The sequence below is a fragment of the Thioalkalivibrio versutus genome (genome assembly GCF_001020955.1).
Classification (GTDB): domain Bacteria; phylum Pseudomonadota; class Gammaproteobacteria; order Ectothiorhodospirales; family Ectothiorhodospiraceae; genus Thioalkalivibrio; species Thioalkalivibrio versutus.
In genome coordinates this window covers 1,256,171-1,313,841 of sequence record NZ_CP011367.1, presented here as the reverse complement: position 1 = coordinate 1,313,841, position 57,671 = coordinate 1,256,171, and the positions used below count along the sequence as shown (strand labels likewise).

Here is a 57,671-nt window from a genome sequence, read left to right as displayed (position 1 = left end):
TACGCCGCGATCCACCTTGCGAAATGGTGAGTTATCGCCTTCCTTGCTGATCGAGCCTGAAATGTTCGCGTTGACTGTCGCAGGAGGCGTTGCGCCCACGTTTTTCCGGAGTCCGTCTGCCACGATCTGCTCGGCGATGTCCGTGTAGTGCATCGCGCCACCCGCGTCGCTCAGCACTCGCTCGATGGCCTTGCGCCACGTCAAATCCGTCATTCCATACCTCAAAGTTAGGTCCCGCCGTGACGGGAAAACGTTCGCGAGAGGCTCGCCCACGACATGGTGGCCGAGAGGCCGGCCTCCGATTTCGGGACTTGAACCCCTCAGTAATCCCAGCCCTGATGGGCGAGTGGCGACTGGTTGAGCTGATCTCTGCGTAACCGCCAGTCCGGCAGGAAGCGGTCCATGAGAGTCCGGAAGCGATCGTTATGCTGTCGTTCCAGCAGGTGCACCAACTCGTGTACCAGGATGTATTCAAGGCAGGACTCGGGCTTCCTGATTAGATCCAGGTTCAACCAGATTCGCCGGGCCTCGATGTTGCAGCTACCCCACTTCGTCTTCATCTGCTTGATGCGACATTCGGCGACTTCTTCGCCCACGACGCTTTGCCACCCGGGGAGAAGTTCGTGGATTCGCTGACGGAGCTGTTCTCGGTACCAGCGCTGGAGGAGGCGTTGCCGGGCCTCTAGATCGCTTCCTGGGGGGGCGGTGAGTTCCATCGTGTGATTCCCCACGAGACGAACGCCGGTTGCCCCCCTTTGTTCAGTAACGTTCAGACGGTAACGCTGGCCACGGAAGTAGTGGCTCTCGCCGGTGACCATTTCGCGGTCGGACTCCCGCGGCTGGGCCTGAAACATTCGCTGCTGACGGCGGATCCAGGCCAGTCTCGACACCACCGCCAACCGGATGGCCTCGTCGTCCATGTGCGCCGGCGCGGCCACCCGCACCCGGCCTTCCGGTGGGTACACCCCGACGTGAAGATTTCGGATCGACTTGCGATGGACCTCTACGGCCAGGCCGCCAACGTCGATTTGCTGTAGCTCAGTACTCACTCTGGGCCTTCACCAACTTCATAACTTCGTCGACATCGTACTCTCCGATCTCACGGACCTGCTCTTCCAATACCGCCCGAACGGCCCGCTGGACTTCTCGCTCCCGGAACGTATTGCCCCGCCAGTCCGCTTTCTTCACATTGCGCACGCGTTCGTCCAGCCGAAGTGCCAGAGTCTCATCCTGTCCCAGGTTGTCGTACAGCGCCCTTTGGGCCGGTGTCTCTAGACCCGAGGGGTAGGTTGACCCTCCCTTGCCCCCGGCCGCCTGGCGAGTGAGTTCGATGACCTTCTCAAGGTATTCCCGGTATTCGAGAGCCTCTTTCCGTCGTTGCTCGATGAGCGCATCGAGGAGCTCGGACATCCGCTCGTAGTACTTCGGGTTGACCGCCATCTCATCGATGATCAAGCGCCGGACATTGTTCTCGATCGTTTCGGCCATGGCCTCCGGGTCGCTTTTCATCGATTCAGGCAAGGCATCAAGCGCTTCCTCTCCCCGATCGATAATCAGTTCCACGAGGGTCATGTCATCGAACTCTGAAAGCTTCTCGCTATCCTCCGCCCGGACATAGCTGTCCAGAAGATGCCGCATAGCCGGCTCATAAAGCTTCATGTCGATGTAGTCGCCACTGGCGAGCTTCACCTCCTCGCGGACCTTCTCGTAATGCTCCACCTCGGCCTTGATCTCGGCCGCCTCGGCATCGCTGTAGCCCGCCGGCCCCATCTCGTTGGCCAGGTTCGCGTACGCCCGCAGGAACGCACTGACATGCTTGTACAACGCCAACCGCTTCGGCTCGTTGTCCTTCTGCGTGTCGGGATCATCACTCGTGCCCACGAAATAACGGCGATACGCCGCGCTGTCACGCGGTGGCTCCACGGCCTCGCAAAGCGCGTGGATTGCCTCGCGCGTCTCATCGAGGCGCTCACGCGCCTTGGTCAACCGGTCTTCCAGAAGACCTTCCACATCCTCCGAATCAAACGCATCGAAGGCCCCGCCGGTGTAGTCCTGGATCGACTGCTCCAGCGACCTGAACAGGTCCTTGTAGTCGATGATATAACCGACTTCCTTGTCCTCCGTATGCAACCGGTTCACCCGGCAGATCGCCTGGAACAGGCCGTGGTCCCGCATGTTCTTGTCGATGTACAGATAGGTCGCGGGCGGCGCATCAAACCCCGTGAGCAGTTTGTCCACCACGATCAGCAGCTTCATCTGCCCTGGCTCGTCGATAAACCGCTTCTTGACCTCCTTCTCGAAGGTCTCCACCTTTCCCATCGCTGTCTCCGGCGACTCGTCGAAGTGCGCGGCCAGCATCTGGCGGTAGATCTCGTACTGATGGAGCTTCTCCGTCTCACCCTCCCCGGTCGATTCGCCCTTGATGTCCGCGGTCGACGGGGCATAGGAGGTCACGATCGCGCACTTGCCCTTCAGCTCGGTGTTCTGAAACATCTCGTAGAGCCGGCAGGCCGAGTAGATGCTGCCCGCTACCAGCATCGCGTTGCCATGACCGCTGACCAGCCGGTCGCGTGTCGCCATGTCCCAGAGGATGTCGGCCACGATCTTCTCCAACCGATCGCGCGAGCTCAGCACCTTCTGCATGGTGCCCCAGCGCTTTTTGAGCTGGGCACGGGCGTAGTCATTTAGGCCCTTGGTCTTCAGCTCGAACCATTCATCCACCTTCTGCTGGTTCGTAAGCTGCTGGTCGATGTCCCGGGCTTCGTAGCGCAGATCCAGCACCACACCATCACTCACGGCCTGGTCGTACTTGTAGGTATGGATATAGGGACCGAAGATCTCGATGCTCTTGCGCTTGTCCTTCTGCAAGAGCGGGGTTCCGGTGAAGCCGAGCAGCGAGGCATCGGGCAGAAGCGCCTTCATCGCATCGTGCAGCTTGCCCGACTGGGTGCGATGGCATTCGTCGACGAATACGAAGAGATTCCCCGGCACCCTGAAACCCTTGGGCAGTTGCCCCTTCAGGTCGCGGACGAACTCATCGACATCCCCTTCCTCCGAGCTACCGAATTTGTGCACGAGCGAGCCAATGAGCCACTCCTCGCTGCTCCCGAGCACCCGGATCAGATCCGCACCGCTGCGTGTCCTATGGATCTGCTCGTCCACCCCCTTGAACACCTTTTCGATCTGCTCATCCAGCTCCGTACGGTCCGTGATCACCAGCACCCGGGCATCGGTTACGTTCTCCCGAATCCACTTGGCCAGCCAGACCATCGTGAGAGACTTGCCGCTCCCCTGGGTGTGCCAGATGATCCCGCCCTCGCGCCGACGCACAAACTCCTGCGCCGCGCGAATGCCGAAATATTGATTGTGCCGGCAGGTCTTCTTGGTACCCGCATCGAACACGATGAAGTCGTGGATGATCTCGAGCAGCCGATCCTTGCGGCAGACCTGTTCCAGGCCGCGCATCAGCAGATCCTCGTTCACCGAGTCCTCTTTCCACTGCAGCCAGTGCTTCTCCGGCGTCTCGATCACGCCGTATCGCAACCCCTCGGTCGGGTTACCCGCCATCACCAGTTGCACCGTGGAAAAGAACGGCCGGATGAAATTCTGCTTCTGGTTATCCAGGTTCTGCCGGATACCCTCGGCCACCGCCACGGTGGAGCGTTTCAGTTCCAGAACGCCCAGGACCATGCCGTTGATATACAGCACCACATCCGGGCGCTTGGTGTTGGCCCCGGCCACCGTGACCTCCTCGGCCACGGCGAAGTCGTTGTTCTCGGGATTGGCCCAGTCGATCAGCCAGACGGTAACCGTCTGCTCCTGCACCGACGGCTTGACGTGTACCCCGTAGCGCAGCTTCTCGTAGACGGCGCGATTGGCGTCATAGAGGGTCTTGCTGCCGGCAATCGCCGCCGCCTGGTCCAGCTCGCGCAGGGTGCGATTGATGACGCGCTCATCATATCCCTGCCGCGCCAGCCAGTCGCGCAGCAGGTCTTCCTCGATATTGCGGTTGCCATCCCGGTCCTTCCAGTCCCCCAGGTAGCGGTACCCCAGATCATCCTGGAAGAAGTGCAGCACCTGCTGCTGGGTGAGGCGTTCGCGTTGGCCGACGGCGCTCATTTCGGACCCTCGTCGTCCGGCCCCGGCTCTCGTACAGCGGATGGCGGGGCGGAGGCCTCCGATGCATACTCGCCCGGGCTACCGGGCTGCTCCGGGGACAGTCGGACCATCTGGCCATCGCGCCAGATCACGGCGTACTGTCCCAGCCGGCGCTTGCGCTCCAGGGCGTTGGCCGCCGCCTTCCGCAGGGCCATCCGCGTCTTCGACTCGTGATCTTGTTCAGGATCCATAGGTGAAAGCCTCCTCGACTGGCGTGACTCAAAGCCCTTTGTTATCAAATCACTTCTGGGCCCCCTATGGCGTAATGCTGCGACTCGAAACTCAGCCGGATTGCGCCCGCCGGCCTCCGACCCTATGGCCCCAGTGTCCCGTCCGCCTGTAGTGGAAGGAACATCCGAAGTCCTTCGCCAGCAATGCTGCGGGGCTTCAGCCGCTCTAGCCAACTTCAATCGATGAAACAACCCAAAGTCGTTCATCACGACTTCCGTTTAAGCTCATTTGGGAGGAACACATCTATTTCATCATCTGAGAAAGTCATCTCCTCCAGCTCTTTCAGTCCCTTTTGTGCTTCCCTATACGCCTTGAAGTTCGTACTGGGTGACCCTTCATACGCGGAATGCAAATCCTCCATAATCTCGTCCCTTCTAATTCGGATATCTGCAAGAGACAGATCCCCAACACGCAGATCTGTCAGCAGTGACAGATACCTCTCCCTGATGATCCACAGCTCAGATCCTGCATGCCGGTGCTTCTGAGCGATCTCACCTAGATCGTAGTCTTTCGTGTATGAATTTATCGCCAGAAGTATCGTGGAAATCACGACACTGACCCCAGACCCCCAGTGCCCGGTCCCAAAAAAGGTTGATACCACGCCACCTGTAATCATGGCTGATAGGGCAATCTGTGCCATTTTTATACGGCCGTTTCTGCGCAGCAGCATGTCAGCGCACTTCTCATGGGTTTTATGGGAATAGACGACTCGCCCATAGCATTCGCGAATTTGCCCTTCTAGGAGCTCTGCTTCTCTATTCATTGGCGCCAGCCTCAGCAACAATGGGAACGTGAAGGCGATCTTTGGCAACCACGACCCCATCCTTAACGCAGTAGCACTCGACGACATGATCCCCACGAAAATCCGTTGTTTCTTCCCTCTGCATCTGCCCAGCATCTTCTTTAATCTGGCCCCGAATACAATTTCTCCTGCGCGCCTCATCACCTCTGTTCAGAACCTTCCAGTAAAGCTCGTATGGCTCTCTTACAGATATTTCGGTTACATAAAATCGTAAAGATTTCTTTGCCATCAATGGGATTTTTCGCATGAGCATATTTCTGAGGAAAAACTCGCGAAATCCGTTCTGCTTCACCTCGCAATCGATTCTCAGAGAGCCAGAAATATCGACTGCATACCCATCCTCAATGAATTCTTCGGTATTTTCCCAAGACGCTTGAGTAGCTTCATCAAGAGCTTTCTGAGTATCGACTGTGGCTGCCGGAAATGGCCTGCCGTAGACTTTCTTCCATTTCCCATGGACGCCCCTCTGGCCCTCAGCATCAATGGCTTTCAAACAAAGTTTGTAAGCTTTTTTCGCTTTGCGCTGAAACTTCTTCTTTACCTTTACCCGCTGCCGGCTTCCAGGCGCTGCGTATTCACTCTGCTCGGACAGATCGGACAAAAATTTGAAGAAGTCTCGGCTGAGCCAGTCGTAGTAAGCGTAGCCTCTATTGTCATATTCGGTGTTTCCATCAAGAAACTTGTACGCCAGCGTGTCAATGAGAAGCCCTCCCATTGCCACACCGTGCTGATTTCTCCAGGCCCTGGCCATTTTGCACAACCGACGGAGGTTGGCATTTTTATCGGAATCCATCTCGGAAACGGCTTCCATCTCCTCCCTGGGCTTGGTGACCTTCCAGCTTCCACCGTTTTTCGTATCCGGATAAAGATAGCTCCGGTCGGTCTGCTCAAAAACGGGTTGAACCTCGATGTGGAAGTTCGTATAGGTCACCGTCACCACCAAACGGTCCACCCTCACATTCGTTGATGGATAGCGACTCAGAATCGCGGACTTGGTATCCTGAAGCAGTTTGAGCTGCATTCCGTCTTTGTAATCCTCCCATTTTCCCTTCGGCATTATGTAGAGCATATCTAGGTCAGAGATGCCGTTGATGCCTGTCTTCCTCCCGAAAGAACCTACCTGGAGGGTGTTCGCCGTCTTGGAGTCGGTGTCCCGGAATCGCCTATTCAACGCCGACGTAAGCTCTCCATAGCGGAAACTGATTGTGTTCGTGTTTGTAATGGCTAAGTTCGAAACGAACCCGGAGAACATCTCAGAAACCTTCATACCAGCCTAGTCCTCCCGGTCAGTAGCTGCTGCATCATGCCTTGCTTGGTCTGGCGGGCCTTGTCACGGCGGCGTTCGAGGGTCTCGATTTCCGCGCCCATGCCGGAGAGGACGGCGGCGATGGCCTGCTGCTCCGCTACACAAGGAAGCTCCATTTCAACGCTCGCTACGTGTTGCCTATTAGTGGCAAGAACTTTCGTACCCGCCGCTAACCGTCGAAGCGTCCCGATAAACTGCGGACAAAACTGCAAGTAAGCCTTGAATCCGTCGGCGAGCACGTCCTTATCGAATCGTGCTGCGATGCTATGCAATCCAGCAACCATGCCCTCTGTTGGCACGTCAGTAATTTCGACGGACTTTCCGACGCCTTCAAGATCTTCCGATGCGTCCACGAATACCAAGTCGCCCGGCGCCAACTTGTCCAGATGGCGCACTTTCGAAGACGCAATATGCGGCATTGTTACGGCGTTAGGGTTCAGTGTGACGCTGGCTCGAACATGAATGTCTCCATAGTGCAGATATGCGACGCGGCCATTACTGGCAAGTTCGGCGCGGGAGTTCGTGCCGGTCTTCAGGAAACTCACATGATCCCCCAACCGCTTCATCTCCCACTCGCCGGTGAAGCCGGGCAGGCGGGTTTGGCCGGTGAGGAGTTGTTGCATGGCGGCCTGTTTGATGGCGCGCTTTTTGGCGATCAGTCGGCCGAGGGACTCGATCAGCGCATCCGCATCCGAGAGGGCGGTGGCGATGGCGCGTTGTTCTTCTACTCCCGGGATAGCGAGGCGAATCGAGCGAACATGATGAAAGTTTAGGCCCTGACGATTGCCTCCAGCCTGAAAACTGTCGACCTGTTTCTGCCCATCGGAAGAAATGATAAAGGCGGCCAAGAACCCTGGCTCAAGCGCGTCCTTTTTTGGCCGAATTATGCAAACATGCTGATTTACGTTGCCACCTACTATTCTGTGATCGGCTAGAGCGGCTCGCCCGATTGATGCGCCCGTGATGTTGAGAAGCACATCGCCACCTTCAACCTCCGTTCCAGCGAAGTTGGCGTGAGTGGCTTCATCGATGTAAGCGATGTCGTTCAGATCAAGATAACCCCAGGCAATATTCTGGCTTCTAACAAAAGGGCGTCCGGAACTCTTATAAACGCGACTTCCGCCTGTTGGTGTTATGCCACTCCCCACTTTCGTGCTAACTTCACCAATCCTAAATGGACGCCAATCCTCCGGAATCACTCCAACCTCGGTCCGCTTGTACCCGGGCGGCACGTCCTCAGCAGTCGCGATATCGGCCTCAACCGAATAGACGGCCGACGCATCCCGCACGGCCTGCTCTTCCACCGCCTCGCTGCGCTCAGCCATCGACTCGCACTCCCATCTTTTCCAGGTGGCCGGTGACCCGACCGGCCAATTCTTTGACTTCGCGCTCGATGGCCGGCAGGGGCTCCGCGTAGCGCTCTTCCAGTTCACGCACGCGGGAGGCCAAGCGGTTGGTGATGCGCTCGACTTCCGATTCGATGGCGGTGCGGATGTCGGCCAGCCATTTGTCGTCCACGGCGAGCTGTTTGATCTCGTCCTCGGTGAGCTCGGCGTAGCGGGCCAGTACGGCCTGGTCGAGCTCGGTCTGGGCGTCCTTGACGGCCTTTTTGGCGCTGGCCTCGTTGTCCATGAGCTTCTTGCACTGCTTGAGGGCGGCGATTTCGTCTTCGCTGTCCGGCTCGCCCTTGAGGGCCTTGAGGCGCTTGGGGATCTCGGCCTTGGTGACCTTGCCCTTGTCGTTCTTGACCTCGCTGAGCGGGTCTTCCTCGCCATCCTGCTCCTCGATGAACTCCTCCAGCTCGCGGCTGGCGGTCTCGGCTTCGGCCTGCAGGGTGTCGAGCCGGGCCTGTTCGTCGGCGAAGAAGCGGGCGATAACCAACGCGGGCGGAATCAGGTCGAGCTTGTATTTCTTCGCCTTCTTGCCGCTGCCGACGGTGAGGTCGGGCTCTTCCTTGATTTTGCGCTCCTTGTTCTCAATCACACCCCGAGGCCGGGCCGCTTCGACCCAGCCCTCGGCGGCGATGAGGTAGACATCGTCCTGCATGACAGCCGCCCAGTAGTCCATCAGGCGCTGGTAGACGGCGTAGCGGTCCAGCAGGGCCACATCGGTGAAGCGTTGCAGCAGGTCCTCGGACAGGCCGTGGATCACATCGCGCGGCTTGTCGCCCGCTTGCAGGGCGTAAAGGTCCGGGCGATGGGCCGCCTGCCAGTCGTCGGTAACGCCGGACACGCGCTCGGCGAAGGCCGTGAAGGCGGCGTGGCCCAGCACGGTGGCCTTGACTTCGCGGGCTTCGACCCGGGGCTCGAGGTAGCCGGGCCGGCCGTTATTACGAAACAGCGCCTCGCGCAGGCCGGGCAGCACGGACCAGTAGGGCTCCAGCGCGTCCACGTCGCGCTCTGGGATGCCGCCGTTCAGGTGGGCGTAGAGGTCGTGCAGGTCCTCCGCCTCACCGGCGTCAATGTAGCGCGGGATGTTGAGGTTGTAGTCGTTCGCCTCACTGGCGATCTCGGCCAGGGGCACGCGGCGGGCGTAGCCGGGCAGTTCGCGCTGGTGGTTGAACACGTCCACGATCTTGTGGATGTCGCGCGAGCGCAGGCGGTTCTTGTTGCCGTCCTTCATGAACTCGCGGCTGGCGTCGATCATGAAGATGTGCTCGCGATTGGCGGCGTGTTCCTTGTCGATGACCAGGATGCAGGCGGGAATGCCGGTGCCGTAGAACAGGTTGGCCGGCAGGCCGATGATGCCCTTGATCAGCCCGCGCCGAATCAGGTTGCGGCGGATGTCGGCCTCCTTGTGGCCGCGGAAGAGCACGCCGTGGGGCAGGATGATGGCGCCCTTGCCGGTCGACTTGAGCGACTTGATGAGATGCAGCAGGAAGGCGTAGTCGCCGTTCTTGGCCGGCGGAATGCCGTACTCGAAGCGGCCGAACTCGTCGTTGGCCTGGTCCAGGCCGTTGGTCCAGGACTTGGCGGAGAACGGCGGATTGGCGACGGCGTAGTCGAAGGTCTTGAGACTGCCGTCAGCGTTCTTGAAATAGGGGCGCGAGAGGGTGTTGTCCCGCCACAGCACGGCCGTGGGGTAGTCGTGCAGGATCATGTTCATCTTCGCCAGCGCCCAGGTGGCGTTGTCGTTTTCCTGGCCATAGATGCTCAGGCCCTGCGGGGCCTCGTAGGCGGAGCGCAGTAGCAGGGAGCCCGACCCGCATGTCGGGTCATACAGGGTCTCGTACTGGCGCGTGTCCGGGCCGATGCCCACCACCTGGGCAATCACCCGGGAGACCTCGCCCGGGGTGTAGAACTGCCCCTTGCTCTTGCCGGACTCGGTGGCAAAGTGGCGCATGAGGTATTCGTAGGCGTCACCCAGCAGGTCGTCGCCGTCGGCGCGGTTGGCGCCCAGGTCAAGCTGATCGAAGGTCGCCACCAGCTTGGACAGCCTATCCTGCATATCCTTGCCGGAACCGAGCTTGGTCTCGTCGTTGAAGTCCGCCTGGTCGATGACGCCCTTGAGGTCGTTGGCCTCGGCGAGCCGGCCGATGATCTTGTTGATCTTGTCGCCGATCTCCTTGTCGCCCTTGAGGGTCACCATGTCGGCGAAGCTGCCGCCCTCGGGGACTTCGATGAGCGAATCCTTCTTGTCGCTGACGTACTTCATGAACAGCAGCGTCAGCACATAGTCCTTGTACTGCGAGGCGTCCATGCCGCCACGCAGCTCGTCGCAGGACTGCCAGAGGGAAGAATAGAGTTGGGATTTCTTCAGGGCCATGGTCGGGTTCTGTTTCCTTCGACGGCTAGTCGTGGGTGTTCATTGAGTTTCGGTATTGTGCGTGGACACGGGCCAAGGCGGCGCCCTCAGCCGCGGTACACCTGTTCGTCGTGCCAAGGGCCAAATCCAGGGGAAGGGTGCAGCCTGACGTTCACCGGTAGCCGTTCCTCCGCATCCCCAGACGGTGGGCACCTCCCCGCCTTCGGCCCCTGTACAGGACGACGGCTCCAAACCTCGAGACATTCTCTCTCTGATCAGCCCTCTCCCATATCCCCTTGGGGTCAGAAAAACGGTCGTTGCCCGTTCGCCAGATCGGAAATGCTCGGTACTCCAGTTCAATTTCGAAAGAACAACCGTCGGCCGGCATCCGTCTCTCGATCATCATCCTCTATCCGTTCAGCCAATTCCTCCTCCAGATCCTCAATTTTATCCCTCAATTCTTCATTCCTCTCCCTCAATGTTTCCACCTCCTCCACAATTGCACTAGCAGCGCCTGGAGAAACCACCAACTTGAACCAAGGATGAGACAATACTTTGAACGCCAACAATCCCACTGCGATCAACACCAAAACCCCAAGCACCAGAACTGCTGCATTGCCTTTCTGCTGGATCAATCGATTCATCGCAGGAGGCCTTGTAACGAATCTTCCTCCTGACGGATCCGCTCCTTGAGCTCCTCCAACTCCGCGCGAGTTTTCTCGAGCTCGGTCGCAAGCTCTGTGCACTCGTCGACGGTCGCTTGGGCCGCTTCACCCTCCGGTTGTTCATCGCCACAGGCGACCAACAGCGTCGCCATACCCACTGCAACGCACAGCGAACCCCACTTTAAACACCAACTACCCATCATTCTCCTCCTGATTTCGTTTCTGATCTTCTCTTTCCGGCACGACTACCGGCACCTCCAGGTGTTCCTTCGTCCGCTAGCGATCCCTCTTCATCGATGCCCAGAAACCAGCGTTTAACACGTTGCAAAAAGGGGCTAATGAGTCGACCAATGGGGCTGATCAGCCACCGCATATAAGGCTCCACGACCCTACCCACGCGTTTGCCGGGCACCTCGAATATATAGAACCCCCAGACGAGCAGGCCACGCTGCAGAAAAACCAGTGGGACAGAAAACGCCAGAAGCTTTAGAACATTAAACACCAAAACAAGCATGTAAAACAGATAATACGCGGAATGCGAGCCTGACTTGTCAAAACCAAGAGCGCTCACAATCTCATTCGCAGCCGCGAGCTTGAAGCTCTCGAACAATACATACACGTTAATAAAAACACGAGAAACCGAATTGAACGCCCCGGCTTCCACTCCATATCCAGCGGCATACGATCGGAAATTCGAGATCGTTACGTCAGTGGTAAAGAAGGTAAACAGATCTTTTGCACTAAGCAACATCGCCAGGAGAAGATTTAGAACCAATATAGCCGCGAACAAGCTCAGGAAGCTAACGTCAGCCGACGGCCCATCCCGATCGCTCGATTCCTCATCACTGACGGTAGCGACAAGCGCTTTACGATTAAGATGCCGGCCCTCAAGAACCGCCAGATTCGGATGCGCCACCAGACGGCCGGATATCCACCAGGCAAGAAAAAAGACAATAAAAACGACGGGAAGCAACCCGTGATTAATCACGATCCCTTTAGAAACCGTAAGGAACGAGACCCCCAAAACCACGGCGACCACGAAGCTGAATAGCTGCTGCGGCACCGTCTTCGGTTTATTGAGAAAGGCATACAGAGCGCTGTCTTCTTGAACCGCGGTCTTGGCGACATTGCGCAAAGTCATCTGTCCAACCAGTATGGTGGGATAGAGAAACATGATTGAAGCGAGAAGCATTAGCAGGGAAAACCAGTCGTTGACCCCGAATGACAAAACGCTTAGGAGGAAAAACGCGGTTGCATAGAGTGCAGATTTAAGTGCGGGGCTCATTAGCGACTCCTTTGCCAAGAGAATGCTCTCATTTGCAGGCTCATATCGACTGAACGCGCGGATGTACAAAGAGGACGCGCGACACGATGCGATGGGATCACAGTGGACCGTTTACTAGCCGTTCAAACGCTCGGTTAGAAGTCGGAACTCCTGGCGGATCTCTTCATTCTGAAACTCCGCCGTTTCTGGCACCTGGAGGTCAGACAGCGCTTCGAAGGTGCCCAAGCCATCGCGAATGAGATCGGCGACATTCGAGCTAAGGCGAACAGTCCGGTAGGTATTGATGGCGACCTGGTGCTCGCGCTCGCTGATCTCCAGCGCATCGGCAACCTTCTCGCGTTGGCTCTTCACGATCTTCAGGTAGAGATCGATGGCTCGCTTGGTGAGTTCGTTCGCCGCAATATTGCTTTCAAGCCCGACCCGGTTGCCGCCGTTACGGATGAGCTCGCGCGACTCGGCGATGATGTCGTCGGCCTCGTCACGGTACGCCTGCAGATGAGGGAGGATCTCGTCGTCTACCTTTTCGACGAAACCCGCCTGCATTGACACGACCAACCGGTGGAGCATCACGACCATCCCGTAGTACCGGCTGGCGACGCCAAGGTTCTCGCCGCTTTCGCGCGTGAGCTCCTCCAGGCGCAGAGTGATCGTGCGAATACTCTGGAAGACCACCCCCATGGACACGACGTCGTCACCGATCGCCGAACTAAGCCACAGTTCAAGCTGGTCCGGGGGCATCTCGAGACCAATGGACCCCAGGGATTCGGACATGCCCCGTTTGAGCCCTTCCAGCTCCTCCTCATAGGCCTCGATATTTGCTTCGCGGGCCTCGATCAGCCGATCGAAGTCCCCTCGCGTGCTCGCCGTCATGGAACGCAACGTGTCGGTGGGCGTGAAGCGCGACAACGTACTGGCATCGGTATCCGGCGCGAACATGCGACGTTCGCGAAGCTCGGCAATGTCGTTTTGCTCCGAAGCAATGCGGCCCTCCAGAGCACGGAAGTCCTCGCGCATACCCACGATTTCCGGGACATCCATGACCTCCAGGGCATCCTCTATCAGATCATCGATATCACGGTTCGCGCGTTCCTGGTCACGGCGCAGCCAGTGGCTCTCGGGGAGCGACGCGATCTCGTCAAAGTGCTCCGCAGCATCGCCCAACAACCGAAAGACCTTGCTCTGATCGAAAGTTGGGGCCTCGCGCGCCTCGGTGGTCTCCTCTCCCTCCACCACCGGTTTTTCCTCCCCGGTGGCGGGGCTCACGACCATGACAGCCCCCACCAATATCGCCACTGCCAGTGTGCTTCCCCGTTCGCCCACGCATCCCCCCCTGAACGCCTTCGCTGGCCTGTCCGGATTGCCCCGGTTCCCTATGATGGTTTCCTTCCCTGTGGGTACCTTAGCAGCCGCGAGCGTCACAACGCGATCCGCTTCGTGGCGATACTGGCCGACATTGCTTCCGTTATCAGTGTGGCTTCTCGGGACGACCATTCTTGACGCCTCGGGAGGCCGGAGAAACCAATGCACAGGGAAGGGCTTCGACTACGAAATGACTCAGGTCTCGACCTACATCCGAATGGAGTCGTCCAGCGCCTTCGCCCCGAAAGGCTCTCGCGGGCGCACTGAACCTTAGTTTCCCGAGAACTGGGACAACCATGTTCCCAATGCATCGAGAAGCCCGATCAGCGACATGCAACTGCTAATGATCCCCCTCGAACCCTGAACCGCGACGGCTGCTACGCGAAGCCCGCACGGCGCTTGCCCGCTTCGGGCTTCATCGCGCGCTCCGATGCCAGGGCTTCAAGGATCGTTGCGGGATCGACGTCTTGATGCCGCCCCAGCACGTGGTAACGACGTGCCACGGTCGCAAAATCCCCCGGTGTCAGGTCGTCGAGCCTGGAAAGCCTCTCGCGGTGTTCGACCGAGACCTCCTCCCGATCGGCCCCCAGGGTCTGGAGAAGATCGATGAACATCATTTCCCGCTGCGCGGGGTCCAGGGCGCGCAGTTCCAGCTTGAAGTCGAATCGCCGCAAGGCCGCGGTGTCGATCGCGCCAAGGAAGTTGGTGGCACAGATGACCACCCCGTGGAACTGCTCGATCTGGACCAGGATCTCGTTGGTCTGGCTGACTTCCCAACGCGCCCGTGCGGTCTCTCGGCTTCCGACAAGACTGTCAGCTTCGTCGATCAGCACCACCGCGCCCTCGTCCTCGGCCGAGCGGAAGAGCCGGGCGATGTTCTTCTCGGTCATCCCCACATAGGGCGACAACAGCGCCGAAGCGGGCCGCTGGATCAAGGGGCGATCGGCCTGCTCCGCCAGGTGCGTTGCCAGTGCCGTCTTGCCCGTGCCCGGCACCCCGTGAAGCAACAGGCTACCCTCCCCCGCGGCCGCCAGATGACGGACGACGGGTTCAAGGGGCTGGTCGGTGTTGAGCATGCTCAGGTCGTAACGCAGCAGATCGGAGCCGCGACGCCGCACCGGCGGGGTTCGATTCTGCAGGTGCGCCTGGCGTGCCAGCTGTTCGTCCAGGAACGACTCGAGGGCGAATTGCTGATCCTCTGCGTATAACAGCCGGGCGACCCGGAAAGCGCTCTCTACCTCGGCCGGGGTCAGGCCCTCGATCTGCGAGGCGCGGTCGATCCAGGTGTCCGACACCGGAAGATCTCCACAGGTGTGCTCCAGCAACGCGCGGCGAACCGATCGCGGCGGTTGCCGCAGCTCCAGGGTGTAGTCGAAGCGACGAAGGTAGGCGCGGTCGATCTGCCCCACGTGATTGGTGATCCAAATGGCCGGCGTGGCGTTTTCCTCGAGCATCTGGTTGGTCCAGGCCTTGCCGCCAGGGCGATCCCCGCGATTGCCAACCCGCATCCAGCCGTTGCGCGCGTCGAAAACGTCTTCGATTTCGTCGAACACGACGGCGTGGCCGGGTGTCCGCGCCACGACGTGCTGGCACAACTGATAGGCACGCTGTCGACTGCGCGGCTCCAATGGATCCCCGCGCTCATCCTCGAAGTTCACCTCCACCGCCGTGAGGCCGGCCTCCGCCGCCGCGGAACGCGCAAACTGTGTCTTGCCGGTACCCGGCTCGCCATGGATCAGGATGTTGATGCCCTGGGCGCCCTGCCGGGATGCCTGGCGAAGAAGGGCCGCGACACGTGCCCGCTCCTCTTCCAGGTGCGTCATCGGCAACAACCCGTCCCGGGGCGCGGGCGAAGGGCGAAAATACGTCCGAAAGATCGCATCCGGGGACGCCTCCGGGGCGTCCAGCTCCAAACCGATGCCACGAAGCAGTTCGTACTCCATGTTGGCGGAATCCATCCCCATGCGCACGTCGAACTGGATGAGGCCCGAGCGCATCAGAGTGCCGTCGCTCGACAGCGCCGCACGCACCTCCCGCTCCGGGAAGTCGAGGGCGATGGCCATCGCCTCGGTCGCACTCATCGTTACCGCCTTGCGGGCAATGGCGACCATGCTCGAGAAGTCGGCATCGGCCTCGTGCAAAACGAGAAAGAGCAGGATCTGTTGCTCGCATTCGATCAGACCGAGGCGGTCGCCTAGCGCACGAATATTGGTCGTGAAACGCTGCCGCTGCGGCTGGATCGGTTGGCGGTTCATGCGCTCCAGTTGTTCCTCCAGCGCCTCGTCAATCCGTTCCGGGTCCAGGACATCGTCCAGAGGCTCCATGGCCGTATCCCCCGACAGATCGACCCCAAGATCCGTCAGCGTCTCCGACTGCAGCTCCTGGAGGAGCCAGTCCCCATGGTCCCGGCGGCGGGCGGCCACCCAAAGGCGCAACGCCCACAGCGCGGCTTCGCCCCGCAGTGGACGGGACTGTGACGGATACCTGCGGTGACGCATACGACCGGTACGAGGCATGCTGAATCTCCTGACCAAACTGGAGATCCAGTATCCGCCAAAGGGGCGACGGTTTTTGTCGCCTTGCGCCTCTAGACGCGCGCAACCACATCGACAACAGCAATGAGAAAGCCCGGGGACACGCGGTTCCCGGGCCCATCTCGAACGCTCCGTGAGAGGCTTCTTCTACCGGAACGGATTCTGCAGTCCGGCACGGGCCTCGACGATGGCGACATCCATGAGCAGCCAACTGCCGAGGTAAACCGCGCCGATGACCAGGCCGGGCACCAGCAGGTTCGCGAACCCGTAATGACGGCGCTTGTAGAGGTAGGCGGGGTAGCACACCACCCACAGCAGAAGGATCAAGAAGAACCAGGTCGTCGGGCCGTACGTGCCTTTCTGGCGACTCGTCTGCATCCCGGCACTGGCGGCCTCGACCGAGGCGAGCACTGCAGTGATCAGGAGCGTTCCGATACCGATCGCCATGAGGGTCGTCTCGGGAGACTGCAGAAGGTTCATGTTCGCCACCCATCCCCAGATCAGCACGATCGCCAGGATCGGCACGCCCAACAGGAAGAGGCCCAGATCCGGGGAGGTGCGCACCGGACGAGTGGCCGAGGTGCCGCTTGCAGACAGATCCGAGCCACAGTGCTTGCACTTGATCGCGACGGACCGGATGGTTTCGCCGCAATACGGACAGGCCTTGGTATCCGCCGCGGCCTCCGATTCACTCACCTCCTCAGAGCGGCTCGCCCCTTCGGGCTCTTTCGGTATCGCATCGGATTGGCTTGCCTGCGATTCGGGCGGTAGCGGATCAGCACCCACACTTGTTGGTTTGGGCTGCGGTGCCTTCGGATCGTTGGGGTGCGCGATCCGAATCGCCCTGCTCTCCGGCTCGAAGGGATCTTCGACGAAGCTCAGCTCGTGTTCCGGGTACTTGTTCGCGAGCTGCGCCAGCAGCTTGTCGGGGTCGAGATTGTTTTCGGTCTCGAACTGCACGCGATCCTCTCCCCGAATCTTTCGTACCACTCGCATAATCGGCCCTCCCTGTATTGCCGGCTGGAGGGATCATTCTTGCGGAGTGGCGCGACGGTATTCGTCGCGTCCCCGAAGAGAGCTGAATCGACCACGATCCGGTTCCACTCGAAACCATCCTCGTCAGATCCGAGGTGCTTCACGTCGCTCTAGAGGGTCACGCGCCAACCCGAGGCCGAACGGCGCCCCAGGACATGCGAGCGATTGTTGAGCGGTGGACGCTCTGCATCGGCCAGCAGCGGGGTCATACCACCCGCAACAGCGAGTGACTCGAGCGCGCCATCTTGGCGTCAACTTTTGTCGCACCCCTCTGTGAAGCTGAGGCTCCCTGAATCCAGGAGTGCTCCATGCCCTTGAACCTTCGTCGTCGCCTACGCAGGCACCGCATGCGATCCAGCCGTCCATCCCCCTCGAACGAGGTACGAAACATGAGAACGCTGTGGAGCCTGCGAATCCTTGCAACCGCCCTGCCGCGGGATGCGAGCGACAATCTGGGTTCCTTGTCAAATAGAGGCGAACTAAAGGGAATCGGCATACACCTCGACGAAGAAGACGAGGATGATCATCTGGCCTTGGAGCAAGCCGTTCAGGAACGCCTTCAGGCATTCGAGGCCGATGAATCGCGGCTCCAAGACCGCGCGATCGCGCGGAACATCCGGATCCTTGCTGAACCATTGGGCCTGAACGACACCGAATGCGAAATCCTGGAGTTTCTCACCCTATATACGTCCAACTACAGCTTTGAAAAGCTGTTATCCGAAGTTCGCGAATCCTGCGACCTGGCCTCGGCAGAAATCGTCGCGCTCGCCCTGAACCGCACCACAGGGGAGATCCAGAACGCCCTCTCGCACGGCGAAACCCTGGTCCGTTCTGGCCTTGTCACGGTGTCGTCGTACAACAGCCGCGATCTCGGGTTCGATTTGCTGGACAGCCTCGCCTCCCAACTGCTCGGAACGCTGAATTCCCCCGACCGCATCTTCGCGGGGTTCTTCCGTGACGCGCCCGTTCCCGAGGAGAATCAACTTGCCCTGTCACACCTCGAACCCGATATCGAACGAGTCAAGGCGCTGCTCCTGCAGGCGGCCGGGGATGGCGTTCAGGGCGTCAACATCCTGCTGTATGGACCCCCAGGCACGGGGAAGACGCAGATCGCGCGCCGCGTCGCCTACGAAGCCGAGCTACACGCACGGGAGGTGAACCACGAAGATGACAACGGTAGCCCGATGGAACCGCACCGTCGGCAACGCGCCTACCAGCTCTGCCAATACCTGCTGCGCCGCACCAAGGATGCATTGATCGTCTTCGACGAAATCGAGGATGTGTTCGACGCCAGTTCAGACGCGGCGCAGTTTGGCGGCCACCATCGCTCGAAAAACCGCGGGAAGGCCTGGACCAACCAGATGCTGGAGGAAAATCCCGTTCCGGCGATTTGGATCACCAACCATTGGGATCAACTGGACCCAGCGTACCTGCGCCGTTTCGACTACGCGCTCGAGGTAGGGCACCCACCACGCTCGGTCCGACGCGCACTCCTGGCGCGCGCCTGTGAAGATCTCGACGTGACCGAGGCCTGGCTCGATTACACGGCCGGGAGAGACGCCCTGACCCCTGCCGAGATCAGCCGCGCCGCCCGGGTGGCACGGCTTCTACGTAATGGCCCGGATGCGCCGGAATTGGTTATGGCGAATCACCTTGACCAGCAAGCAGAACTTCAGGGGCGCCCACCAATGATCACGCCCCGTGGGCTGGATGCACTGGATTACGGCCTCGAATATCTCAATACCGACACGCCGGTCGAGGCGGTCGTCCAGGACCTGGTCGCTGGTGGGCAAGGCACCCTGCTGGCGTATGGCCCCCCCGGCACCGGCAAGACAGCGCTGGCTCATCATCTTGCCGAACACGCGGACCGTCCGCTGCGCAAGCGCACCGCCTCGGAACTGATCTCGCCATACGTGGGGGTGACCGAGAAGAACCTGGCCCAGGCTTTTCGGGAAACGCGGAAGGAAGGGGCCGTTCTGTTACTCGACGAGGCGGATAGCTTCCTCACGGCTCGGTCCCGGGCTCGCCAGACCTGGGAGATGACGCAAACCAATGAACTGCTGGTCCAGATCGAGGCGTTCGACGGCATCCTCATCTGCGCCACCAACTGCCTCGAAGCCCTGGACCCGGCCGCCCTGCGCCGCTTCGACCACAAGCTGGAATTGCGCCCACTGGATCACCAGCAACGCGCGCAACTCTTCGACCAACTGGTCTCGCGACTCCAGCCGAGCGATGCAGAAGATCGTGCCGCACTCGATACCGCTCACGCCATCGTACGCCAGCTCGACAGCCTCACTCCTGGCGACTTCGCGACGGTGCTGCGAAGCCAATCGCTCCGGGGCACGCCAAGCGCGGGCCTCACCTTGCAGGCCCTTGCCAATGCCCTGGTCGCCGAGCATCGCATCAAGCCCGGTGCGGGCGCACGACGGGCCGGCTTCGCCTGACCCAAAACCGCCAACACGTAGCAGCACGGATTGCAGAGGCCAAGGGACGCCAAATGGATGACATTCAGGATTCGACGGAAACTTCCACTATCGCCGCCCTGAAGGCAGAAAGGGATCAACTCCTCACACTCCTGAAAGCCCTACCCGACATTTCCTTCGTGCTGGACGCGGAAGGGCGGTACGTGAAGGTCATCGGCGGGGCCAATGAGGCCATGTATGCGAGCGGCAAGTCGCTGGAGGGCTATACGCTCGCGGATGCCCTTCCGCCCGCGGTCGCCGAGGCATGTTTGACCCACGTGCAGCAAGCCCTGCGAACCGGAGAGATGCAAACGCTGGAGTATCAGCTTCGCGTTGCCGATGTGACGCTGCTTCCTCGATCCGTTCGGGATACCGGCCACCACCAGGCCGAGCAGTGGTTTGAGGGGCGCGCCTTGCCGCTGCCCAGCTACGATCACCCGAAGCCCGTGGTCCTCTGGGTCGCCGTCAACGTGACGCCGCGCAAGCAACTCGAACAGTACTGGCGCGAGGCGGCCTACACGGACCCCCTTACCGGCATCGCCAACCGGCGGGCCCTCTTCGAGCAGGCCGAACATGAAATCGAACGGGCTCACCGCCACCACCGTCCCCTTTCACTACTCGTCCTCGACATCGATCACTTCAAGACGATCAACACCCAGTACGGTCACGCCCAAGGGGATGAGGCCCTTCGTCAGTTCACACAGTGCTGTGTCAGCCTGTTGCGCGATACCGATCTCATGGGGCGCATCGGCGGCGAAGAGTTCGTGATGCTCCTGCCGGAAACCGATCAGTTGGGCGCTGAACAGATCGGTGCGCGCATCGTCGAGGCAATACCAACCCTCGACGTGCCGGGGATGAACCACGAGCACAGGATGACCGTATCGATCGGAGCCGCGACACTGCTCGAACACGAAGGGTTCGAGGACCTTCTCCGTCGGGCTGATGACGCGCTATCCACAGCGAAACGTTCAGGTCGAAACCGACTACGGCTGGGTGAGCGCTAACGAGTAGCGCCGGCGCGACTGGTACAGCCAGCACTGCCAGGGACGCCCACGGGCTTGGGCCAACTTCAGCAGAAACGCCTGACGGCCTCTCTCATTGAGTGGGCCCATGGCACTTCGTCGAGGTCGTCTGCCCGGCTGGCACTCAATCACGCACGATCCGATGGAGCTCGAGGCCGTATTCTCCAAATCCAAGGTGCTTCACCTCGCCCTGGACGGTTACGCGGCAACCCGAGGTCGAACAGCGCTCCAGGATCTGCGCCCGGTCATTACGTGGCAGGCGCTCTGCATCCGCCATCACAGGGTTCGCATCGAACGGCTGCCCCGGATCAGTCAACATCACCATGCCTGCGATGGACTGCACCGAGGCTGTCAGCTTCACCTGCTCCCCACCCATGCGGTTCATGTCCAGTTTCAGGTCCGTCAGGGAAACCGAACGGTAGCCATTCGCAGCGTCCCGTGTCCGTTCCGGGCTTTCGCCGACCATCTCGTAGGTCCCGTCCGCGTGGAGGAGGATCTCCCGACCATCAGTCGTCTGAACCCTCTCCTGGGCTGACACCGCTCCCAGAGCCACAACCACCCCAAACATCAACGCCGATCCAAAATACATTCGCTTCGTCATCGCCATCTCCTTGCTGTTTGACAGAGCTCACGCCCACCCTGGGGCATTGGTGCGACCAAACCAGTCGCACGGCGCAGGCCATGCTGTGGCGCTCGACGAACGGAGCGTATCTGGGCGGCTGGACTCAGCGGCGTAGCACAAGCGTTGAGGCGATCAGGTCATGCAGGCCCTGCTTGCGACGGGTGAAGGCCACCATCAGGAAGCCGATAAACAGGATCAGTGCCGACAGGATCTTGGACCAGTAGCGGGCATTCGCTCGGCCAAAGCCAATCCGGTTGCCTTCGGCGTCCGTCACGCGAAGGCCCAACATCCGTTTGCCGGGGGTCGCCTGCCAGCCGGAGGACTCGAAAACCGTCCAGTACAGCCACGCGATCACAATGCCGAGAGTGTGGCCGAGCCCTTCCGCACTCGCTTCGATCTCCGGCCCGGTCGCAGACCCCATCATCATGATCCCGTACAGGAACCCGATGGGCAGGACGATGAACAGCGTCACGATCAAGGAGAGGACGTAGTCGATCACCCATGCGAGCACGCGATACCAGAAACCCGCGTATCGAAGGTCCGTGGCGTCACTGACCCCGGGATCCGGAACACGCGCCCCTCCCGTGTGCCTCGCCGATGAAACGGCCTGTTCATTGGTTGCAGACAATTCCGCACTGGCGAGCGTCGCTCCACACTTCCCGCAGTACCGCGCGCCTTCGGCCGCCTGCGCCCCGCATTGGGTGCAAAACACATCCATGTTCCGTTCTCCCTGTTTGATTCGCCCGAAGCTTCGCTGTCGAGCCTCCGCAGGACTCCGGCCAGTCCGTAATCCGCGAGTCAGTCCACCAGATGCAGTACGCGCTCGCGGTACTCGTCTTCCGTAATCACACCGCGGTCTCGAAGTCGTCGGAGGGCTTCGATATCCGCTTCCAACTCGCTGGATGGTTGAGCCTCGGCGGGGCCGTCGGCGATGGACTGGTGCAGACGCTCGTCGTCCAGGGCCTCGTCGATGGTCTCCCAGAGGGTCCGCGTGAGGATCTCTTCCAGCTTCTCGATGGATGCGAAGACGCCGCCCCCGGCACCGCCCTCGACGTTGCTCGACCGAACCGAATTCTCGTAGGCGATCGCCCGCGAGCCCTGTTCGATCAGGGTGACATCAAGCCTCGAATGCGCCTCGCGGCGCATCACCTGGTTCGAATCCAGTTGCTCGATATCAACCTCGAGAATGAACTCCCCCTCGCCTTCCTGCGCCAGCATGCCGCGCTGTTCCAGCCCCGTGATGAACTGTTCGCGGACCACCTCGGATACCGGCTCCTCGGCCTCGAGCGTCTGCAAGGGATTCCCGAAACCGCCCCGTATGGCCCCCAGCCAGTTCGCGCCGTGCTGGCGACTGTCAGTAACAGCCCCCATCTCCACATTTGCCTCGCCGGCCACAGCCGCATCACGGCTCGAGGCCGGATCCAGCGTGACCGGTGTCGTCGTACACCCGGCCAGAAGCAGCCCGCCCAACACAAACCCTGCCAGTCGTCCGATGATCACCCTGTCTCCTTTTCAAATTGTGCGGGCCGCGCCCGCGGGTCGGCGTATGCATCGCGCCTGATCAAAGAGGCGCGCTAGCTCCACGATGGATTTCGATCGCCACGTCTTCGCGGAAAAGGTCATGGCCCCGTTCGCAACAAACGCGTGTGGTCGAGAGTGTGAATGCGCCATTCTGGGTTCTTCCCTCTTCCTCCACCCACGGGGACGCCACGAACGCCAGGCACTGCACGCAACGAAGGTCTCCCGCGATCGCCGACAGGATCTCCCTGTAGCGGCCCTGCACCTCGGCTCGAAACGCCTCCGGAAGATCCGTGGTGGCATCGCCCTGATCATCCGCGGCCTGGAGCCACAGGTGGAAAGCCCGGCGGACCCCGTCCGGCCTCGCGGCGACCACGGGCTTGGGACGCGTCTGAATCCAGTCCGCCAGGTCACGCGCAGGCACGATCCATTCACAGCCTGTGTTCGTCCGGTCGTTCTGCGGCCACAGGAGCCGTATGCGAGGGCCACAGCGCGGAAGCTCCAGCAGGAGCTTGCCGACGGTCCAGGCTTGGACGTCCGCTTGCGTGGCGGAGCGGCGGCGACCGGAGAGTCCCAGCCATTCGTCCCGCAAAGCGCGAAGACCCCTCACGCACGCGCCTCCGATCGGTAGGCGACCCGCGCCGATTCCAGCTCCTGGGCAATCGCATCGCGCAGCGCCTTCGGCCCAATCACCTCTACACCCGCACCCAACCCCAGCAGCCACCACTTGAGGCGGGCGGTATCCCGCACGGTCGCGGTTACTCTGGATGTGCCATCGGCCTGCGCCTCGATCGTCTGATCGTCCGACAAACGCGCCTCGTGGAGGTGGTAGGCCAAGTCGCCATTCACTCGAATGTCGAGCTGAATGCGCTCCCCCTCGGGGTAATCGAAGGCGCCATCCCGGATGAGCTGGTCCAGGTCGAACCCATCGACGGGATCGCCGGCGTGGCGGTCCGTCAGCGTAGCCGCCTCGATGCGGTGGGCTGCCAAGTGAAGGACATCCTGATGGGGTTCGATGGTCGCGAGCAGGTAGGTGACCGGCTCGCGGAACACAAGGGCCAGCGGGTGGATCCGGTGATCCTTTACGCGGCCACGCGAGCGGGAGCGGTAGGTAATATCCAGGCAGCGGCGCTCCAGCAGGCCCTGCTGAAGGACCGGGAAAACGCCCTTGGGCATTTCGGGAGGATCCAGCGGCGGACCGTTCGAGAGGATTCGGATCCGCTCGGGCCACAGGCTCAGTCCGGAGTCCTGTCCGGCAGCATCCAGCACGTCGCGCGCTCGTGCGATCTGCGGCTTCAGGCGCTCGCGTGCCGATGGCGGCAGCAGCCGCGCGGCATGGGCATCCAGGATTTGCAGCGTCAGGGCCGTCTCCGGGTCGAGCGCGGGGACATCCTGGAGCGGCGCCTCGGACAGCCAGTACCAGCCGTACGGGCGGTCACGTTCATCGCGACCCAGCGGCAGAAAACCGGAAAGCGCCTCCAGGTCCCGCTCAATGGTGCGCAGCGTGGTGGACAACCCACGTGCCTGCAATCGCTCAACCAGATCCGGCGCACTCACACGACGAGGCTGCCGCGGGACCATCCCCAGCAGCAGCATCCGACGCTGCAGCGTGGCACGCATTCCGTTGCCCTGACTCATTTCCGGCTCCCTGTTCATCCGGCGCAGGCCCCTGCCCCCTATTCAGACTGACAGGCGGCCTGCCCCAACGCAAAACCGGGAGATGACAACGACGCCACCTCCCGGGATCGGATGCCGCTCAGCGCGATCATCCCGCGAGCGCATGAACGCGCGGTTTGCCCCTTCAGAACCGATAGCCCAGACCAAACTGCACACGGGTCGCGCCGGGGTCGATCTCCAGGTCGCCATACGACTCGCTGCTGTAAGCGGTATAGGACACCTCGCCCCGCATGAACCATCCGGTATCGCGCTGCACTTCCACGCCCGCCCCAATCCGCGGGCCGTTGATGCGGTCGGTATCGGAGCCATTCACGAAGCCCGGACCGCGCACGCTGCTGCGGACTTCCGTTTGCTGGTAACCCAAAAGCCCGTAGACGAGCACGTTGTCGCTCACCAGCCCGCCGATCCGTCCGGTGACTCCGTAGCTGTGACGGGCCTCGACACCCGCCGTGCCTTCGCCGTCGATCGACACCGTGGCATCCGCGTCCTCAGCCTGGGCGTCGATTTCGATTCCGCCGTAGACACCTCCATCGGATACGCCGCCATAGCCGGCGAAGATCCCGCCGGTCACTCCCGTACCGCTCAGCCCGGAGAGGCTGCCGACTCCACTCACGGACGCGTCGATATCGTACGAGGCCCCTCCAATCTGGCCACCGACGTAGCCGCCGTTGAAACCCGACGCCTGCGCTGTCCCAATGCCAAACATCGCTGCGAACGCAGCCACGGCAAGGATGTTTCTATGCATATCGATTCTCCCCTTGGTCATGATCGGCCCCTCTCGGGATCCGAGACCGGGAGAATGCGGCAGCGGGGCGTCAACCCCTGACGCCCGAGATCCGCCCTGCTAAAACTCGATCCTCCAAAGAACCCGGCCACCCGCGTTCGACATCCCTACGGCGCGGCCAAAGTCGATCTCCCCGGCACGCGTCCGACACGAACCTGCGAACCTTCACCCCCGTCGCCGCTGGATAAATCCGTTGTTCATTTTTGGTACCCGCCCGCCCGAACAAGAAACGGACAAGCCACTCGCATCAAGCCCTCTCCAACGTCCCGCTGAACGGCCACCGTTCGGGGCGCTCGATCCATGCCCCGACGACGTGGCAGGCCTGACCGTCATCAAGCACCTCTACCTTTTCGAGCAGTAGCGAGAATTCCGTCCGAGCGTCGTCAGGAGGACAGTCCTCGTACTCTGCGACGGCATCCGCCGAGAACCCTTCTCCCGCAGGAAGCTTGGCTGCCGTGCCGCTGACATGAAAAACACCGTACTCGTCATGCCCCTGAAGCTGAAAGCCAACATCGTCTGAACGCACGATTAGCTCTTTGAATTCCAATTCAAACCCGCGGCCTTCAACCTCGACTTCCCCAGAAAACCTCATACCACCCCCTTCTGTTCCTTAGAATACAACAATTTCACCCCTCTTAAGCTCCACAGTCGGGACACCGGAAAGCGCCTCCAAGGGCTGCTCGCTCCAACATCCAGCCCCCGTGAGGTTGCTAAACGGAATGCCCAGACCGCGAAAAAAATACGTACAAAAAATACTCACTCCCTTTGCCCTCATCAAAAAGCTCGTCCCAATCGAGTTCCTCAAAACCACCAACTGGATTCACAAGCCCGGAAAGAGCGTCACCAAGATCCTGCCAGGCTTGCCCCCACTTTCTTTTTGGGAAACGACCCATTGAACCTTTTTTTCCTATATCGAATTGCCCCTCCCACCAGTCAGCCAAGTCTTTGTCGCAAGTCAAAGCTACAATCAATCCCAAATCGCTCTCGAGCCGATTGAGAACCTGGGCACCGTCGTTGTTTTCTTCAATAAAACGGAATTCGTTTATTCGGTCGATATCTCGTGTCAGCGATTCCGCGGTACTCGTGTTGTGCAAACGCTTGGCCTCTACAAGCAGCCTACCCTCCAGATACTCGCGGCACCCCCAAGTGACGACTAAATCCAACCGCCGATGCTTCGCCGGCTGAGCACCCCCTTGCCCTTCCCCACCGCTAAGCGGCGTGGATGGAACTTCTGTATAAGCCTGAAAGGAATAGCTGGACTGTCCGCGGGATCGGTCGAGATTTTTGCAGCATGACTGTTTCTGAAGAACGCGGATCAGCGCCGAAACCGCGTTGCTCTCGCCAATCCCGTTGTTCCCGAACGCCGGCCAATACCAACGCAGATCTTCCCACAACTGGTATGCCGCATCTGTCGCTAGTTTATTCGCGGGCTGCCCCATCACTTCCATACCACCCCCTCAACCAAGCGAACTCCAAAAAACACCGGTCCTCATCGGTTCTCGATCCGCGGCCGCAAGCGGTGCGGCCAGAACCAGCGCGGACCCTCTGGGAATATGGCGGCTTACCGACTGGGCAACGACATCCACAGTCCCCGGCGTCACGGTGTCGTCCACCGGAAGCACCACCATAGCCGAGCACTCCGGACCATGCTCACTCACTTGTTCGGCAAGAATCTCTTGGACATCGTCCATATCGCGCAGCCCCCTGGGACGCGGGCATTCGGCTATAAGGCCCATGCCGTCTGACATGGGAAGCGCCGAGAACACGTCGGCGGCATCGATACCCATCATCCCCGGGGAGACCGCCCGCTGGAAAAACCGAACCACTTCCGAGGAATGAGAGCACGGGAAGCGGATTCTCTTGGCTCTCTGTGCATGCCCGTCAAGGTAGATCTCGGCGACTGAGCCATCTTTGTCGTCCTCTACGTGGAGGCTCAAGGCAGCATTCGTTTCACGTCCCATCACGCCGCGCCCGTCTGGCAGGTTGCCGGGATAGCCCTCGAGGACCGCGAATGGCCCGCCTCCCGGTTGCTGGACCCATAGCGTCCAACCGCCATCGCCATGTTCTACAACGCGGCTCTCGAAATCTTCCACTTCATCCCCCTTGAATCCATTCCAACCACCCAGAAGCCATCCGAGAACCCACTGCTTGGTTCACAGGCGGCCGCGTACGTGGGGGCGCTACCCCGTTCCACTCCCGAACCAGGGACCGTCGTTCGTGGGTTCAGGCATTTGCCACCTGCCCACCCTAATCAGTCGATCTGGCGCAGGATTCGACTATCCGTTCCGCCAATATACGTAGGTGCCGCGCCCGGTCCCTCTTCTACCGTCCCCAGGATCCGTCCGTCCGGGGCACGAATGTACGTCGGCCCGAACCGCTTTTGGTCGACGTATCCCGTGATCCGGCCATCCGCCTCGCGGATCAAGGGCTGGCCCACATGGTGACTATTGCCCGAGGGGAGCGTCGGAGTCATGCAGCCTGCAAGCAAGGCCAGCACAAGCGGGGCAACACCCCGGGCTAGGCGCTTCGTCTTCATTGGCCTCGTGCTACGGCTGAATGCCTTCCCAGCATCTCACCCCAGTGCGTCGTTTTCTGTCGCCCAGGTTTTGTATCGTGTCGTATCGGGTGGAACGGAATTCATTCCCCGGTCCCGCGACCGCCCTTCAAAATCGGTCTCGTGGGTCACCGGAAAGACAGCCTTATCGACTGTTGACGCTAGACCAGGAGCATTGCGATGAACGCACAGCATTACCCCGTCCGCATCGAGCGCGACGCCGCTGGACGGTACCTCGCCACCTGCCGTGACGTACCGGAGGCGCTCACCGACGGCGCTGAACGTGATGAAGCCAAGACCGAGATGGCCGATGCGCTGATGGTCGCGCTGGAGGGCTATCGGCTTGATGGGCGCCCGCTGCCCCCGGCTTCGCGCCCGGAACCGGGCGAAGTGCTGATCCGCGTGAAGGCGGATTGATTGCCCGAACCCGGCCTAGTCGCGGATGGCCGTGATGACTCCGTCGTCGACCCATACGTACGCCGCGCCCTGTCCCTGCCGATACTCCCATCGCTCTTCGGCCCCGCGAACGGTCGTTAGCCGCCGCACCCTTCGTGGCGTACCACAAAGTTCGGCGAGGTCCGACGCCTTGTCCCCAGGCTCAAAGGATCGGGAGGGACGAAAGCAGGCGGCAAAGCGCTGCTGCTCGGCACGCCGTTGTTCTCGCTCCTCCTGATTCGGAAAGTCGCGGCGCTTGGCGTCACCGATACAGGGGGCATCGGCGTACTCGACCCCCTGCGGCGTTTCGCACTTGAAGTAGCCGTCGGCGGGCGCGGGTGAGCTGCCCACCCACAGTGCACACCCGAGCCAAACCACCCACGCACGGCTCATCCACCAAGCTCCCCTGGGAGGGTCTCGTCGAACCTGCTCGCGTACTGCCCCACCGCTACCCGTTCAAGATAGCGCTCCTGCGCATGGGACTCGATGGCACCCGGTCGCGCCTGGCGGATCTGTGCGATGGCAGCCACGGGCGGTATGCCCCGATCAATCAGGAGCCGGGCCGCCACGGTGCCGGCCCGGCCCAGACCGCCTTTGCAATGCACCACCACGCGCCCTCCCACATACAGCGAGCGGTGGATTTCCGGCGCCAGGGCCTGCCACCGATCATCCCACCCCGCATCGGGAGCGGCCATGTCGGGGATGGGAAGGTGGTACCAGGTCAGCCCGGCGTCACTGACGCAATCGCCCAATCCCGGAACACTCAATTCGACCAATTCATCGATTGTGGTGAGGGTCACCACGGCGGTCGCACCCCAGGTCTTTATCCGCGTCACATCGGCCTGAAGATCCCGGGCCCAGGGGCCGGTCATCGCCTGCACTTGTTGCTTGCCGGGGCAGAAGGTGACGCCGATGACGCCACCCTCCGCAAGCGGAATCTCGGCTATTTGCAGCGGATGGCTAGCACTGGTCCGTTGGGTGGTCATTCAGATGCCCTCCGTAGATCGGGCATCGCTCACCCCCGCAGGGGCCGCATCCGCGAGCTGTAACAATGCATCTCCGAGTCCGGCCAGACGATTGTGCTGGCTGAGCCGGGCGTGCCACTCTTCGGGGATGCCCGCCTCTCCATAGAAGACCCCGGCCAATTGCCCAAAGATCGCGGCGGTGGTGTCGGCGTCATCACCCAGGTTGGCGGCCATCAGGGCCCCTTCCCGAAAATCATGGCTTCGTTCAAAGGCCCATAGAGCGGCCTCAAGGCTGCCGGCCACGTAGCCCGTGCCTCGGATGCGGGGCGGATCGTTGTGCCGGAATGATCCCTGCGCAATCGCCTCGATCCGCGGCGCCAGCGCGTCCTGCGCCTCGAAGCCCGGCAGCTCGCGCCAGGGACATTCCAGCATCTCTTCCCGGCTCCAGCCCTCAAGAGCGGCCAGCGTACAGGCCGTCCACAAACGACAGGCATCCAGGCACTCACGTGCACCATGCGTCGTTCTCGAACTCGCCTGCGCCGCCACATGTGCCTGAACCGGTGTGTGCCGATACGCCAGGGGGATCGGAACCAGCCGCATCAGGGATCCATTGCCGGCTGATTGCGGATCGTCTGACCCACTCATCGGATCACCGGAATCCTCATAGCGATGGAGTGCCGCGCGCACCGTGTTCCCGATATCGAAACACCGTCCCGTACTGCTCGCGTACCCCTCCCGCCACCACCGCACGTACCGATCCATCTGGTCGTGTGCATCGAACCCGTGGCAGTGGACCAGGCTCTCGGCCAGGCAGATCGCCATCGAGGTATCGTCCGTCCATTGCCCCGGCTGCAGACCAAACGGTCCACCTCCGACCATATCGGTAATGGGTGTGAAACGGCCGGGACGCTGGAACTCCAGGGTGGTACCGAGTGCGTCGCCGCATGCCAGTCCCAGCATAGCGCCCCGGCAACGGTCTTCGAGTGTCGGCATGCCCCGCCTTCTTCTTGCTGGTTTGATGGAACCCGGACGACACACGCGCGTGATTGCGGCCGGTCAACGGCGTCTTCGCTTTGTTGATAGCACACGCAGGCGTCATCCGCTGACGCGTCACCGTGCACTCGACCGTGTCAGTATCGTGGTCCGGCCACCGGACATCACTGCCGCGCAATCCGGCGTCCCATGACCCTCAAGGTCAAAGCCGCGCCCCCAATCGCCACATCTAGCGCCCGGCCGGTAGCATGCATGCCCAGGGGTGAAGAACGCCCCCCAAACACGAAACGCCACCGCCACGAATCAAAGCATGGAGCGCAACATGGACGATAAAGAGCAGGAGCGGGAAGAGCAGGAACGCCAACAGCGCCTGGAGAATATGCAGAGGCGCAGCGACGGCCAGATGGGTGTCGGGTTCGATGTGCTGTATGAACCGAACCAAGACGAAGGCGAAAAGAAGGACGGCGAGTGAAATCCGAATGCAGGGCTGAGCGCTTCAGGCATGCAAGCCTGCATGGTTTCCAGGCCCCGAGCTGACGGGAACCGACCATGACGATGCTCAAGGTTGGAGAAAAGGACCGTGACGGTCGGCAGAAGCGCATCGAGCACACCAGGCGCTATCTGCGAGCCAGCCGAACCGGCGGGCTTTCGCTCCGGGCTCAGACCCGAGCCGCCGGCGTAAATCCCACCGGGAACACCCGCCACGGCGCTTGCGTATCGACCCGCCTGGCAAAGAACACCCAGGTCGCATTCCTGAATGGGCGTTTCATCCTCCGCGGGCGCTACGGCTCGGATGCCGCGAAGTTCAACCTCTCCAAATCCGGCGTCACGGTCTCCACCAAGACGCCGATCGGCTCGTTCACCTGGATCCGGCCGGGGCGCTCCTCGTCGAAGATCGCGGGGATTCAATTGCGAGGTCACAATGCGGCCGCTATCCAAGGGATATTCGCAATTTTCGCCAGCGTCTACTGGCTGTTCGGTACGGGGGTGCTCCGGAGCTATTCGAGAGCCTTGACGGCGGAAGCGTGCATAAACGCACTGAGCCGGCAGCTTCATAGCTTGGATTTTAACCACGCAGGGATCGAAGGTGCCTTTGCAGGCTCGTACCGGCTCATGTGCGGGATGCCCGCCACGTACATCGGCTGCCCGCGCCAGTGGGTCTTCCAACCTTTCAAACTCCAGTTCCCATGACCAGCGTGCCTGGGTGACGGGTGTTCCTCTTGACCCTCTAGAAGGTGTCGGAGATACGCATAGGTCGAGTCCTTTTCCCCATTCCCAAAAGCGATGATGAGCTTGGGACGGACTAGATCGAGGATCGCCTCGTGCACTGGCCAACATTGATCTACGAGCCGACGTTCGATCCCTGTTGCATCCCTGCTTTGGACAAAGATCAGGTTGCTCGCGCAAACCTCGCCAGATTCCCATCCGATCGATGCTAGAAGTCTGCGCACCCGTTTCTGAAGAACGGCCTCCCCGGAACCCGACGCCACTGCCCGGTTCGTATATGCTTCGTCCGTGTAGGAGTTCTCGGTATAGTCCAGCATCTCCTCGATATTGGACCCTAGCGAAGGCCCTCCTTCGCCCCCTGGATTGAATCCCAACAGATAGATCGGACCTAGTCTCAGGTTCTCGTGGCTGGTGTAGAGGATACCTCCAGACTTGCCACTCAAATTCGACAGTTCCCGTCGTGCGATCTCTTGTAGCTTTTCCTTGTTCATCCCCTACACCCAATTTATCCCAAATCCGTCCGCCGAGGGAGAACTGCGGCGACCGAAATCAGCGCCCCTCTAATGGAAACCACTCTATGTTCGCTTCGCGGAGACGCTCGTATGTATCCCCATTTTCGAAGTTCCAGCCATTCGGCATACAATGTTTCATGTTGAGCCCCTCTTTTGAGCCGAGATAGGCCGCTTGATTTTTGGACACAAACACAATCTTCCAGTGCTTGCTCAACAGGCGCGCAACATCTTCTTCTGGAGTTCCCTGCTCAAGCAGACGGCACGCCTCTTCGATCAGGACAGAGCAAGGCACCACGTGTTCCGGGTGCGCAGGCTGTCCATCAAGAATTTCCTGCGACTGCCCTACGCTTACAAAATCCTCTTCGGGATGTAAGAAATACGTAAAGACTCGGGAATGACGGCCTTTTCCTCCTCGCGCAATGCAGTCTTTGAAGTGCTTTACCAAGAGTGATGATGCTCTGAAGACCGATTCGCTGTTTTCCATTTCCCTATTCCCTCCTTGCCATAACAATCAATGATCCAACTGCGCCGTAAGCCACTGTGAGAAAGCTTAGAGAAACCCGGATTTCCTTCCCTCAACTCGCCCCTTCGAAGCGCTCTCGCGCTCCAGCTCTTCAACGAGTGTTGTCGGCTCGAAACAATGCCCGAGGTTACAGGCGCGCCGGAACAGCATCGCGAAGTCGCCGGGGGCCAGATTCTCCAGCCGCCAGATCCGTTGTCGCAGGTATCCCGCTTGCCCGGAGTCTGGCACGGCAAGGGCGAGTGCTTCCAGCAGGTTCAAGAACAGCACCCAGCGACGCTCGGCACTCGGGTATTGCAGTTCGATCTTGGCGTCGAAGCGCCTCATCACCGCAGCATCGAGCCGGTCGAACGCGTTCGTTGCGCATACGAAAATGCCCTGGAACTCCTCCATGCGCGTCAGGAGTTCGTTGGTCTGGGTGACTTCCCAGCGCTGTCGAGCACTCTCACGGTCGGTGAGAAAGCTGTCGGCCTCGTCGAGGAACAAGACAGCGCTCGATTCCCTCGCCTGCTCGAACATCTCGGCGATGTTGGCCTCGGTCTGTCCGAGAAACTGGGCCAGCAGGTCGGATGCGCGCTTCAGGATCAACGGGGCATCAAGTTCCTGCGCCAATGCGCGGACGAGTTCGGTCTTTCCGGTTCCCGGTGGGCCATAAAGCAGGAGACGCCCGCGGCCACTGCGCTGAAGACCCGCGAACGACTCCTCCAGGTCCGTGCTGGACTCGAGGGCCTCGCGCTTCCACGGGAGGGTTTCCTCTGACGCCTTCGGCAAGGCCGCAAATCCCTGCACCCCAAGGTGTTGGTCGATCTGCTCTCGGAGGAATGACTCCGTCATCGTCACATCCGAACCCGAGTCCACCATGCCGCCCAGAGTCGCCACCTGACGCATGATCGCTGGAGTGACGGCGCGATGGTGTGCAAGGGAGTCTTCGAATCCCGCCGATACCGGGACCCCTTCGAAACAACGCCGCACCATTTCGCGCCGCGTCGTGGGGCCCGGGGATCGAAACTCCCGGACGTAGGTGAAGCGGCGCAGATATGCGGCATCCATCTGGTTCGTTGAATTGGCGACCCAAATACTGGGTACCAAACCGGCTTCCAATCTCGAGTTGATCCATGCCTTGCCGACTCTGACGCCCCCGCGCGACCAGGCCGGGAGCCCCTGGTCGGCAGACGTTGAGAAAACATCGTCCATGTCATCGAACAGCAGCAACACGTTGCCTTGCTTTCCGTAGAGGTTCTGAGCCAGGGACCAGCGGCGAAGCCGCTGCAGGGGAGCGATCGGTTCGCCATTCGGTTCGCAATGCGCCACTTCCACCAATGACGCGCCGAGCTCTTGAGCCAGGAGCCGCACAAACTCGGTCTTGCCTGTGCCAGGCCCACCATAGAGAAGGATGTTGACCGCCTTGCCGCCCTGCTGCTGGCTCTCCCGGATGATTCGGACCAACCGCTGCATTTCCTCTTCCAGGTGAGGGATGTCGCTCACTCTGATTGCCGGCGCCGGGGCGGGTGTATAGAACCAACGCAGCAGGTCCTCGACCTCCGACACCTCTTTCGACAACTCTTCGGCCATCCGGCCGCGAAGCTCGAGCTGCAACTCGTTTGCCCGTCCGAGCCCGGGGCCAACGGAGGACACCAACCCGGTCTCACAGATGCGCCCCCTCTCATCCAGTGCTTCGCGGACATCTCGCGTGGGCACGCCGAGCAAACGACCCAGGATGTAAAAGCCGCGGCCCGAACGCCGATCCAGATAAGCATCGAGCGCTTCGTACAAATCACTACTGCGATGGATCAGTGCCAACGCGCCCAACACCCGTTCTTCAACCGGCTCAAGGCCGACGCGTCTGCCCAGCCTGGCCAGGTTGGTCCGCATGGGTTCGGGAAAATCATCCGAGACGCCGCGCTCCAGAAGCTCTCGAATACGTCTTTCGATCGCAGCTTCTTCCTGTGCGCCCAACGCATCCGAAGCCCCCTCACCTTCCAGCCCACACGCCGTCAGCACGGATGGAGGAAGGTCCGACCAGGACAGATTTGTATGGGTCTGCAGGTCCTCCAGGATGCGCAGACACCACAGTCGAAGGAGCAATTCCATCTCAGCCATATCATCGTTGCATTTGGGGTCGATGCGAGCTACTCCGGCCACGTCCGTCTCCTCTCTGGATGCGAACCCATCATCAACCCAATAGGCGACGGTTTTTGACGTATCCTTGAAGCCGGCTAGGCGGATTGCTACAAACAGACGGCCAGCTCGGTCCCGCGATACCGGGTCCGCTGCCTCGCTGGAACCGCCAGCAGCAAGAGTCAAAACCTGGAGAGAACCCGTGGCCGGAGACCAGCAGGAACGAGACGAACAGCCCGACCAAGAGGAACTGCAGAAGCGCCGGGAGGCCCTACAGCGGCGCATCGACAGCGAGGCCAGTGCCGGGTTCGAGGTCCTGCACGAACCCGAACACACGGAACGGAAAAAGGACGAGCACGAGTAACGCTCCTTCGAGCGACTGGGGGACGCGGTGCAGCCCACACGCGCGGCCGTCTTCAGTCACGCCTACAGCCGAGACACATTCGAGCGGCCATTCGTCTTTTTTCGGTTGACGCTGCCGAGCGTCGAACGCTGTCGCACCGGGTCACCAGGATGGGGGCTGACCATCCCGGTCCATGTGCAGCCCGGCACTCAAACAGACGCCTTCGCATCCACGCCCAACATCAACCAGGAGTCGTTCATGAACCCGGACCGCCACGCTCCCACGGATCACTTGGAACCCTTGAAGGGGCTCACCCTGCACCCCGAGTTCGTGCGCTTCGAGGACCGCTCCCGGGTGATCCTGCAGCGCTTCGCCAGTACGAGGCGCTGCAGGACCACCTCGGAGGCGACCCGCTCGTTGATCCCCACTGAGCACTGCCTCCGAACCGGCACGGCCCTTGTCCGAAGCGGGTGATGGGCTGCGCCCATGGCATTGCTGAAGGTTGGCGAAAAGAACCGCGACGGCCGGCAGAAGCGCATCGAGCACACCGGGCGCTATCTGCGAGCCAGTCGAACCGGCGGGCTGTCGCTCCGGGCGCAGACGCGGGCCGCCGGCATCAACCTGACCGGAAATACCAACCACGGCGTACGGGTGTCCACGCGTCTGGCGAAGAACACCCAGGTCGCCTTCCAGAACGGTCGCTTCATCCTGCGCGGACGCTATGGCTCGGATGCGGCCAAGTTCAACCTGTCGAAATCGGGCGTCACCGTCTCCACCAAAACCCCGATCGGTACGTTCAACTGGATCCGACCCGGGCGCTCGTCAGCCAAGATCGCGGGAGTTCAACTGCGGGGGCACAACGCAGCGGCTATCCAGGGGGTCTTCGCGGTCTTTGCCAGCGTTTACTGGCTATTCGGTGGGGTAATGCGACTCTTCGCGGGGCTTATCGGCGGGATCGGGCGACTCGCCACCGCGGCCCAGGCCCGACGTCAGCTTGCAGAGGAGGAAGCGGCACGCCCTCAGTTTCAATTGGACACGGTCCGGGCACTGGGCGAGCAGGCTCTGGCCGAGCACGGGGTGGACCCTTCGACCTGGTCCGGCCGGGATCAGCTTGCGGCCCTCGCCTTTGCGTTCCTAGCCCTCGGCCGCGGGGCGGCAACGTTGCCACAGCGCTCGAACGAAAATAGCTCGGCACCAGCGGCTGAGGCGGCCTTGTTCGAGGACATGCAGCCCGCCGCCGAGCACTGGCGAATCTGGGTGGGACCCCTGCCGCCCGAAGACATCGAACCGGCCATGGGGATCGTGACGATCCTGGCCCGGAGCCTCAGGCAGACGGCCGATTCGGAGTGGCGCGGCGAGGTCCTGCTGGCCCTGGATGACGCCTGCCTGCGCGATGGGCCCAAGACCCTGCTGCAGGAAGCGATGATCGACCTCACCGCCGAGGCCATGGGCGTGGAGCTTGTCCTGGAGGGCGAGCGATGAGCGAAACAGACCATGGTGCCCTGGATGCCCTGGCCCGGGTGCACCAGCATTTCATCCAGACCCCAGGCCCGAATGAGACCTGCGCGGCGTGGCGTTCGTATTGTCGTGACCGTGGTTGCGAATGGGTGACGACGTGGGACACGCAGCCCTACCGGGAAACCGAGACGAATGATCTTGCTCTATCGGGGCACGACCGGTTCGACGACATCCCCCAGGAGGCACTCGATCAGGCTCTATTGCAGATCGTCGACACCGAAGGGCCGGTTCACCTCGTCATCCTCACCCGGCGACTGCTTGAGGCCGCAGGGTTTTCCCGGGCCGGATCCCGAATCCAGGCGCGCATCCATGAGCGTCGCGCTGCCCTGGGTGCGCAGGACTTGATCCGCCTGGCGGGTGAATTCTCTGGCCGTGACGAACAGTTCGCGGTGCCCTGCCTGCGGGACTGGACGGGGCTCCCGGATGCACTCCGTCAGCTCGACCACGTCCCCGATACCGAACTGACGCTATCGCTGGTTCGCACGGTGGCTGAAGCCGGCACACTCGACCGCGATACGGCCATGAACGACGCCCTCCACCGGATGGGGTTCATCCGCCTGACGGACAACGCGCGGGACCGGTTGCAAGCACCGGTGGCGCAAGCACTCGAACGCGGTCTGCTTATCGAACGGCAGGAGACCCTCGAAGCCTGCGCGAATGCGTTCAGGAGGCCACGGACACCGGCGGAACCAAAGCGAACTTAGAACCGCCTCCATCTCTGCTACGGAGTGCGAGCTCGTCCAGACGGCTAAACAAGCTTTATGGCGCACGAGCCAGACGTTGCCGAAATGTCACTCTCGGAGGTCTAGATCAGCGACCATGCACAACGTCACAGGGGAGAATGTCGACGCAGAGGCAAGCCCGTCCCTATCAGTCAACGATGCTCCCATTGAAGCGTACAACCGTGCCGCCGGTTTGGGAGCGTCTGGATCAGAGCAAGCAGTGTTCGATGGCGGGCAAGGCCACGGGTAGCGCCAGCGATTCGGGAGCGGGATTACTGAGCGCCTGGATTCGCAGAAACTCGCGGCACAGCCGACCAACCGTCTCCCGAAACCCTCGGGACAGCGGTTACGGAGAGGGAATCAGCGCCGGCGCTCGAGCCAAATCGCCAAGCCCACAACTAATGCTGTTCCAACCGCAATGAGACCGATCAGGATATAGGTGCTCATGCTGCCTCCTGGGCGTGTCGCACGTAGGATCTCAGATTACGCTCCAGGATATCCACGGAGATAGCGATGGGGACAGAAACGGGATTCTAGAGCGACCCAGCGGTCATCGCGACGATGATTGGGAGCAACACTCAATCGGCATCCTTACTGGAATCTCGAGTGTGGTGGTCAAGTGATTTCGGACACCGCGTTAGGTGGATTGGCTGCCGTTGGTTGCTCGTAGACGCTGGGAGGCAGGTAGCCCAGCGTCGAGTGGATGCGAACGGTGTTGTAGAACCGAGCGATGTAGTCCGCGATATCCCGCCGCGCCTCGCCGTGGTTCGCGTAGCGACGCTGCCAGACGCGTTCCGTCTTGAGGCTCAGGAAGAAGCGCTGGACGACGGCATTGTCCCAGCAGTTACCCCGGCGACTCATGCTCGCCTGGATCTGGTGCCGGGCCAGCAGCCGCCGCCAGGCGGCGCTGGTGTATTGGCAGCCCTGGTCGGAGTGCAGCAGCAGTCCCCGCTCCGGTTGGCGCTGCTCCAGCGCCATGCGCAGGGCCTCGCAGGTCAGGCTCGCCGGCATCTGCCGATCGAGGGCCCAACCGATGACCTTGCGCGAGTACAGGTCGAGGATGACCGCCAGGTAGCTCCAGCCGGTGGCGGTTGGGATATAGGTGATGTCGGACGCCCACGCCTGGTTCGGTCCGGCCGGGGTGAACTCGCGGTTGAGATGGTTTTCGGCGACAGGGGCCCTGTCGTCGCGTTGCGTGGTGGTCACGAAGCGCCGCCGCCAGACGGGCCGCAGGCCGCGCTCGCGCATCAGCGTCCGCACCCGGTAACGGCCCACGACGGTGCCATCCGCCTGTAAGGCTTTTGCCAGACGCCGGCTGCCGTAGGTTCGCCCGGAAGCCGCGAACACGCGCTCGAGGTGAGCGCCAGCGGCGCAGGGCACGCTTGGATGTTCGGCCCGCGCCCGCGCCGCGTAATAGCCGGCCCGGCTCACTCCCAGCAGCCGACAAAGACGATGGACAGGGCCTTCTCCGCTCAACCGCGTGATGCAGCGATGCATCACTTCAGTTCCCGGGCGAAGAAGGCCGACGCTTTTTTTAGAAGCTCCTTGTCCTCCTTCAACCGCCGGTTCTCCTCCTCGAGCTGGCGGATCCGTTGCTGTTCCGCCGTCAGCGGCCGACCCTCGCCCGGTTGTCCCGTGCGCTCCGCCTTGAGTTGATCGACCCAGCGGCGAACGGCCGTCTCGCCTAGATCCTGATCCCGGCATACGACTGAGACCTCCAGACCATCATCGACCACCATCCGGGCCACGCGCTCCTTGTATTCGCTTGAAAAACTTCGGCGCTTGCGTGCCATGGTTGTTCTCCTCGTCCAGGGGGTATCGTCCCACCTAACGAGGTGTCCACGGAAATTAGACCAGCTCACGAGAGCCACCTACCCCATGGATCGCTGGACTACCCACCCATAACACGGTAGGCCGACGCTAGAACTTTTGCGATCAAAAGAGGCGGACACGGCTACGCGGCGTCGAAGACCCGCAACTCAACGTGCAACCCGGCGGCCGCTGCCATGTTCACCAGGGTATCGAGGCTAAACACGCCGATCTTTCCTCGCATCAGATCAGAGACTCGCGGCTGCGTGACCCCGAAGAGTTTCGCGGCCTCGCCCTGTTTCATTTCCGAGCGAACGAGATGGTCCTTGAGGGCCCTCATCAGAGCGGAACGCAGCTTCAGGTTCTCCGCTTCTTCCGGGGTGTTCTCAATCGCATCCCACACGCTGTCGAATCGGTGCTCGGTCATTGGCCTATCTCCTGCAGCAAATCGCGATAACTCTGAGCGGCTAACTCCAGATCGCTCTTGCGGGTCTTTTGTGTCTTCTTCCAGAAGCAATGCAGCACGTAAACCGCACCCCGAACTTGGCGACATAGAGGACCCGAAATGCTCCGGACTCGTCTCGGACCCGGATTTCTCTGACACCCTTCCCCACGGACTGTATCGGCTTCCAGTCGTCGGGGTCTCCTCCATGCTGGACTTGGTCGATCTGGTGCCCGGCCTCCCGTCGAGCCGACAAGGGGAAAGCACGGAGATCGTCCAGTGCCGTCGCTCGGAACACGACTGGCTTGAGGCCTGAACCGGACATACTCATAGCCTATACATTTTTTTGTATCTTTGCATCAAGCCCAGGGCTCGCGCTGACTCACTCGGACTTGGACGAACGCTTCGGGACGCCCTGCTCCTGCAATATCAAGAGAAAGACAACGGCTGGGAAATGACACCTCCAGCCTCGGGCCTCGGGCAGGCAAACGGTGGATTAAGCCCAGTCTACGGGATCAAGCAACGACCGATGGTCATTCGCCGGACGATTCACTCGGGTGGAAACTGGATACGCCCGCAAAGCGGAGGGCGGCATACGGCGAGTGATATGGCGGACCTGCTCACGCTCAGTGATCTCAGGGTCTAGCCAATCCCATCGGCATTCAGCGTCCAGCGCGAGCGGCTGTCGGTCGTGGATATGCGCCAGGTGTTCGGACGCAGGCTCGGTGATGATCGCGCAGCAGGCCCCACCGCTGGCGGTCGGCGCCCAGATGCCCGCCAGGAACAGCACGTCCTGCGTCGCGTCGTCGGTCAACGTGATGAAATGCGGCTGCTTGCCCTCTTCGGTCTTTTGCCACTCGAACCAGCCATCCGCCGGGACGATGCAGCGCCGATGCGCGAAGGCACTGCGGAAGTACGGGCTGCCCGCTACCTTCTCGGCGCGGGCGTTGATGGGCTGCGGCCCATCCGTTACCCGTTTGGGCCGGAACCCCCAGTGCATCGGCTGAAACGCGGCCGGCGTTTCCTCCCCCGCCCGAAAGGCCTCGATATCGGTGCCCGGGGCAACGTTGTACCGAGGGGCATCGAATCCCTCGTCCACCGGCACCTGGAAGTACCGCATGGCCAGCTCGCTGGTCGCGCTGTAGCGCGCAAATCGTCCGCACATTCGGTATCGCCTTACCGGGTAGCCGCCTCATGTCGCATTCGAAGTCTTTCTAGACGCCCATCGGCGCGAGGTCCAGGTTCCAGTTGCTCAGCGTACCGGAGCGCCCTCTCCCAGTCCCGGCGCTGGTGTTCCTGGTACTTGGCCAGCGCCTCCAGTGCCTCCTGAACGCCCCGCTCGGCCAGCGATTCCCAAACGGGCACCGCCTGGTCGTATCGCCCCTCTCGCCGCCATTCGCGCGCGAGCCATAGCAGGCCCGGCGCCGACAGGCTCTTTTGGTGGCCTTCCAGCAGCCGACGAGCCGCCGCGGGGGCATCGGGTCGGCGCTACATGCGGCGGCAACCCGCCATAACGGCAGATCATCGAACGACCCCATGCACCGAACGGTCGCGTTTTTGGCTCCGTCCACCGCGGAGAGGACACGCCAAGCAGCGATCTGGATCTACTCGTTGACCCTACTGAAGAGACGTCTCTGTATTGGAGGGTTCCACAATCCCCGGATGCGGCGCCGCGTCGCTGCCCGGGATCTGACGTTTTCAGCCGTTTCCAAACCGTCCGCCGAAACCGGGTAGAACCCGAGCGCTTGCCGGGCGTACTCGGGGCTATACCGCTTGCGCGTCGACATGAACACTCCTTCAGCCCAATATGGGCCTTCTCGCAAGTGTCCGCGTAACCGGGTTAGAACCCTGCGTAAGCTGTAACTATTGGAGGACAAGAACAATGGACGGGGTCTCAGCCAGAAAACTTGCCCGCGACAGAGGCATATCTCTAGAGCGTCTGATGGCCCAGCTCAAGGAAGCTGGTATTGCAGTGGGCAGCGAAGACGATCTGATCTCCGGCAACGACCAACTGAAGCTGCTCCGGCAACTGCGCTCCAGTGAAGACAAAGACCAACCGGGAAAAGAGGTAGCCCTGAGCGACATCGAGTCCGCTACCGATCTGCGCGAGTTGAATCAACTGCTCACGCAGGCCATGGCCGGGCGCAAGATTCAGACGTTGATCAAGGAAAGCAATCTCGACACGGTTGTCGAGAAGGTGATAGAGCTGAACCTCGAGTCAGATGATGAGTTGCTGGCGGCCGCAATTCTCGGGCGCCTAGCAGCGGTTGCCCGTGGCCGAGAGAAGGTGATCTTTGAGCGCGCGGACGAGATTTTCCTTGAAAAACCGGGGTCCATCGAGACCCTGGAAGACGGCGACGCCAAGTCGTATGCGGCAACTGTCATCAGTCACTGCAGCGCCCCATGGACAAGGGAATACTCCTACCGGGAAGCTCTGGCGATCGACTCGGCGGACAATGCCCGGCGCGAACTGCTTGCCGCAAATCTCGCACGCGAGCCATCGTTGGCCAACTGGCTAGCTGCGCTTTCTGAACATACTGGACGCTTGAAGGAAGTCAGCAAGATCGAGACGCGCCACCGCCGGGTAAGGCGTCTCGCCTCCGCCTTGGCGGACATCGTAGGCCAGTGGAGGGGTGACCTCGGGGATGATCCGGGGGGCAAGCTGTCCGGGCTTATGAAATCGGTGTACGCGCATGGGTTGGACGGCGCCGAATCCTCCGTTATCGCTGAAGGCATGGACTCGCTGCTTGTCGTCCTCCGGCGCTGCATCGAACTGCGCTTCTCTATGGCGTTGTACCCCGAACTCTACGCCATACTTGTGGATGGCAGGCGCACACTGGGTGCCGGTCTTTGGGGGCGCTATCTCGAACGGTCGGAAACCCTCGCAGAGGTTCGGAGTGCGCTGCTTGAGGCTTCCCTTGTGCTGGCCCGACAGGACAAATTCGACAACGACATGATGGCAGTGCTGCGTGCAGCCTTCAGTTCGCGCGCACAGATGACCAATGCCATCACGCGCCACTTCGCTGAGAGCAAGGATCTCGATCCGACGGTAGCGGAATGGTGGTGCAAAGGGGGCGGCGGTGACGGCGAGAAGGAGCAGAAAGCGCAGCGTATCCGCAATTCCGAAGACGAGAAGATCGGCGAGCTGCTGCTCAAGGTCGAAGAGAGCCAGGCGGTCATCGAAAAACTGCGCAGTGGGGTACTTCCAATTCTTCAACCCTTGAATCCGGTGCTCACCAAGACCGTCGCCCAAGCAGTGAGTGACTATCGGGAAATGGCACAGGTGATTCGCAGCCTGTCGCGCATGCGCCAACTCAAACCCGCCGGCTTAAGGAGCGAGCGAATGGAATACAACCGAAGATTGCACGATATGGAAGGGGGACACCGCTCCGGGGTCCGGCACGTTCACGTGGTACGCGACGGTGTCGAGAAGACCTTCGCGGGCAAGACCCGCATGCTGGTCAAGCCTACTGTAAAGCCTGAGGACTAACGAACATGGAAGTGACCGAAGCCAAAATCCTGCTGAAGAACCTGTTCGCACGCATGGAAGATGCCCAAGGAGGCGGCTACTCGCTAAAGGGCAAACTGACTGAAGACGAATACGAAGCGCTGCGGATAGCGGTAGGGGTTCTGGAGGCTGCCTCGACACATCCTCCTCAGGCGGCGCCAGCCCCGACCATCCCCTTATCCAAACCTCCAACGCCCCCACCCCTTCCTGGGCAAGAGCCGGAGCCAAACTCGACCCCTGAACCAACCCCGAATGATAAACCGACCCCGGCCGAGCCCAGCCTTACCCTCGATACAAGCGTCCTCGAATTAACTCCTGCGCCCGAAAACCTTCGCCTGTGTCTCGACTTCGGCACGGCCATGTCGAAAGCGACGCTCGTGCAGGATGGCAAATCCGACTACGACGACGAGATCATCACCGTTATTAATCTAGGTGAATTCGGTGACAATATCGAAGACTACAAGCTCCATTCCGCTGTCTATATCGACGATGATGGAAACCTCTGGTTTGGCGAGGAGGCCGAGGAATATTGCGGTCGTGACGCCCCTGACGGCTCACGCCAGTTAATGGATAACATCAAACACTGGCTCTCGCTGGGACAGGTCGACGCGAAGGTTGATGGCAAATTCAACCCGACCGATATATCGGTCACCTATGCAGATATCATCCTCGCTTATCTGACCTTCCTGACTTGGTCGGCCAACAAAGCATTGGAGAACTTGGAGCAGCCAACGGGCGGCTATCCACGTAACTTGAATCGCCGATTCGCCATGCCTTGCTTGTCAGGCGCCGATTTTAAGGAGGTCCAATACCGCTTACGCAAGTATCTGGGCGAAGCCCAGATACTTGCAGATACGTTTTTTGCGGATTTGCGCAAGGGACTTCCGCTTGCGCGTTTCGTCGAGGCAGTCAAGCTTCTCCGCGAGGGAGGCCCCCGAGAATACAAATTCGTTCGCGAGGGAATTACGGAGCCGTTGGGCGTCGCCGGAACGCTCCTGAACTACAAAAGCGAACACTCGCACGACATGGTGGTGATGGTCATCGATGTCGGCGCCGGGACCACGGATTTCAGCGTGTACCGGATGCATGTTGATCCGGAACGCGACATCAGCATAGCGGTTGAAGTTGCAGAAAGCACCGATGGCGTAACCGAAGCAGGTAATCATCTGGACCTGGCCTTGATGGGCCTGATACTGCAAGCCTGTGGTATTGACCCAGTGCAGGGTATTCCGGATCGCATTCAATGGTACCTGCAGAGGCATATCCGAGAGTTCAAGGAAGAACTTTTTGACCAAGGTTCGATTCTAGTATCGCTACCCGATGGAAACGAAGCCTCGATCAAACTCGGACAGTTTATGGAAACACCTGGCGTCCTCGACTTCAAAAACGCACTCGACAAAAAAATGGTCGGCATTCTCGAATCGATAAATAAGGACTGGATCGACCTGATCGGTTCCTCGCAGAAGATCCCCTATCTGACAGTCGCCCTGACGGGTGGTGGCGCATCACTGCCGATGGTCCGAGAACTGACGAATCGTGACATAACGGTTCGCGGGAAACAGATTCGCGTCGTACCCACGAAGAACTTCCCGACTTGGCTGGAGGAGACGCATAGCGAACTAGAATTGGATTATCCGCGTATTGCTGTTTCCCTCGGCGGCGCTCGTAAGAAGTTAATCAAGCAGGGTGGAACGGCAACCGCTACCGCCGGTGGTCTCACCGGTGCGCCGGTTTATGACGACCCTAAGTATCAATGGTAACCCGGCGCATTGAAGGAAGAATAAACGCTGGGACCAACACGACGCCAACTGAAGCATTTCGAGGCGATAGGATCCGGAGCGCGCACGGATCAAACTGGTCTTTAGGTTAAACAGCGCGGCTAAACGCTCCATTTGGCAATCGCTGAGTGGTCCACGCGAGGTATTGGTCCACGAAAACCAAGATCCCGATTAAACTACACTAGGTGGGAAGTGGCTGGACCTAAATCCAGAAGCCCTCGCCATCGTGCCGGCTGATCACCAGCATCATTCGTTCCTCCATGACCGTAACCGCTGGTATCGCTATCGGGCTGCGCACGCCACCTAGCGTAAGCGGGCTCCCACAGGGAACCTTTTATTGCGCGAGGAGCTGGGAAGACTAAATGACGGCCTTCGGCGGCGCCTTGGACTATCGGTCATGCCTCGTACTTCGAAACGGTGCGAGTGGATCCGCCCATCATATAATGCCGGCCCCCCCGGACCATCCCTGGCCCGGCCCTTAGCACGCCAACGTGGTAGCGTGAAGAATAGACTTAGCGAACCCCGGAGGCGACATCGACATGGCCCTAACCCCGCGCTGCGCTAGTTAGCCCTTGTGGAGTAAGGTTTGCTCATCGAGCAGCCGAGAAGCCGGCCCATGCAACCCTCGAAGGCCGTAGAGATACACCGGGATGCCATCAGGCGAGTGGTCGCACGTCACCGCGCCAAGAACGCACGTGTTTTTGGCTCAGTCCTGCGGGGACAGGACACCCCCAACAGCGATCTGGATCTCCTGATCGATCCGACGGACGAGACCTCCCTCTTCGATATCGGTGCAATTCGCATGGAGCTGCAAGAACTCCTCGGTGTCGAGGTCGACGTCGTCACCCCCGGCGCGCTTCCCGAAAAGTGGAGAGCCCAGGTGCTCGAGACAGCGCGAGCCGTATAAGCCAAAGGCCCGGACCACACGCTATGGCGTCAGCAGTGCCAGTTCTGGATGCTCGTCGTTCGCCTTCAGCATAACGAGTGACCAACAAACCCCGTACACCCAGCGGTGCCGGCCAGCCTCGCCACTTCGTCGGTGCCGGGCAATCACAACGCCTTTTCGTTTCTCGGGGAGATTCTCCGCGAACGGCTCGGGATTGGCGTCACCAGACTCGAGTGCGACCGGTGCGCGCTGCGCCCAGTATTGATACTGCCCCATCGGCGTTTCTCGGCCTCCACCCTTACCTGAGAAATGCATGTATTCGAAGGCATCATCGAGCTGGATCTCTCGGAGGAACCGCACCCAAAGATCCAGCGCGGGCAAGGTCGCCAGGACAACGTCGAGCGGACCACTCGCCAGCTTCCCTGACAGAAAGATCCGAAGCAGCCGGGCGCGTTCTTCTTTGCCCCAGGCGCCTTTCACACCCAGGAGTAACTGGACCGCTTCCTTCGATAAACCCAGCCCCTGCTGAGTCCTGGGTGGAGCAATGATCCGTTCATGGCGCCCCGTGCGTGGTCTGCGAAAGTGCTCCGGAACGTCCGATATCCAGGCCCTCAACACATCGAGAGTGGGCCCTTGCCAAGGTCCCACGAAATGAACGACTTTTGAATCGTCCTGCGAAGCGCGATTCAGGTGGTCAGTCAAGGACAGGAGTGCTGCATGAGGATCACGCGGCGGGAGTAGCTGCTTGGGCTTTCCTGCATCCATGTCCGCGGGGACAGGGCTGCCGAGATGACGGTCCAGCATCCTTTCAAGCAGAAGTACCGGGTTCCCCGTTTGGAAGGTTCGCTTGCTTCGTTGAACATGCTTGAGAGACACACCCAGTATTCGAGCCACATCATGGAATTCGAGCGAGGGAAGCGCTCCCCGCACGGCTTGCCCCCAAACAAGATCCGTCAGATGAATGTAGTGATTCATCGTGATCTCGGTCGTCAGATGCCCCATCAAGGCACTGATCAGCCGCAGGCTGCGACGCTGAACCGGGGAGTCGCCAAGGAGGGTTGTTCGTAACGTCGCGACGCCTTCAAAACCGATCAGGGGATCAAGCCGTTCGACCACCAGCGCATCATCGCGGTGCTCGTGCCGCCACAACGCGAGCAGGAGCTGATTGGCGAACGAGTGCCGCAGGTGGTGATAACGCAACCCCCCATCTCCCGTCACCCGTATTAAGGCATCGGTAACTCGTTCGAGGTCCCGATCGAAGCGCCGCAGATTGTCGTTTTCCGCTCCCTTTTTTCGGGGACGGTCGAACAGCGGCGCCGTCGCAGGATCGCCACCTTCCGCGAGCATCGTTTTTCGACGCTCAGCCCACCACTTCTGCAGTCGATTCAGGTATCGCGCAGGCAGGAGCACGCCCAGTGGGACGACTCGGTGCGCGCTTGAGCTTTTGAGCCCCCGATTTCGGTTCGGTCGCACGACGCAGTCCCAGGCGGGTTCGCCATCAAGATCACCGATGAGCAGCCCAATCGCCTCAGAGCGCCGCAGGCCCGCGAAATACCCGAGACACGCGATCAAAACGAGGCTCTCCCGCAGCTCAGGATCCTCGGCGTATCGATAGTCCAACCAGCGTACCGCCCATTCAAACGCTCGCGGTTCGATGAAATTCGCATCGACAGCGTGGGGCTGGCGCCCGCGCACCGTGAAGAGACCCGCCGACGCAATGTCTGGTGCCCCGTGCGCGTTCCGCAGGAAATCATGAAAGCTCGCCAGAGCTGCGGCTAACCGCTTGCGCTTTGACAAGGTATCGACTGTTTCAAGGACTGCGGTGTAGACCTCCACGAAGTCGTCCACGCATTCGAACGTGGCCGGATCCTCGTTGCCGAGAAAGCCGGCGAGAGGGACGGCCAACGCATTGAAGCGATCGTAGGCCGTCTTGGGTTTCATGGGTCGGGCACCGGCACGACTCGAAAACAGCCAACGCTGGGCCCACTCTCCCATCCTCACGACACTCGGTGGTACCGAGTCAGGCCCAGAGCCCTCACCATTCGCTTGGCGTTCAAGCCAGGCCGCCACACGTTTCGGGTCCGCCGCCGATCCCCCACGGATTGCGCTTCCCAATTCGCGAATCCAGGGGCCCGCGGGCGGGGCAATTTGCCTGCCCTGGCTGTCAGAATCTTCACCAGCAGCCGGCTGTCCTACTGGCACTACGCCTTCAGAGTCAGCAGTGACGAGTCCTTCGCCCGAAGGCACCTGACCAGGCGGGAACTCTATTCGCTGAATTACTTCCGGCGACAACGATACGGAGTTATAAAAGCCCGTGGCGTACCCCATCAGGTGCGGCGAGACGTACAAGGCCAGGCGGGTTTCGACGAAGTCGCGCAATTCCGTCCAGTTGTCCGGAATCCGCAGGCTGGGGTCCAAACGCCGCAAGTAGGAACCAATCACGCGACTGAGAAACGCCGGGCTCCGCCCCTTACCAGGAGGCATCTCCGGCCAACCAACGTCTCTCCAGTGCATCACCACCGAACGCGTGATCGGATCCAGGTAATGCCGACGAATCACCGGTCGTTGGTTGTCGGGCAATGACCGCTCGACATCCAGCCAACGCAAGTGAGCCGGTGCATGTTTGAGCGAATCCGGCACCGCGGCAAGCCATGCTGGCTGAACCAGCCCACCGAACAAGAGGAACGAACCGAGAATCTGCCCCCAAGCCAGGCGCCCATCATCGAGGCCTCCTACATCGGCACCCACCCCCTCCACGAAACGCGCACACAACGGTTCGTACTGGACCATGCGCTCGAAGCTGTCAGGGCGAAACACCGGTCTTCCGGGCGGTGGGAGCGGAGCTGGAATGTCATACAGCGGGATTTTCCACACACACAATCGATTGCCGGCATCGAGCACTTCGGCGACCCGCCAGCGCGCGCGGAAAGAGGACCCCCGCGGGGCCGCTCGACGGACCGTGTCCATCAGGGCCACAAACTGTTCACGGGACCAGACCGACCTGGGAATCCGGTCTCGCCTAAGGACCTCCGGGTGATGCTTTTCGATGGCCGAAATGACTCTGCCAAGCGCCGAACCGGTATCCCGCGAAAGATCGTCGCGAGCGCACCAGAGATGATCCCTCTGGGCTAGCAGGTCTTCCATCGGCTCCACAAGATGACGCCAGAGCGAACAGACCTGCCGGGTTTCCGGTGCGTCAGACATCAGATCCGGACAACCTCGAATTTCAGGTGGTCCAGCATCCGATCCAGAATCGGTTCAACTTCATTCCGTAACCGCACCGGATCCATTGCCGAGTAGGCGGTCCAGGGCTCCTCGCCGTAATGCCAATGCCCCATCATCGTGTTGATGACCGTCGAGGGCACATCCAACTCCGTCAGATAGGTCCGATGAAAATGGCGTGCCTGGTTCTCAATAGGCCACGAATCCTTGCTCACTTGCTCGCACTGCTGTTGCAGGCTTTTCCCGGTCAACTCCACCGGACGCCACTCGTCCGCCGCCCCTTTTTCCCAAAAAAAGACCGACTTTCTGAGGTCCAGCGGGAAGCCCTCGGCCCCATACCGGCTCCGATCCCGGCTTTTGCTCGCCTTGATTTGAAGCACCGTTGGCATGTCCAACGAACCCGAAAGAAAGCTCCGTTGCAGCCAGGCGAGATAGATCTGCACCTGGTCGTACACCCGTTGCGGCAGCAGCGCGAGACGAGCGTGCAAACCGTCACCACGGTCCTTCTCTTGCAGGCATAGCGTCCGGGTCGGCCCATGGATCGCGGTGAGGTCTGGAATGGGGGTACGGATGGCGCGGGCCCCCGTTACGAGAACCAACGCCAATGCCGTGTAAAGGGCGAGCCGGTTATGGAACGTATACGCAGATCCAACGTGCGCGGCGGCGATCGAGTCGCGGACTTGCTGCAGAACATTGCTCATCGGCGTAATGCTTGGCGTCCGATCATCCCCAACCCAGCTTTTCTTTTTAGGGTCAATCGTTGCCTTTGTATCTGAATCCGCCGGGCATCGAGCCAGAACAGCGTCATTCCGTTGATCGACTGTTGGAAGTGCGATAGCGGCACCCAGATCATCCAGGACCTCTTGAAACCTCTGCGCGAGCTTCTCACGGTTAACGGCGGTGTAGAACTGGTGCGTAGCCGCGAGCGGATCTCTCTGGCCGAACAGCATTGAAGGCCCGATATGTTCACCTTCTTCGAGACCTCTGAACCAAGCCGGCAATACGGCCGCCATCCCGTCAAACGTTTGGTGCCGCTCCGACACGCCCATCCGGCCGAGTAAAGGCCGAACATGGCGGCCCCATACGCCTTCGTAAGTAGCCAGTTGATGAATGGCGAACGGCTTCCCGCCAATACTACCCGTCTTCCATCGAAGAACGCCCCAAGCATCCGGAATCACGACCTTTTTCGTGCTCGGCACCCACTCAGTCGCTGCCAGCCCCCGAAACCGACCACGCTCCGGACCCTCGTAGCTACGTACCCATACCCCAGAGGCTATGTCGATATTGAGGTTCGGCGGATGCTCATCTTCATCCGCGACCTTGACGATTCGAGCATTCCTGACAGTGTGTGCGAGCGTACCCGTGACCAGACACGCCGCGGCGAACTCCACCGCCCGACAAATCTCTTCGCCTTCAGACGCGGAGACAGCGCCGGGCAGTTCGCTGGAACGCGCCATCCTGTAAACGTCGTTCAGACCCGTAACGAGGCGCTTGATCTCAAGTAGCCTGGGCCGCGATCGCGCAATCCGGAGTCGCTGATTTTGGACCGCGATATGTCGTCCCCTGTGGGCAGCCTTCGCGAAGACTGTCGAAAGGTGCGGCAACGAGCCGAGATCCGATATGCCGGGATCAAAACCCAAGACATCCTCAATCGCAATCGCCGCGCCTTCTGGATCGCCGAACTCGGCAGGATCGATGGCCGCATCCAGCAGCTCATTGCGAGCTTCGGTCCCCGGAACGTAGAACCCCAGCTCGGTACCTGATTCTTTCCACAGTTGCACATCCTCTAGGCGCTTGAGGATGGACCAATACATGGCGTGGTGTGGGTACAGAAACTGGGCTGGCAGCCGGCCATTCTCAGTCCGTTTCCCACGCCTTTTCGGATCGCCGTCAGAAGCGTCGTCCGCAAATCCGTAGGCAATCGAAAGCAGGTTCCCGAACGCTTTGAGGTCCGAAGGCAATGATCGGTACGGTCCTTTGCCTTTGGCCTTGGCTTCACCGTTCTGCACCTTCTCCTCATACCAATCGGGAGAGGTTCGTTTGCCTTCGTGGATTACGGCTTTGGCTAAGGCGCGGGGTTCATGACAAACACCCTCAAGCCGCGTAAGCAGCCACTCCGTATGCCAATCATGGAGGTTCCGTATCAGCCGACCTGCGGCACGTCGCGGATTCCGAAGATCCTCCGTCTCCCTCCAATTCCTTTCGGCCAAGACTGATGCGACAAGGAGCTGAGCCTGCAGCCACGCATACGCCTCGGCTAGCTTGGAACTGGGATCCGGAGCCCAGAACTGAAACCACATCGCAGCCCAAACGCCATGCTCCGTGTACACGCCCTGCACGGCTGGGCGTATTCGATCGCCTTCCCGACTCCCGTAGAAATGTACCTTGTACTTGTCAACAAGACGTTGGTCCGACTTGAGCCCGTCCACTTCTCGAGCCCATCGGACAATCAGCTTCGTTCTGTGCCCGAAACCCTCCTCTAACAAAGACAGCTTCGGCTCGAGATTCACCAGGTTTTCAGCTACAAGCAACAGCCCTTCGAGCGTTTTGGGTAGCTGCAAATCGCTTTTGAAAGTGTCCTGAATCCGACATAGATCGGGTCCCAACCGTTGGGAGATCGCCTCAACGACCCGCTCATTAGCCACTTTCACTGGCCCGTTTTCTTGCCACTCGCTGCACCGTCTGCCTGCTTACCCCCAAGAAATCCGCGATCCCCTCCCGTGTGGGATCAACCCATATGAAACGCAGCCATTTCTCGTTCTGATCTGCAGCCTTTAGGTACCGGGAAATCGTCTCTTCGTCCGTTGGTGAGCCCAAGAGCGGACACACCAATTCGTCGAGCACCGCGACCATCTCGGAGTTCTGGAAGGAGGCCGATACGACCCACGTAAGACGGCCTGGATTGTCGGCCAATGCGCGGATAATTCGGTAGGTTCGGTGGCCCCCACAAAGGCTCATATCTGTCTGGTCAACAACTATCGGATGGAGTAACTCGAGCGTCGAAAGGTGTGGCGAAAGCTTCTGGATCGCGACCCTGATGGCTGCTTCTGGGAGTCGTGCTTGAGGGCTATTCGGTGGAACAACGATGCTGTCGAAGGGCACCTGTTTCCATTCAGGCTTGCGTCTCTGTGGCATGGGCTAGTCTGTGCTGAGTGGTGTTCACTCTAGAGTGCCACAATGGCACAGACTCGGGATCTTTTCTTGAGACACAATTAGAGACGTTTTGAGCCCAACAGGGGATCTGGGATGACTTCAGATGCCTCGTAAGGCCTTGAATATGGGAATTTCGAGGGAGGGCCTGAGGACGCGGACTACTATGTCAAGGTAGTGCTCAACCAGCTGAGCTACGCGCCTGTCGTCTTCGAGCCGCGTATTCTACCGACTCCCCGCCCCCTGTCAAAGCATCCGTTAACGCATTTTGCGTGCCGCGTTAACGGGGTCGGCCCACGGCATCCTGAACGCGCAACGCTGCATTGACCGTCGAGCGCGCTCTTGCCGGTCGCCGCGGTTTTCCGGCGCGCGGCCCTCCAGGGTGTGGACGAGCGGTTCCGGCCTCGAGACCCAACCGGCCTCAGCCCCGTTGCACCGCCTTTTCATAGAGTCCAGGAAAGCGTCCTTCGGGATCGCATTCGCGCTTGAGGGCCTCGTAGGCCGGGCGGTCGTAGTTCTGCCAGAAGGTGGCTTCGTCGTAGGTGCTGCGCGAGTACAGGCTTTTCTTGCCGCCGTGTTTCGCGACCAGTGCCTCGACCCGAGCGTTGTAATAACCGTCGGGCTCGCTGGAGCGGACCATGTCCCAGAAGCCGAAGTTGATGTACGCGGTATCGGTACGCAGCTGGAACAACGAGAACCCGGCCTCGGGCACGACAAACGGGCAGATCCACACCGGACGGATACCGATTTCGGCCTCGAAATCGGCCAGAAACGCCGCGGCGCTGGCGATCGGGATGTCGACGTCCTGGATCACCGACTCGCTGCGCGGGCGAACCGCATGGAGCAGGCTCAGCGGCCAGCGGCGGCTGGCGCGCATGATCTTCTGGTAGGTCACGCTCGACAGGCGCTTGCGCCCGAGAAGGAGCCGCACCGGCTTGAGGTGGGCGCCGACATTCCTGCTGCACCAGAACCAGTCGGTGTCCCAGCGCCAGAGGTAGTCGTGGATGCTCAGATAATCCTCGCGCCGCTCGCGCAGGCTCTCCCAGTACTGGCGCATCCAGGTGTAGTCGCTGGCCTCGGTGCCCGCCGGCAGCGATTCCACGCAATGCGCGCGGGTCAGCACGTAATCGCCGGGTGCGAAGTACACGCCATCGAGAAAAGCGCAGGTCGGGTGCGCGCATTCCTCGTCGATCGCGGCGAACAGTTCCTCGGGGTCGCGGAAACGAGTGTGCTCGAGCCGGACATAGGGCTGCACCGGAATCAGCCGCAGCCGGACCCGGGTAGCGTAACCGAGGCTGCCGTAGGAGTTCGGAAAGCCGTAGAACAGTTCCGGGCGCTGCTCGCGCGAGCAGGTCAACACGCGACCGTCGGCGACCATGACGTCGAGCTCGTCCACCATGTCGTGCACCAGGCCGTAGCGGAACGCGCCCGACTCGATGCCGATCCCGGTGGTCGCGCCGCCGACGGTAATGCTCTTGAGCTCGGGCACGATGGCCGGTGCCAGGCCGTACGGCAGGGTTGCGTCGACCAGGTCGGCATAGGTTGTCATGCCCTCGACCTCGGCAATGCAGGCCTCGGCGTCGATCTCGATCACGTGGTTGAGCGAAGCCACGTCGATCTCCGTCCGGCGGGCCTCCTCGCGCGGCCTGAACAGGTTGCTGGTGGACTTTCTCAGGCGCACCGGTCCGTCCGACCCGGCCAGCGCCGCGGCCATCGCCTCCACACGATTGCGGTGGGCGGCCCAGGCGGCGCTGCTCATCGGACCGGCTCGTAACGCGGCAGATCCCCGTGGCTGAGCACGAGCTGCCAGAGATTCAGCTGGCGCGCCCGGAAGGCGCCGGCACAGCTCAACAGGTAATAGCGCCACATCCGGTAGAAGCGCTCGTCCAGGCCTTCGCGTTGTTTCAGCTCCGGCCAGGCGGCAACGAAATTGTCGTCCCAGGCCATCAGGGTGCGGTCATAGTCCGGGCCGAAGTTGTGCCAGTCCTCGAGCACGAACAGCCCCTCCTTGGCCCGAGTGAGCTGCGCCTCGGATGGGATCACGCCACCGGGGAAGATGTATTTGGCGATCCAGCGGTCGGTGCTGCTACGGCTGACGTTGCCCCCGATGGTGTGCAGCAGCATCAGGCCACCGGACTTCAGGCGGGAACTCGCGAGTTCGAAGAAGGCGCGAAAGTTCGTCGGGCCGACGTGCTCCATCAGGCCGATGCTCACGACACGATCGTATTCTCGGGATTCGTTGGCCGCCTCGCGGTAGTCCTGCTGCCGAACGTCGACCGGGAGGCCCTCGCAGAGCCCTCTCGCGTACTCCACCTGCTGGCTGCTGATGTTGTAGCTGTCCACCTCGCAGCCGTGCTCGGCGGCCAGAAACCGGGCCAGCTCGCCGAACCCGCCGCCCAGTTCGAGCACGCGCATGCCCGGCTCCAGGTGCAGCTTGCGCGCGATCAGGTCCAGCTTCGCGCGCTGGGCTTCGTCCAGGGTCGCGTCAGCCCCGTCGGGGCCGTAATAGGCGCAGGTGTACTGCATGGTCGGCCCAAGCATGGCTTCGTAGAGCCGGTTCGAGAGGTCGTAGTGCTGCTCCGCGACCCGCCGCGAGCGCCGGCGACTCTGCTCATTAGCGAGCCAGCTCAGCAGCACCCGGCCGAGCACCGCCGGGCTGCGCACCTCGCGGTCCAAACGTGCCCGAAGCAACCGGAAGAACAGCGCGTCGAGCCGCTCGGTGTCCCACCAGCTTTCCATATAGGCCTCGCCGGCGCCGAGCGACCCCTCGGCCAGAATCCGCCGATACAGCCGCTCGTCGTGGACCTGGACATCCCAGGGACGCTCGCCCCCGATCTCGACGTCAGCGCTACGCAACAGCTGCGTGACTTGTTGTCTTGCTGACATGTTCGTGCTCCTTGCAGAAATCGGATAGCCGGCTTGCGGCACCGGCCTGAGCGCAGGGCCTGCCACTCGAGAAGCGCAAGACCATGGCCCCATGCAAAACCCAGGCTACTGTGGATAGCACATCACTGCGAGGGTTTGTCCATGCCACGTGCCCTTCGCCACTGCAACGACACTATCATTCAGGATTCCAGTCAGTGCATTCGGGGACGCTCTGTCGACGACCGGCCGGATGACACGAACAACGTTTTCTGCTCGGCCACTCTGTCGGTACGCACAATCTCCAAACCGAGAGATCCATTCATTTGATCAAGTGGTGCAGATACGGTTTCGGCACCAAGCCACGAACGGCGTTCATCCGATGGGTGTTATCGCTATCCAGAGGGCGGGCCGAAGTCTTCTGAGCGACGGGATTGGCCTGCGTAACCGCGTCGATTTCCCGGATCCAAAACCAACCGCTGCCTCGATATGGTGATGGTCAAAACTTCGCCCGCTCCCGGGACATTTCCAGAGGACACGGTCCGCTCAGCAGGCAAAGTCAAAAGGATGCAATGGCGGCTGCGCCGGATAGCTCCACGCGGCCTTGCCCTGGCTCCACTGCCAGGCGGCCAGGGCCGCGGCACAGGCTGCCACCGAGTGGTCACTGGCGTCCCCAAGGTCCTGCGCACCAGCCAGTCCCTTCGCTTCAAGCCAGGCGAGCAGTAGTTGCCGCGCCGCCGGATCCTTCTTCATGGCCCGCAAGGCGGCGACAGGGGCCGCTCGCAGGGCCATGGCCACAGTTGGATGCACCTCCACCACTCGCGCATCCGGGCGTTCCATACAGAGCATTCGGCTGACGGCCACACCGCGCAGCGTCAGATAGGCCATACGTGGCGCCGATGGAGCCATTACGGTCCCTGCCGGGAGGTTCAGCCCCACAGCCAGACGGCGCAAGGCCTGATCCGACTCGCGGCTGCCGCCGGTGGCGGAATACGACAGTGGTGCGTCCAGCCCCACAATCGCGCCGGCCGGCACCTGGTCCAGAATGGCCTGGTCGTTCGCTCCCGCAAGCAGCTCCGTCAGTTGGAGTCCCCCGCCCTGTTCGCGGAAGACCGCAACGGACGTGTACTGCGCGCTCCCCGGCCCGGAAAGGTCGACACCGACGATCCATTCGCTCAAGTCCTGCCTCCCCATGAGTGCGCGCACGATGGATGGCGGCTATGGCGTGTTCACGTCGGCAACCGAGGGGCGTGCAACGGCGATGCAGGAGACCCGGCCGCCGTGCCGGGAAAGCACCGTGAACTCTTCCAGTTCGAGCCCCGCGGAACGGATGTGCGCACGGAAATCCGCCTCGTAGGTCACCCGACCAAAGTCGATGGTCGTGACGCGCCTGAGCATTGGCTTGAGCCGTTCCTGCCAGCGCGCCCGGCGTTGCTGAATGGTCTGGGTGAAGTAGATCCGTCCGCCCGGCTTGAGCAGGCCACAGCAATGGGTAAGTGCGTGTTCCGGCTCGGGCAGAAGCATGAAGCTGGCGGAGAAATACACCGCCTCGTACGGCCCGCCCTGGTGATCGTAGACAGACTCCTGCCGCAGTTCCACCCGGTCTTCCACCCCGGAGCCAGGCAGTCTGCGCCGGGCATGCGCGATGTAGTCCGCGTCAATATCGATCCCGACCACGTGTAGCCGCTTGTCACGAATGGCGTCGGCATTGGCCAGAAGGGCACCGGCCGTCCCGACACCGACATCCAGCACCACCGCGTCCTTGACCAGGCGCTGAAAGACCTCGGCATACCAGGGCGTGGTGAGCTTGAGAACAAAGCGATCATAAAGGGCGCTGCGCATCACTTCCCCTTGAGTTGGACCGTGGCCGAAGAGTCAGGCGAGACGTGGATGCCCCCGGCGTAGGTACGAAAAACCGGCGCGCGGGCGCAAACCGAATCGCCATGCCAACCGCCACCTAAAACTGGCATCTTGTTTGCATATCCCTCCATCAGAGGGGATGCAGCGCCATTTTTCCGTCATGCACAGAAGGAATCGCCCCTCGAGGATGTAACGGCAAACACCCTGCCAAGGAGGGTCGCAAGATGATCAATCTGTTCCTAACCCGACGCCAACTGTTTCTCTTGGTGGTGGGCACCCCGCTGGCCACCATCCTGCTTTTCGTTCTGGGCGTCTATTCAGGCGCCGCGATCGGCGCCCCGGGGCCCGTCGCCGCCGAACCGGACGAATCGGCTAACCAACACACCAACCCGCCTCTGGAAACCGAACATCTCTCTCCTTCGATCCTGGGCACGGCGGCGCCCTTGTCCATCCAGGACAGCGAGACCGTTGCGGAACCCGCGCCCCGCCCCTTCTCGCGCGCTCGCCACTCGGTCCGAATTGAAAGGGAAACCCGGGAGACACCCCCGGAAGCGACCCTCGCAACCAAGGACGCCCCGGCGGAGGACAACCCCGCGCAGCACCACTTGTACTCTATCCAGGCTGGCGTATTCGCGGAACTGGCGAACGCCCGGAAACTTGATCAGACACTGAAGGCCCAGGGCCTTTCCAGCCGTCTGGAAGTGGTCGACGGCCCGGAAGGTTCTTCCGAGCGCTACCGGGTTCGCATCGGGCTATTCACCACCCGTACCGCCGCGCTGGCCACCCTCGAGGCACACGATCGGGACGCACTCCCAGGAGCCTTCATCGTGGCGCGGCCGCTGAACCGTTCCTGACCCGCCCCACAGAACAGACCTGCAGACAACGCATCCGGCGGGACGGTGCGGCCCCGACACCGCGCTTCGATCACGAAGGGCTTCAGGCCGTGCGCGGCAGGCGACGCAGGTAACGCTCCTGGTCGGGGCTCTCGATCGCGCCGGGACGCGCCGCACGAACCTCCCGGATGGCATCGTCTGGCGAGTATC

General features: G+C 61.1%; 50 protein-coding genes and 4 pseudogenes (2 of these 54 running past the window's edge). 13 read left to right on the top strand and 41 right to left on the bottom strand.

All coding sequences use genetic code 11. The features are described from left to right. The 14 genes from TVD_RS06095 to TVD_RS06030 all read right to left on the bottom strand — a co-directional run. Positions 1-213: the 5' portion of an HTH domain-containing protein gene (locus tag TVD_RS06095; RefSeq protein ID WP_047251096.1), read on the bottom strand. The gene continues 576 nt to the left of window position 1, outside the view; the window shows 213 of its 789 coding nt (coding positions 1-213); the start codon lies at positions 211-213; the stop codon falls past the left edge of the window. A 107-nt stretch (positions 214-320) separates the two neighbouring features. Further along, on the bottom strand, positions 321-1,049 hold the full coding sequence (locus TVD_RS06090; protein WP_420804899.1) for a M48 family metallopeptidase: 729 nt from the start codon (positions 1,047-1,049) through the stop codon (positions 321-323). Next, the gene (locus TVD_RS06085) at positions 1,039-4,119 is read right to left on the bottom strand and encodes a type I restriction endonuclease subunit R (RefSeq protein ID WP_047251094.1); all 3,081 of its coding nucleotides are present in this window, start codon (positions 4,117-4,119) and stop codon (positions 1,039-1,041) included. Before TVD_RS06085 ends, TVD_RS06090 begins: the two co-directional genes overlap by 11 nt. Further along, entirely contained in the window at positions 4,116-4,349 is a 234-nt protein-coding gene (locus tag TVD_RS06080) for a hypothetical protein (protein ID WP_047251093.1), read from the bottom strand. The genes TVD_RS06085 and TVD_RS06080 overlap by 4 nt, the downstream gene beginning before the upstream one ends. A gap of 245 nt (positions 4,350-4,594) precedes the next feature. After that, a complete protein-coding gene (locus TVD_RS06075) occupies positions 4,595-5,152 on the bottom strand; it encodes an SLATT domain-containing protein (protein ID WP_047251092.1) in 558 nt (185 codons plus the stop codon). Further along, complete coding sequence (locus tag TVD_RS06070) at positions 5,145-6,458, bottom strand: nucleotide-binding domain-containing protein (RefSeq protein WP_047251091.1); 1,314 nt, start codon at positions 6,456-6,458, stop codon at positions 5,145-5,147. Before TVD_RS06070 ends, TVD_RS06075 begins: the two co-directional genes overlap by 8 nt. Beyond that, positions 6,455-7,822 carry a restriction endonuclease subunit S gene (locus TVD_RS14900; RefSeq protein WP_052772672.1) on the bottom strand — a complete coding sequence of 456 codons (1,368 nt, stop codon included), beginning with the start codon at positions 7,820-7,822 and terminating at the stop codon, positions 6,455-6,457. The genes TVD_RS06070 and TVD_RS14900 overlap by 4 nt, the downstream gene beginning before the upstream one ends. After that, positions 7,815-10,262 (bottom strand): type I restriction-modification system subunit M, encoded by a 2,448-nt coding sequence (locus tag TVD_RS06060; protein WP_047251090.1) that lies wholly within the window; start codon positions 10,260-10,262, stop codon positions 7,815-7,817. Before TVD_RS06060 ends, TVD_RS14900 begins: the two co-directional genes overlap by 8 nt. A 335-nt stretch (positions 10,263-10,597) precedes the next feature. Then, complete coding sequence (locus TVD_RS06055) at positions 10,598-10,885, bottom strand: coiled-coil domain-containing protein (protein ID WP_047251089.1); 288 nt, start codon at positions 10,883-10,885, stop codon at positions 10,598-10,600. Next, positions 10,882-11,058, bottom strand: coding sequence for a hypothetical protein (locus TVD_RS06050; protein ID WP_156167516.1), 177 nt, complete (start codon positions 11,056-11,058; stop codon positions 10,882-10,884). The genes TVD_RS06055 and TVD_RS06050 overlap by 4 nt, the downstream gene beginning before the upstream one ends. A gap of 47 nt (positions 11,059-11,105) precedes the next feature. After that, positions 11,106-12,191: a hypothetical protein gene (locus TVD_RS06045; RefSeq protein WP_047251087.1), complete on the bottom strand. Its 1,086-nt coding sequence runs from the start codon at positions 12,189-12,191 to the stop codon at positions 11,106-11,108. 114 nt (positions 12,192-12,305) lie between these two features. After that, positions 12,306-13,460 (bottom strand): hypothetical protein, encoded by a 1,155-nt coding sequence (locus tag TVD_RS06040; protein WP_047251086.1) that lies wholly within the window; start codon positions 13,458-13,460, stop codon positions 12,306-12,308. 467 nt (positions 13,461-13,927) lie between these two features. Continuing rightward, entirely contained in the window at positions 13,928-16,066 is a 2,139-nt protein-coding gene (locus TVD_RS06035) for an AAA family ATPase (protein ID WP_047251085.1), read from the bottom strand. 165 nt (positions 16,067-16,231) lie between these two features. After that, positions 16,232-17,044, bottom strand: a complete 813-nt coding sequence (locus tag TVD_RS06030) for a zinc ribbon domain-containing protein (protein ID WP_240472299.1) — start codon at positions 17,042-17,044, stop codon at positions 16,232-16,234. 710 nt (positions 17,045-17,754) lie between these two features. On the opposite strand from TVD_RS06030, the gene TVD_RS06025 reads away from it, so the two are divergent. Together TVD_RS06025 and TVD_RS06020 are read left to right on the top strand one after the other, a co-directional pair. Next, positions 17,755-19,563: an AAA family ATPase gene (locus TVD_RS06025; RefSeq protein WP_047251083.1), complete on the top strand. Its 1,809-nt coding sequence runs from the start codon at positions 17,755-17,757 to the stop codon at positions 19,561-19,563. Between the two features lie 53 nt (positions 19,564-19,616). Continuing rightward, positions 19,617-20,585: a GGDEF domain-containing protein gene (locus TVD_RS06020; protein ID WP_047251082.1), complete on the top strand. Its 969-nt coding sequence runs from the start codon at positions 19,617-19,619 to the stop codon at positions 20,583-20,585. A gap of 142 nt (positions 20,586-20,727) precedes the next feature. Here the strand turns inward: TVD_RS06020 and TVD_RS06015 are convergent, their stop codons facing one another. The 11 genes and pseudogenes from TVD_RS06015 to TVD_RS14895 all read right to left on the bottom strand — a co-directional run bounded on the left by TVD_RS06015 (position 20,728) and on the right by TVD_RS14895 (position 27,740). After that, positions 20,728-21,204, bottom strand: a complete 477-nt coding sequence (locus TVD_RS06015; RefSeq protein ID WP_019611700.1) for a hypothetical protein — start codon at positions 21,202-21,204, stop codon at positions 20,728-20,730. Positions 21,205-21,328: 124 nt separating this feature from the next. Further along, entirely contained in the window at positions 21,329-21,736 is a 408-nt protein-coding gene (locus TVD_RS06010; RefSeq protein ID WP_047251081.1) for an RDD family protein, read from the bottom strand. A gap of 159 nt (positions 21,737-21,895) precedes the next feature. Beyond that, positions 21,896-21,943 (bottom strand): annotated as a pseudogene (locus TVD_RS15050) (hypothetical protein); the annotation flags it as partial. 80 nt (positions 21,944-22,023) lie between these two features. Beyond that, positions 22,024-22,725, bottom strand: coding sequence for a YajG family lipoprotein (locus tag TVD_RS06005; protein WP_047251080.1), 702 nt, complete (start codon positions 22,723-22,725; stop codon positions 22,024-22,026). Between the two features lie 61 nt (positions 22,726-22,786). Then, positions 22,787-23,353: a hypothetical protein gene (locus TVD_RS15045; RefSeq protein ID WP_047251079.1), complete on the bottom strand. Its 567-nt coding sequence runs from the start codon at positions 23,351-23,353 to the stop codon at positions 22,787-22,789. Beyond that, the gene (locus TVD_RS05995; RefSeq protein WP_047251078.1) at positions 23,350-24,381 is read right to left on the bottom strand and encodes a helix-turn-helix transcriptional regulator; all 1,032 of its coding nucleotides are present in this window, start codon (positions 24,379-24,381) and stop codon (positions 23,350-23,352) included. Before TVD_RS05995 ends, TVD_RS15045 begins: the two co-directional genes overlap by 4 nt. Positions 24,382-24,544: 163 nt before the next feature. After that, on the bottom strand, positions 24,545-25,165 hold the full coding sequence (locus TVD_RS05990) for an outer membrane protein (protein ID WP_047251077.1): 621 nt from the start codon (positions 25,163-25,165) through the stop codon (positions 24,545-24,547). Between the two features lie 286 nt (positions 25,166-25,451). Further along, a complete protein-coding gene (locus tag TVD_RS05985; protein WP_047251076.1) occupies positions 25,452-25,796 on the bottom strand; it encodes a hypothetical protein in 345 nt (114 codons plus the stop codon). A gap of 118 nt (positions 25,797-25,914) precedes the next feature. After that, entirely contained in the window at positions 25,915-26,652 is a 738-nt protein-coding gene (locus TVD_RS14555; RefSeq protein WP_156167514.1) for a hypothetical protein, read from the bottom strand. Between the two features lie 9 nt (positions 26,653-26,661). Then, on the bottom strand, positions 26,662-27,297 hold the full coding sequence (locus tag TVD_RS05980; protein WP_047251075.1) for a hypothetical protein: 636 nt from the start codon (positions 27,295-27,297) through the stop codon (positions 26,662-26,664). A gap of 158 nt (positions 27,298-27,455) precedes the next feature. Next, entirely contained in the window at positions 27,456-27,740 is a 285-nt protein-coding gene (locus TVD_RS14895) for a hypothetical protein (protein WP_018939057.1), read from the bottom strand. Between the two features lie 198 nt (positions 27,741-27,938). Between TVD_RS14895 and TVD_RS05970 the strand changes: the two genes are divergently transcribed. Continuing rightward, positions 27,939-28,175: a type II toxin-antitoxin system HicB family antitoxin gene (locus TVD_RS05970; protein WP_018939056.1), complete on the top strand. Its 237-nt coding sequence runs from the start codon at positions 27,939-27,941 to the stop codon at positions 28,173-28,175. A gap of 407 nt (positions 28,176-28,582) precedes the next feature. Here TVD_RS05970 and TVD_RS05960 read toward each other — a convergent pair whose 3' ends face one another. Together TVD_RS05960 and TVD_RS05955 are read right to left on the bottom strand one after the other, a co-directional pair. Further along, positions 28,583-29,179, bottom strand: a complete 597-nt coding sequence (locus TVD_RS05960) for a cyclin-dependent kinase inhibitor 3 family protein (RefSeq protein WP_047251073.1) — start codon at positions 29,177-29,179, stop codon at positions 28,583-28,585. Then, positions 29,180-30,151 (bottom strand): ADP-ribosylglycohydrolase family protein, encoded by a 972-nt coding sequence (locus TVD_RS05955; protein ID WP_240472297.1) that lies wholly within the window; start codon positions 30,149-30,151, stop codon positions 29,180-29,182. Positions 30,152-30,461: 310 nt separating this feature from the next. Between TVD_RS05955 and TVD_RS14745 the strand changes: the two genes are divergently transcribed. Further along, positions 30,462-30,623, top strand: coding sequence for a hypothetical protein (locus TVD_RS14745; RefSeq protein ID WP_167540813.1), 162 nt, complete (start codon positions 30,462-30,464; stop codon positions 30,621-30,623). 77 nt (positions 30,624-30,700) lie between these two features. Beyond that, positions 30,701-31,156: pseudogene (locus TVD_RS05950) on the top strand (hypothetical protein); the annotation flags it as partial. 771 nt (positions 31,157-31,927) lie between these two features. Here TVD_RS05950 and TVD_RS14550 read toward each other — a convergent pair. Both TVD_RS14550 and TVD_RS05945 read right to left on the bottom strand, forming a co-directional pair. Next, positions 31,928-32,374 (bottom strand): hypothetical protein, encoded by a 447-nt coding sequence (locus TVD_RS14550; protein WP_156167512.1) that lies wholly within the window; start codon positions 32,372-32,374, stop codon positions 31,928-31,930. 66 nt (positions 32,375-32,440) lie between these two features. Then, positions 32,441-34,552 carry an AAA family ATPase gene (locus TVD_RS05945; protein WP_047251071.1) on the bottom strand — a complete coding sequence of 704 codons (2,112 nt, stop codon included), beginning with the start codon at positions 34,550-34,552 and terminating at the stop codon, positions 32,441-32,443. Positions 34,553-34,730: 178 nt separating this feature from the next. Here TVD_RS05945 and TVD_RS14740 point away from each other — a divergent pair, with 178 nt between their 5' ends. The 3 genes from TVD_RS14740 (at position 34,731) to TVD_RS05930 (ending at position 37,093) form a co-directional block, all read left to right on the top strand. Then, the gene (locus TVD_RS14740; RefSeq protein WP_167540812.1) at positions 34,731-34,892 is read left to right on the top strand and encodes a hypothetical protein; all 162 of its coding nucleotides are present in this window, start codon (positions 34,731-34,733) and stop codon (positions 34,890-34,892) included. Positions 34,893-35,357: 465 nt separating this feature from the next. Beyond that, entirely contained in the window at positions 35,358-36,353 is a 996-nt protein-coding gene (locus TVD_RS05935; protein ID WP_047251070.1) for a hypothetical protein, read from the top strand. Then, positions 36,350-37,093 (top strand): DUF3320 domain-containing protein, encoded by a 744-nt coding sequence (locus TVD_RS05930; RefSeq protein ID WP_047251069.1) that lies wholly within the window; start codon positions 36,350-36,352, stop codon positions 37,091-37,093. The genes TVD_RS05935 and TVD_RS05930 overlap by 4 nt, the downstream gene beginning before the upstream one ends. Before the next feature lie 633 nt (positions 37,094-37,726). Here TVD_RS05930 and TVD_RS14095 read toward each other — a convergent pair. The 5 genes and pseudogenes from TVD_RS14095 to TVD_RS15040 form a co-directional block, all read right to left on the bottom strand. Beyond that, positions 37,727-38,904, bottom strand: a protein-coding gene (locus TVD_RS14095) for an IS3 family transposase (protein WP_156167510.1) whose coding sequence is annotated in 2 segments (ribosomal slippage) — positions 37,727-38,637 and positions 38,637-38,904 — 1,179 coding nt in all. Because the reading frame shifts where the segments join, the coding sequence is not laid out codon by codon here. A 161-nt stretch (positions 38,905-39,065) separates the two neighbouring features. Beyond that, a complete protein-coding gene (locus tag TVD_RS05915) occupies positions 39,066-39,347 on the bottom strand; it encodes a helix-turn-helix domain-containing protein (protein ID WP_047251067.1) in 282 nt (93 codons plus the stop codon). Then, positions 39,344-39,693: pseudogene (locus TVD_RS14090) on the bottom strand (type II toxin-antitoxin system RelE/ParE family toxin). The gene TVD_RS05915 and the pseudogene TVD_RS14090 overlap by 4 nt, the downstream one beginning before the upstream one ends. Before the next feature lie 165 nt (positions 39,694-39,858). Continuing rightward, positions 39,859-40,527 (bottom strand): SOS response-associated peptidase, encoded by a 669-nt coding sequence (locus tag TVD_RS05910; protein ID WP_047251066.1) that lies wholly within the window; start codon positions 40,525-40,527, stop codon positions 39,859-39,861. An 11-nt stretch (positions 40,528-40,538) separates the two neighbouring features. Beyond that, positions 40,539-40,847: pseudogene (locus TVD_RS15040) on the bottom strand (ribonuclease H-like domain-containing protein); the annotation flags it as partial. Between the two features lie 35 nt (positions 40,848-40,882). On the opposite strand from TVD_RS15040, the gene TVD_RS15100 reads away from it, so the two are divergent. The 4 genes from TVD_RS15100 to TVD_RS05895 all read left to right on the top strand — a co-directional run bounded on the left by TVD_RS15100 (position 40,883) and on the right by TVD_RS05895 (position 45,555). Further along, complete coding sequence (locus tag TVD_RS15100; protein WP_420804900.1) at positions 40,883-41,197, top strand: nucleotidyltransferase family protein; 315 nt, start codon at positions 40,883-40,885, stop codon at positions 41,195-41,197. A 107-nt stretch (positions 41,198-41,304) separates the two neighbouring features. Further along, a complete protein-coding gene (locus TVD_RS05905; RefSeq protein WP_240472296.1) occupies positions 41,305-42,852 on the top strand; it encodes a hypothetical protein in 1,548 nt (515 codons plus the stop codon). A 5-nt stretch (positions 42,853-42,857) separates the two neighbouring features. Then, a complete protein-coding gene (locus TVD_RS05900) occupies positions 42,858-44,630 on the top strand; it encodes a hypothetical protein (protein WP_240472295.1) in 1,773 nt (590 codons plus the stop codon). 634 nt (positions 44,631-45,264) lie between these two features. Beyond that, positions 45,265-45,555 (top strand): nucleotidyltransferase family protein, encoded by a 291-nt coding sequence (locus TVD_RS05895; RefSeq protein WP_047251922.1) that lies wholly within the window; start codon positions 45,265-45,267, stop codon positions 45,553-45,555. A 21-nt stretch (positions 45,556-45,576) separates the two neighbouring features. Here TVD_RS05895 and TVD_RS14885 read toward each other — a convergent pair whose 3' ends face one another. The 6 genes from TVD_RS14885 to TVD_RS05865 form a co-directional block, all read right to left on the bottom strand. After that, entirely contained in the window at positions 45,577-48,738 is a 3,162-nt protein-coding gene (locus TVD_RS14885; protein WP_240472294.1) for a site-specific integrase, read from the bottom strand. Further along, positions 48,738-51,401 (bottom strand): hypothetical protein, encoded by a 2,664-nt coding sequence (locus tag TVD_RS05885; protein ID WP_047251920.1) that lies wholly within the window; start codon positions 51,399-51,401, stop codon positions 48,738-48,740. The genes TVD_RS14885 and TVD_RS05885 overlap by 1 nt, the downstream gene beginning before the upstream one ends. Positions 51,402-52,327: 926 nt before the next feature. Beyond that, the gene (locus tag TVD_RS05880; protein ID WP_047251063.1) at positions 52,328-53,665 is read right to left on the bottom strand and encodes an FAD-binding oxidoreductase; all 1,338 of its coding nucleotides are present in this window, start codon (positions 53,663-53,665) and stop codon (positions 52,328-52,330) included. Beyond that, positions 53,662-54,792, bottom strand: a complete 1,131-nt coding sequence (gene cfa, locus TVD_RS05875) for a cyclopropane fatty acyl phospholipid synthase (protein WP_047251062.1) — start codon at positions 54,790-54,792, stop codon at positions 53,662-53,664. Before cfa ends, TVD_RS05880 begins: the two co-directional genes overlap by 4 nt. A gap of 522 nt (positions 54,793-55,314) precedes the next feature. After that, on the bottom strand, positions 55,315-55,962 hold the full coding sequence (locus TVD_RS05870; RefSeq protein WP_205622096.1) for a DUF429 domain-containing protein: 648 nt from the start codon (positions 55,960-55,962) through the stop codon (positions 55,315-55,317). Between the two features lie 24 nt (positions 55,963-55,986). Next, on the bottom strand, positions 55,987-56,610 hold the full coding sequence (locus tag TVD_RS05865) for a class I SAM-dependent methyltransferase (RefSeq protein ID WP_047251061.1): 624 nt from the start codon (positions 56,608-56,610) through the stop codon (positions 55,987-55,989). 242 nt (positions 56,611-56,852) lie between these two features. Here TVD_RS05865 and TVD_RS05860 point away from each other — a divergent pair, with 242 nt between their 5' ends. Continuing rightward, on the top strand, positions 56,853-57,482 hold the full coding sequence (locus tag TVD_RS05860; protein ID WP_047251060.1) for an SPOR domain-containing protein: 630 nt from the start codon (positions 56,853-56,855) through the stop codon (positions 57,480-57,482). An 82-nt stretch (positions 57,483-57,564) separates the two neighbouring features. Here the strand turns inward: TVD_RS05860 and TVD_RS05855 are convergent, their stop codons facing one another. Next, on the bottom strand, positions 57,565-57,671 hold the final stretch of the coding sequence (locus tag TVD_RS05855; protein WP_047251059.1) for a cyclin-dependent kinase inhibitor 3 family protein. It continues 439 nt past the right edge of the window; 107 of the gene's 546 nt are visible here — the last part of the coding sequence; the start codon falls outside the window, past its right edge; it ends in the stop codon at positions 57,565-57,567.

Excerpts from the sequence above, each read along its gene's own strand:
- TVD_RS06085 (WP_047251094.1), bottom strand. The coding sequence starts at position 4,119 with ATGAGCGCCGTCGGCCAACGCGAACGCCTCACCCAGCAGCAGGTGCTG.
- TVD_RS06080 (WP_047251093.1), bottom strand. The coding sequence starts at position 4,349 with ATGGATCCTGAACAAGATCACGAGTCGAAGACGCGGATGGCCCTGCGG.
- TVD_RS06075 (WP_047251092.1), bottom strand. The coding sequence starts at position 5,152 with ATGAATAGAGAAGCAGAGCTCCTAGAAGGGCAAATTCGCGAATGCTAT.
- TVD_RS06070 (WP_047251091.1), bottom strand. The coding sequence starts at position 6,458 with ATGAAGGTTTCTGAGATGTTCTCCGGGTTCGTTTCGAACTTAGCCATT.
- TVD_RS14900 (WP_052772672.1), bottom strand. The coding sequence starts at position 7,822 with ATGGCTGAGCGCAGCGAGGCGGTGGAAGAGCAGGCCGTGCGGGATGCG.
- TVD_RS06060 (WP_047251090.1), bottom strand. The coding sequence starts at position 10,262 with ATGGCCCTGAAGAAATCCCAACTCTATTCTTCCCTCTGGCAGTCCTGC.
- TVD_RS06055 (WP_047251089.1), bottom strand. The coding sequence starts at position 10,885 with ATGAATCGATTGATCCAGCAGAAAGGCAATGCAGCAGTTCTGGTGCTT.
- TVD_RS06050 (WP_156167516.1), bottom strand. The coding sequence starts at position 11,058 with ATGGCGACGCTGTTGGTCGCCTGTGGCGATGAACAACCGGAGGGTGAA.
- TVD_RS06045 (WP_047251087.1), bottom strand. The coding sequence starts at position 12,191 with ATGAGCCCCGCACTTAAATCTGCACTCTATGCAACCGCGTTTTTCCTC.
- TVD_RS06040 (WP_047251086.1), bottom strand. The coding sequence starts at position 13,460 with ATGGTCGTGAGCCCCGCCACCGGGGAGGAAAAACCGGTGGTGGAGGGA.
- TVD_RS06035 (WP_047251085.1), bottom strand. The coding sequence starts at position 16,066 with ATGCCTCGTACCGGTCGTATGCGTCACCGCAGGTATCCGTCACAGTCC.
- TVD_RS06020 (WP_047251082.1), top strand. The coding sequence starts at position 19,617 with ATGGATGACATTCAGGATTCGACGGAAACTTCCACTATCGCCGCCCTG.
- TVD_RS06015 (WP_019611700.1), bottom strand. The coding sequence starts at position 21,204 with ATGACGAAGCGAATGTATTTTGGATCGGCGTTGATGTTTGGGGTGGTT.
- TVD_RS05995 (WP_047251078.1), bottom strand. The coding sequence starts at position 24,381 with ATGAGTCAGGGCAACGGAATGCGTGCCACGCTGCAGCGTCGGATGCTG.
- TVD_RS05990 (WP_047251077.1), bottom strand. The coding sequence starts at position 25,165 with ATGCATAGAAACATCCTTGCCGTGGCTGCGTTCGCAGCGATGTTTGGC.
- TVD_RS05985 (WP_047251076.1), bottom strand. The coding sequence starts at position 25,796 with ATGAGGTTTTCTGGGGAAGTCGAGGTTGAAGGCCGCGGGTTTGAATTG.
- TVD_RS14555 (WP_156167514.1), bottom strand. The coding sequence starts at position 26,652 with ATGGAAGTGATGGGGCAGCCCGCGAATAAACTAGCGACAGATGCGGCA.
- TVD_RS14895 (WP_018939057.1), bottom strand. The coding sequence starts at position 27,740 with ATGAAGACGAAGCGCCTAGCCCGGGGTGTTGCCCCGCTTGTGCTGGCC.
- TVD_RS05970 (WP_018939056.1), top strand. The coding sequence starts at position 27,939 with ATGAACGCACAGCATTACCCCGTCCGCATCGAGCGCGACGCCGCTGGA.
- TVD_RS05960 (WP_047251073.1), bottom strand. The coding sequence starts at position 29,179 with ATGACCACCCAACGGACCAGTGCTAGCCATCCGCTGCAAATAGCCGAG.
- TVD_RS05955 (WP_240472297.1), bottom strand. The coding sequence starts at position 30,151 with ATGCCGACACTCGAAGACCGTTGCCGGGGCGCTATGCTGGGACTGGCA.
- TVD_RS14745 (WP_167540813.1), top strand. The coding sequence starts at position 30,462 with ATGGAGCGCAACATGGACGATAAAGAGCAGGAGCGGGAAGAGCAGGAA.
- TVD_RS14550 (WP_156167512.1), bottom strand. The coding sequence starts at position 32,374 with ATGGAAAACAGCGAATCGGTCTTCAGAGCATCATCACTCTTGGTAAAG.
- TVD_RS05935 (WP_047251070.1), top strand. The coding sequence starts at position 35,358 with ATGGCATTGCTGAAGGTTGGCGAAAAGAACCGCGACGGCCGGCAGAAG.
- TVD_RS05930 (WP_047251069.1), top strand. The coding sequence starts at position 36,350 with ATGAGCGAAACAGACCATGGTGCCCTGGATGCCCTGGCCCGGGTGCAC.
- TVD_RS05915 (WP_047251067.1), bottom strand. The coding sequence starts at position 39,347 with ATGACCGAGCACCGATTCGACAGCGTGTGGGATGCGATTGAGAACACC.
- TVD_RS05910 (WP_047251066.1), bottom strand. The coding sequence starts at position 40,527 with ATGTGCGGACGATTTGCGCGCTACAGCGCGACCAGCGAGCTGGCCATG.
- TVD_RS05905 (WP_240472296.1), top strand. The coding sequence starts at position 41,305 with ATGGCCCAGCTCAAGGAAGCTGGTATTGCAGTGGGCAGCGAAGACGAT.
- TVD_RS05900 (WP_240472295.1), top strand. The coding sequence starts at position 42,858 with ATGGAAGTGACCGAAGCCAAAATCCTGCTGAAGAACCTGTTCGCACGC.
- TVD_RS05895 (WP_047251922.1), top strand. The coding sequence starts at position 45,265 with ATGCAACCCTCGAAGGCCGTAGAGATACACCGGGATGCCATCAGGCGA.
- TVD_RS14885 (WP_240472294.1), bottom strand. The coding sequence starts at position 48,738 with ATGTCTGACGCACCGGAAACCCGGCAGGTCTGTTCGCTCTGGCGTCAT.
- TVD_RS05880 (WP_047251063.1), bottom strand. The coding sequence starts at position 53,665 with ATGAGCAGCGCCGCCTGGGCCGCCCACCGCAATCGTGTGGAGGCGATG.
- cfa (WP_047251062.1), bottom strand. The coding sequence starts at position 54,792 with ATGTCAGCAAGACAACAAGTCACGCAGCTGTTGCGTAGCGCTGACGTC.
- TVD_RS05870 (WP_205622096.1), bottom strand. The coding sequence starts at position 55,962 with ATGGGGAGGCAGGACTTGAGCGAATGGATCGTCGGTGTCGACCTTTCC.
- TVD_RS05865 (WP_047251061.1), bottom strand. The coding sequence starts at position 56,610 with ATGCGCAGCGCCCTTTATGATCGCTTTGTTCTCAAGCTCACCACGCCC.
- TVD_RS05860 (WP_047251060.1), top strand. The coding sequence starts at position 56,853 with ATGATCAATCTGTTCCTAACCCGACGCCAACTGTTTCTCTTGGTGGTG.